Below are 54,218 nucleotides of genomic sequence, written 5' to 3'. Positions count from 1 at the left end.
GTCCACCGGCGCGAAGACGGTGAACTGGCCGCCGTTGAGCGTGTCGACGAGATTGACCTTGGGGTTGAGCTTGCCCGAGACCGCCGCGGTCAGCGTGGTCAGGAGCGGGTTGTTGGAGGCGGCGACAGCGACGGGGTCCGTGCTCATGCCCTGCACCGATGCGGGGCCGGACGGGTTGGCCTTCGCGTAGTCCGCGCACCCGGCGCCGACGAGGTTCGCGGCCGGGTCGGACTTCGACATCGCCGACGCGGATGGGCTCGACGCCATGCTGCTGGAGGAACTGGACATGGCGGACGACGACGAGGGGCTGCTCGCCGTCGTCGTCCCGCCGCACGCGGCGAGGCCGAACGTGCTGAGGGCCGCGAGGCCGACGACGACGGACGTGCGCTTGATGATGTTCATGGCTTCACTCCTGGGTCACGGGGTGGTGGCTGGCACCTGTACTTCGGAGCGGCCGCGACAGCGGATTGGACGTCTTTCAGCCGCCCAGCATCCCCCGCAGGGTCAGGGCGTTGCGGACGGCGTTCCCGCCGCCGTCGTTGTTGAAGTACGCGAAGACTTCGTGCCCGGCGGCATCCCACTCGCGGATGCGTCCGGCCCACCAGTCGAGGTCCGCATCCGAGTAGGAGCCGGCGTAGAGGTGCTGGTGGTCGGGGCCGTGGAGCCGGACGTAGACGTGGTGGGCCGTGGCCTCGAGGATGCACGGCAGCCCGGCACCGCTCATGACGCAGTACGCCGCGCCGTGGCGGCGCAGGAGGTCGAAGACTGCGGGATCGTGCCAGCTCGGGTGGCGGAACTCGACGGCCGCGCGGATCCACGGCGGCAGGCTGCCGAGGAACCAGTCCAGCCGCGCGTCGTCGCGCGCGTTGTGCGGGGAGAGCTGGACGAGGAGCACGGCGCGGCGCGGCCCCAGCTCGTGCCACGAGGCCGCGATGCGGGCCGCCCACGCCTCGGGCGCGTAGAGCCGCTTGCCGTGCGTGAGGCCGCGCGGGGCCTTGACCGAGAGGAGGAAGCCCTCGGGGAGCCGACGGCGCCAGGAGGCGAACGCCGTCGTGCGCGGCCAGCGGTAGAAGCTTGCGTTGAGCTCAACGGTGGAGAAGGTGCGGGCGTACAGGCCCAGCCGGTCCCAGGGCCGGGTCCCCGGCGGGTACAGGGTGTGCTCCCAGTGGTCGTAGCTCCACCCCGAGGTTCCGATGTGCCACGCCATGATCAGGTGAGTCCCACGCCGGTGAAGCGGGCGAGTTCGTCCAGCAGATCCTGCTGGAAGTGCGTGTCGTGGACCGACGGATGCGGTTCACGGCGCCGCTGGTGGTGCCAGTAGCCGCCGCTCGTGAGGGCGTCGGGATCCTCGCTGGTCGCGAGCCATTCCTGGGTGAGGTGCCCGAGGCGAAGGTCGTCGGGGGCTCCGCGCCCTCCCATCCGCGTGGGCACCCACCCGGGATCCACGGCGTTGCTCAGGGTGTCCGGCCAGCGGGCCGCGACGGCCGCCATCAAAGTGGTCACGAGCAGCTTGCTGTCCGAGTAGGAGCCCGTGGCGCGGCCGCCGCTCCAGTCGAGGCCAGCGAGGCGGGCATGGCCGCTGTAATGCATCCCGCTGCTCAGGTAGACGAGCCGGTCCGGCCGCTGCATGAGCGCGGTGAGCAGGTACGGTGCGACGACGTTGACCGGCAGGACGGCACGGCTGCCCAAGACGCCGGCGTTGTGGATGACGGCGTCCATGCGCCCCAGCCGGTTCGCCTGCTCGGCGACGTCCCGCATCTCGCCGAGGTGCGCCAGATCGCCGACGACGGCGCCGGCACCCGCGCGGATCAGCTCGTCGAGAGCGGAGAGCCGCTCGGGGTTGCGCGCGTGGACGACCACCTCGTGGCCCGCGCGGAGCAGCGTCTCGGCCGCCGCCCTGCCCAGGCCGTCGGCGGACCCCGTGACCAGGATCCTCATGTGCCTCACCTCCCCCACCCATGATGGCAGGACCGTTTGCGGCAGGGCCCCTCGGGTAGGTAGGCATGAGCGCCGGACGTCCGGGGCCGGTGCCTGACCCCGAGGAGTGGCCATGGCTGCCTGCGACATGTGCGGAAACGAGTACGACAAGACGTTCACCCTCACGCAGGGCGACAGGTCGGGGACATTCGACAGCTTCGAGTGCGCCATCCACGCCTTTGCCCCCACATGCGGGCACTGCGGGTGCCGGATCCTCGGCCACGGGGTCGAATCAGGCCAGGGCATGTACTGCTGCGCGCACTGCGCGCAGGCGAGCGGGGTCGAGGGCCTCGCGGACCGGGTGAAGTAGGCCGTGCCGGCTCCTCTGGCGGGCGTCCTGTTCGATGTCGACGGGACGCTCGTGGACTCCACCTACTTCCACACGCTCGCATGGTGGCACGCCTTCCGCCGCTTCGACCACGACGTGCGCATGAATGCGATCCACCGCTGCATCGGCATGGGCGGGGACAAGCTCGTCGACAGCCTGCTGGGCCCGGAACGGGACAGGTCCCAGGACCAGGAGGTCATGGACACCCACGCCGCGGTGTTCTCAACCTTCTGGCCGCACCTGAGGGCGTTCGACGGCGCGCGCGGCCTCCTGGCCCGCTCCCGCGACGCGGGGCTGAAGGTCGTCCTCGCGTCCTCGGCCCGGGAACAGGACCTGGGCGCGCTCCGGGCCGCCCTCGGCGCCGACGAGGTCGTGGACGCGGCCACGAGCTCCGCCGACGCCGAGGAGTCCAAGCCCGCCCCGGACATCCTCGTGGCAGCCCTCAAGGCCGCAGGCCTCGAGGCGTCCGAGGTCCTCTTCGTGGGGGATGCGGTATGGGATGTGCAGGCCGCCGCCGCTCTCGGCATCACCACCGTCGGCGTGGCCTCCGGCGGGTACAGTGGCGCGGAGCTGACCGATGCCGGCGCAGCAGAGGTGTTCGACTCACCCCGAGACCTTCTGGACGGCTTCGAGGGGAGCCTGATCGGGAAGCGGCTGAGGGCCTGATCCCGACGCCAGGTACTCCATGAGCCGCCGGACGCCGAAGGTCCAGGGTGTCAGCTCCTCGGCGCGCGCCGTGACGTTGACGAGCGATCCGAGATGCGGGCTCGCGATCGTGACGACGTCCCCGAGGTGATGTGTGAACCCTTGGCCCGGCGCGTCCCGGTCATGGGTGGGCGCGAAGAGGGTGCCGGTGAACAGGGCAAACCCGTCCGGGTACTGGTGGTGGGCGCCGAAGGCGGCGGAAATCAGGTCCTCGAAGGGCCGGCTGATCCGACTCAGGCTGTTCTGCCCTCGGAGTCGGAAGCCGTCCTGCCCGTCCACCGTCAGCGTGATCTCCTCATCTCGCAGGGTCTCCAGGGTGAAGTCGCCGCCGAAGAGGCGGATGAAGGGTCCGACCGCGCACGACGCGTTGTTGTCCTTGGCCATGCCGAGCAGGAGCGCGCTCCGCCCCTCCACGTCTCGGAGGTTCACGTCGTTGCCCAAGGTCGCTCCCCGCGCCCTGCCGTGCGAGTCGACGAGCAGAACCAGCTCGGGCTCGGGGTTGTTCCATTCCGAGAAGGAGGGGATGCCGATGGGGGACCCAAAACCAACGCTGGCCAGCACGGGAGCCTTGGTGAACACTTCGGGATCGGGCCCGAGCCCTACTTCCAGGTACTGGGACCACATTCCCCGCTCGGAGAGGATCGCCTTCACCCGGCGGGCCTCCTCGGAGCCGGGCTGCACCGAACCGATGCTGCCCCCGAGCGCGGCCAGGACTGAGCTGCGCACGGCGGCGGCCCTGTGGAAGTCCCCGCCGCACCGTTCCTCGATGACCCGCTCCACCATGCTGTCCACGAAGGTGACCCCGCACGCCTTCACCACCTGGAGATCGATGGGCGCGAGCAGGCGGGGCCTCTCGGCACCGGCCTCGAGCGAGGCCTCGACGAGGCTCGCGAGGCTCCAGCGGGCCAGAGACTGGTCCGAGGCCACCCACTCCCCCGGATCGTCCAGGTCCAGGAGGGCGGAGACCGTCCGGACGCGGTCCGTGTGGTCGAAGACCTCGTCCCCTCTCACCGAGACCACCCGGGGGCCGCCGGACTCCGGATCCCAGACCCGGCCGACGAGCAGCGCGCGGGATCCGTCAGAGGGAAGGACCACGGAATCCGTCAGCGCGTTCACAGGATCCCCGCCTTCTCGGTGCTCGCCTCGTGGACGCCGTCGACCCGGCGCCGGATCCCCCACGGGTTCTCGTCCAGCAGGGCGGGGGGCAGCTGTTCGGAGGGGAACGAATCGTAGGCGACGGGCCGCAGGAACCGGCGTATCGCGGCGGTGCCCACGGAGGTGGTGCCCGAGGCCGTGGTCGCGGGGTACGGTCCGCCGTGCTGCTGCGCGTAGGTCACGCTCACCCCGGTCGGCCAGGAGTTCCAGACCAGACGGCCCGCCCGATCCCCGAGCACCGCGAGCAGTTCGCTCACGTCCTCGGACGGTTCGCCCTGCACGGTGGCTGTCAGCTGGCCGTCGAGCAGGGCAGCGAGACCGGACAGGTCGGTGCCGGGATCGTAGCGCACCATAAGGGTTGCGGGCCCGAACATCTCCAGCTCCAGCAGGTCAGGGTTGTCCTGCACGGTCCGGGCGTCCGTGAGCAGGACAGTGGGGCGGGGCGCCTCCGACTCTCCGCCGGCCATGAGCACGCGTACGCCCGGGTGGGACTGGACCTCGCTCAATGCGTGGTCGAATCCCTCGCGCAGTCTGGGGCTCAGGAGCGGGGCGCGGGTCGCGTCGCGCAGCTCTGCAGCGAGGGCCGCGGCTGTCTCTTCGGCGTCCTCGATGGGAGCGAACAGCAGGCCCGGCTTGGTGCAGAACTGCCCCATGCCGAGGGTGAAGGACTTGGCGTAGCCGGCGAGGATGCTGTCCCGGCGGGCAGCCCAGGCCTGCTCAGTCACGAAGACGGGGTTGATGCTGCCGAGTTCGCCGAAGAAGGGGATCGGCACGGGACGCCGCGCGGCGCGGTCGAAGAGTGCCCGGCCGCCCGCCGTCGACCCCGTGAAGCCGATGGCCTTGACCAGGGGATGGTCCACGATGGCCTCGGCCGCCTCCCGGCCGGACACGACGGAGAAGAGCCCCTCCGGCGCTCCCGCTCGCGCGAGGGCGTCACGCACGACCTCGCCGGTCAGCAGGGCCAGCTCGAGATGGCCGTCGTGCGCCTTGTGCACCACGCCGCAGCCCGCCGCCAGGGCGGAGGCACTGTCCCCGCCCATGACGCTGAAGGCGAAGGGGAAGTTGGAGGCACCGAAGACGCCGACGACTCCGAGCGGGACGTTCATCCTGCGCAGGTCGGGCCGTGGGCCCATCCCCCAGCCGGGATCGGCGTGGTCGATGGTTGCCTCGAGGTGCTCTCCGGCCATGATTTCGCCGACGAAGAGGCGGAGCTGGAAGACGGACCGCTTGAGCTCGCCGCCGAGCCGGCCCTCGTCCAGGTGGGTTTCGCGGTGGGCCACTGGGACGAGTTCGGCCGCGGCTTCCTCCAGGCCGGTGGCGATGGCCTCAAGCCATCCGGCCCGGGTGGCGGGATCGACCTCACGGCTGCGCTCATAGGCGGCGTGGGCCGCGAGGATGTGGTCGTGGGTCTCGGGAACCGAGGTGGTCATTGGGCGGTCCTCCTCAAAGGAAGTCGATTGGTTCGAACGATGTACGATATTTCGGACAGGTGCTCGGTGTCCGCGCCTGCCGACACTGAAGCCGTTATGGAGGAGCTGGAGTGGCACGCTTGACCCCTGCCGTGGTGCGGAGCCTGGATATCCTGGAGCTCTTCCTCGAGGCCAGGCACGGCCTCACTGCCCCGGAGGTGGCGCAGCGCACTGGCCTTCCCCGGACGACAGTGCACGAACTGCTCACGACCCTCGTCGAGCGCAGGTACCTCCGGCGGGACGAGCGCGCCACCTACCATCTCGGCCTGAGCGTCTTCCGGCTGGGCAACGCCTTCGCTGAGCGCCTCGACCTGCGCGCGGTAGGACTGCGCGTGGCCGAGTCCGTCGTGCAGGAATGCGACGAGACGGTCCACGTCGGGATGCTCGACGGCGCGGACCTCGTCTACATCTGCAAGGTGGACAGCACCCATTCGGTGCGCATGGTTTCGAGGATGGGAGGCCGGGTGCCGGCTTCCTGCACCGCGGTCGGGAAGGTGCTCCTGGCCCACCTCCCGGACAGCGAGCGCAAGCGGCTCGTGGGCAAGGGGCTGTCCAGGCTCACCCCGAACAGCATCACCGAGCCCCATGTGCTCGCCAACCAGCTCGACGAGATCCGGGCCTCCGGGATCGGATTCGAATCCGGGGAGTCGACGGCGGACGTCTCGTGCGTCGCGGCGCCAGTGCGCGACCACACGGGCTCGGTGGTCGCCGCCCTGAGCATCTCCGTGCCCGACATGCGGTGGAACCTCCGCAGTCCCGAGGAGTGGGCCGGCCTCGCGGTCGACGGCGCGGCCCGCTTCAGCTCGGAGCTCGGCTACAGCTGAGGCGATCTCGGGGAGCACGCGGTGCGCGCCGCTCCCCGGCTTGTCACCGGGTGAACGCAACATGATCCCGCGACACCCCCGCCGTGGACTTCACCCCGAGGAGCTGCATCGAGCGCACGTACTGGCCGCGCAGGATCTCGACGGCACGCTCGACGCCGCGCTCCCCGCCCGCCATGAGGCCGTACAGGTACGCGCGCCCCACCATTGCCGCATCGGCGCCGAGCCCCACAGCGGCGAGCACATCACTTCCGGACATGACGCCGCTGTCGATGAGGATGGTCGGCCCGTCTCCCAGCCTCTCGCGCACCTCCGGCAGGATCCGCAGGACTGTGGGCGACCGGTCCAGCTGCCGTCCGCCGTGATTGGAGAGCACGACGCCGTCGCAGCCGAGCCCGATGACGCGTTCCGCGTCCGCAACGTTCTGGATCCCCTTCACCAGCAGCCGGTGCGGCCACACCTCACGGAGCCACGCGATGTCGTCGAAGGTGAGACCAGGGTCGAAGATCTGGTCCGCCACGTCGGCAGACGTGCCCCCGAAGCCGCGCAGGGAGGCGAACTCGATGGGCGGAGTCGTCAGCTTGTCGAACCACCAGGAAGGGTGGAGGGCCATGTCCGCGAACGTCTTGGCGGACAGCGACGGGGGGATCGTGAGCCCGTCCCTCAGTTCGCGGACCCGCGCGCCGCCCACCTGGGTGTCCACCGTCACCATGAGCACTTCGTAGCCGCTGTCGAGCACCCGCCGGATCAGGCCCTCGGTCTTCTTCCGGTCCTTGGCAATGTAGAGCTGGAACCAGTTGTTGCCCTCTGGCACCGCCTGGGCCAAGTCCTCGACCGTCGTGGTGCCCACCGTCGAGAGCGTGTAGGGAAGGTTGTGCCGGGCCGCCACACGTGCAACGCCCTTCTCGCCGTCGTTGTGCATCATCCGGCTGTAGCCGGTGGGCGCAAGCACGAGAGGGAAGTCGACCCTGCGGCCGAAGAGCTCCGTGCTGGGATCCGGGTCCGACACGTCCCGCAGGACCGAGGGGATGAACTCCACGTCCCGGTAGGCCTGGCGGCACCGGGCCAAGGTGACTTCATCCTCCGCAGCCCCGTCGGTGTAGTTGAAGACCGACTTCGGCGTCGTCTTCCTGGCGCTGTCCCGGAGATCCGAGATCGTGAAGGAGCGGGCGAGCCTCCGCCGCAGGGGGTCGAGGTCCAGTGGGCGGAACTGCAGCAGTTCGCGCAGTTCGGACCACTTGGGCAATTGACGGTCGTCCATGACATTCTCCTTGGTCCGATATTTCGGACGGGTCATCGGTATTTCGAAGAGACCACGAAAGGGAGATTCTTTGGCAAGGGTTGGGTTACGGGCCGTTCTTGACCTCTAGATCCCGGGCTACCTAGACTCCCAGTGTTCCCGATCACCCTAACCCGACAGCGGGTCTGGTCGCTACTTCGACCACTGTTCGAAATATCGGACGCACAAAGCTGTGTGTCCCCGGAAGGAACCTTCAATGTCCGCAACTCCTCCCCCGCCGCAGGCTGCCCCTCGGGTCGTGCTCCGGTCGGCTCAGGACGTCACCGAACTCGTCAACAGCGGCAAGCTGCAGAAGGGCAAGTCCTTGGCGATCACCCTGATCGCCCTCGGCGGCATCTTCCTTGACGCCTACGACTTCACCTCGCTCGCCTTCGGCATCCCCTACATCGCGAAGGACTTTGCGTTGGACCCCGGGATGCTTGCCTTGGTCTCCGCGTCGATCATGATCGGAGCCCTTGTCGGATCCGTCGTCGGCGGCTACTTCGTCGACCGGCTCGGCCGCTTCAAGGTCTTCATGGCAGACATGGTGTTCTTCGTCGTCGCCGCCATTGCCTGTGCCCTCGCACCCGATGCGTGGACTCTGGTCATCGCGCGCTTCATCATGGGAGTCGGGATCGGAGTCGACTTCCCCGTGGCCTTCAGCTTCCTGGCCGAGTACGCCTCCCAGCGCAAGAAGGGCGGGACGGTCTCCCTCTGGCAGCCCATGTGGTACGTGGCGGTCGCCTCGACCTTCGCGCTGCTCATCCCCGTGTACTTCCTGTTCCAGGGCATGAACTGGGGGGAGAACCACATGTGGCGGGTCGTGGTCGGATTCGGCGCAGTCCCGGCGCTCATCATCATGGTGTTCCGCCAGAAATACATGGCGGAGTCGCCGTCGTGGGCCGCGCAGAATCTCGGGCTCGACGAGGCGGCCCAGATCCTGCGGAAGACCTACGGCGTCGACGCCGAGGTGGCGGCGGACGCCGTGGACCCCAGGGCCGAGCGCAAGCAGTTCCAGATGACGCTCACCCAGGCGTGGGGCAAGCTCGTCAGCACGAAGTACCGGGCCCGGACCGTGTTGGCCGGCGTCATCAACATGGGCCAGTCCATGGAGTACTACGCTGTCGGCTTCTTCGTGGGGCAGATCGTGCTCGCCCTCCTGCACACGCAGAATGTCATGACCAACATCGTCTCCTCGCTGATCCTCAACGTGTGCTTCGGCGTCACCGGCGGCTTCCTGGGCGCGCGGCTCTCAGGCCGGATCGGCCCGCGCAAGCTCTCCCTCTTCGGCTTCTGCGGCACGTTCGCCTGCATGGTGATATCGGGCAGCCTCAGCAACGTCGAGGGCGCCTGGTCGATCGTGGGCTCCCTCGTGGTGGGCCTCCTCATCTTCTGCCATGCCGCAGGCCCCGGTGCCCAGGGCATGACGATGGCGACGATGTCCTACCCGACCTCCCTGCGCGGCGCGGGCACGGGCTTCACGCAGATCGGCGTGCGCCTCGGGGCCATCGCGGGGCTGGTCTTCTGGCCGCTGGCGACTGCCGCCTTCGGGATGAAGGCGCTGCTGGTCCTGGCCGTCGTGCCGGCCATCGCGATCCTGGTCATCCTGGTCAACAAGTGGGACCCGCACGGACGCGACATCGACGCCGAGGACTACGAGAGCGAGGCCCCTGCCGGCGCTCTCAGCACCACTGTCGAAGGAACCAGGCCATGAGCGCCGTCACAGGAGTCATGCCGGTGGCACCCACCATCTTCAATGACGACGAGACTCTGGACCTCGACGGCCAGCGCAGAGTCCTGGACTACCTCGTCGACGGCCAGTCCGACGCCGTCTGCGTCCTCGCGAACTACTCCGAACAGTTCTCCCTGACGGACGAGGAACGCGAGCAGGTCCTCCGGACGACGCTCGAGCACGCGGCAGGCCGCCTTCCGGTCTGTGTCACGACCAGCCACTTCAGTGCGCGGATCGCCAGGGAACGGAGCCTCCGCGCCCAGGAGCTCGGCGCCGAGATGGTCATGCTCATGCCGCCGTTCTTCGGCGCGACCATGAAGGTCGACGACGAGGCGGTGCTGGAGTACTTCAAGCGCGTGGCCGACGGCGTGGACATCGACATCATGATCCAGGATGCTCCGATGAGTCCGACTGCCCTTTCCGTGGGCCTCCTGGCCCGGATCGCCCGCGAGGTCCCGCAGGTGAACTACGTGAAGGTCGAGACGCCCCAGGCCGCCGACAAGCTCCGGTCGCTGGCTGCAACGGCAGGAACAGACCTGCCGGGCCTCTTCGACGGCGAGGAGGCGATCACGCTGATCCCCGACCTCGAAGCGGGCGCCCGCGGCACCATGAGCAGCTGCATGGTCCCGGACCAGCTGGGGCAGATCGTGCGTGACTTCCACGCGGGCGAGCGGGACAGGGCAGTGGCGGCATGGGAGGACCTCCTTCCGTTCATCCACTTCGAGAACCGCCAGTGCGGACTGCGCGCCACCAAGGTCCTGCTGAAGGAAGGCAACATCATCGGCAGCGACATGACCCGATCTCCGATCGGCGAGCTGCATCCCGACACCCGCGCCCAGCTGATCGACATCGCCAAGCGCAAGGACCCCCTGATCCTTCGCTGGGCGTGACTGTGGGGCTGGCGGCGCAGCGCCGCCAGCCCCGACCCGCACCATCGACCGCCGCCCCCAGGAGAACCCATGACGAGCACACGCACCAGAATCCTCATCACTGACAGCGACTTCGGGTCGACCGAGATCGAACAGCGGATCGCCGACGCGCACGACGTCGAGCTGACGCTGGCACAGTGCCGGACCGAGGACGACGTCCTGCGCGCGGCCGAGGGCGTGGACGGGCTCGTCGTCCAGTACGCGCCCATCACCCGCCGCGTCGTCGAAGGCCTCCCCGGACTCAAGGCCATCGGCCGGTACGGCGTCGGCGTCGACACTGTCGACGTCGAGGCGGCCACTGACCACGGCGTCGCGGTCTCCAATGTCCCGGACTACGGAGTCGACGACGTCAGCGACCATGCCATTGCACTCGCGATTGCGCTCGGCCGTGGCCTGCCCGATCTCGACCGCGGCGTGCGCGAGGGACGCAACGCGCTGCACTCGGTCGGACCGCTGCACCGATTCTCGTCACAGCGGTTCGGGGTGGTCGGGCTGGGACTCATCGGAGCCGCAACCGCGGCTAAGGCCAAGGCCCTGGGCTATGCGGTGGCGGGCTACGATCCCCTCCGCGCGCCGGGCACGACGACGGACGAGGGAGTCGCGGTCCTGACCTTCGAAGAGCTTCTCGCCACCTCGGATGTCATCTCCCTCCACGTCCCTCTGAACCGGCACACGCACCACCTCATCAACGCCGGAACGCTCGGCCTGTTCAAGCACGGCGCGACCCTCGTGAACACCTGCCGCGGCGGCGTCGTCGACACCGCGGCCCTGGTCGAGGCGCTCCGGGACGGACGGATCGGGGCTGCCGGGCTGGACGTCTTCGAGGAGGAGCCCCTCCCCCTGACGAGCCCGCTGCTTGGCCTCGACCGTGTCCTCCTCACGCCGCACGCGGCGTGGTACACCGAGGAGTCCAGCGTGGAGCTCAAGCGCCGGACGGTGGAGAACGTGATCGACGTCTGCCAGGGAAGGACGCCGCGCAACATCCTCAACCCCGACGTGCTGGCGGCCCGCCCCGTGAGGTGACGGGCCGCCGTCGTGCGCCTTCTACCGGCCCTCCGTCCGGTCCCGGTCGTTGACGAACTCGCCCGGGCGGAGGTCGATGAAGGCCGCGCCGTCGAGGCCGAGGGACTCGGCGCTGGCCTGCAGCGACGAGGTCTTGGCCACCGAATCCCAGTGGCCCGTGTCGAGGCGGTGGTCCATCGCACTGATCGCGGCGATGTTCTCGGCGACGGTGAAGTTGCAGTGGCCCGTGCGGTCGACGAACGCCTGGCGGAGCAGGGATTCGTTGCCGGCCCGGCGGACGGTCTCGGCGTACTCCTCCTGGTACTCCACCGGGGCCAGGAGATCAACGTTGGTGTGGGTCGCCAGGACGGGCACCTGCAGCTTGCCGGTGGGGGTCGAGGTCTTGAGCATCCAGGCGAGGCCCTCCTCGCTCGGCGTGATGGCCGCGTTGCGGGTCAGCGTCGCGAGGTCGGCGGTGAGGTCGGCGCCGGCGAGCCCGTACATGTACCTGATCTGCTCGCGCTGCGGTGACGCGCGCACCAGGGCCGCGTAGTCCACGCCCGCGTTCCACCCGCTGTCCCCGCTGGCGGCGTCGACGATGGTGTACCGGCGCTCGATCACCGTGGGCAGCGTGTCGAGGACCAGCTGCGCCTGGGCGGCGGCGAGTGCCTCGCGGTTCTGTGGGTCGACGCCGTCGAGCTGGGTGGGCGTGTTCAGCAGCGCGGCGACGAGGGCAATGCGCGCCCTGCCCTCGGCGGTCGTGGTCGCCGCCTGGAGCGCGGCCTTGAGCGCGGCGATGGTCTTCTGGGACTGCTCCGGGGTGGTGAACCCCGTCAGCTGGACGTCCTGGCCGGGCAGCAGGAGCTGGGCCGCAGCGTACGCGGCGTCGAGCTGGTAGTTGTTCAGCGCGACGCCGCCGCCGACCAGCCCGCACGTGCTCACGGCGCCGTCGATGCCGGCGCCGGGGACCTCGGCGAGGAGGCTCGTGATGAGCCCGCCCATGGAGCGGCCGACGGCGATGACCCGGGAGGCCTTGCCGAACTGGCCCTGGACCGCGGCGAGGGTGTCGAGCTGGTCCTGCACGGCCGAGCCGAGCGCCCAGCCCGTCGTGGCGTAGGACGACGACGCCACCGCGTAGCCCCGGGCGATGAGCTGCCGGGCGGTGGGGTCGAATGAGGCATCCCACGCCGGATTGCTGGTCCCTCCCCGGAAGCCGTGGGAGAAGAGCACGAGCTCCCCGGTCCAGTTCGCCGGAACCTCGGCCTGCCACGTGGCACCGTCGGGGAGGGTGCCGGTGGCCACGGTGCTGGCGGCCGCAGCGATGGGGGTGGCGTCGGCGACGGTGCTCGCGGCGGGGGCCGCTGACGCCGGGGCGACGGCGCCCGCGGCCGTGGCGAAGGCGGCGCAGAGGGCCACCGCCGAGGCGAGGACGGGCTGGCGCAGCCGGGGAAGAGAGACCATCAAATTACCTCCGCTTGTGAATAGTTCATTTGGTGAACTGATCCTGATCGCTTGCGGAAGGTGTGTCAAGGGTCACAGGCACGACGGCGCGCGGCGGGGTCCGCGGCTAGAACGCAGCCTTGGTCAGGAGCCGCGCGAGCTCCTGGCGCTCCTTGGGCGTGAGATCGCCGAGCGATTCCTCGGTGGCAGCGTCGACAGCCTCCTTTGCGCGGGCATAGAGCTCCAGCCCCGCCTCGGTGGGAACGATGACGTTCGACCGCCGGTCGCGTGGATCGGCCGTCCGCTGCACCAGCCCGCGCCGCTCGAGCTCGTCGAGGATCGCGACGACCCTGCTCGGGAGCATGACCAGGAACTCGCTGAGCTCGCGCTGCGTGGGTTTGCGGCCGCTGCACACCACGGCGAGGGCCGAGTAGCCGCGGACCTTGAGCCCCAGGCCCGCGAGCGCGCGGTTGGCGTCTGCGGAGCCGAGGGACGCCGCGCGGGCCATGAGGAAGACCGGCTCGGCCACGAGGCCGATCCCGTCGAAGCGTCCGGACCCACCGGACCCCTTCGCCTCGGCCCCCTTCCCGTCGGGGCCTGCCGACGCCGTGCCGGTCTCCGCGGGAGTGGGGGAAGCCATGGCAACGCTCGCTTTCGGGACGGGTCCAGCCCATCCTATCCGCGGGCCCGACGTGTCAGGATGGGCTATGCCGGACCGCCTGATGCTGCTGGACACCGCCTCGCTGTACTTCCGTGCCTTCCATGGCGTGCCCGAGTCGATCAGGCGCGACGACGGCACGCCCGTCAACGCGGTGCGCGGGCTGCTGGACATGATCGCCCGGCTCACCGCGGACTTCGAGGCCACCCACCTCATCGCCTGCTGGGACGACGACTGGCGGCCCCAGTGGCGGGTCGACCTCATCTCCTCGTACAAGGCGCACCGGGTCGAACGGGAAGTCCCCGGCGGTCCGGACGTGGAGACCGTCCCGCCCGGGCTCGTCGCGCAGGTCCCGCTGATCCGCCACGTGCTCGCGGTGGCGGGCATCGCCGTCGTGGGTGTGCCGGAGCACGAGGCCGACGACGTGATCGGCACCTATGCCGCCCGCCCCGAGTTCCCGGTGGACGTGGTGACCGGCGACCGCGACCTCTTCCAGGTGGTCGACGACGAGCGCGGCGTCCGCGTCATTTATACCGCGCGAGGCATGAAGAACCTCGAGGTGGTGACGGACGCCGTTGTCGTGGGCAAGTACCGGGTCCTGCCCGAGCAGTACGCGGACTACGCGGTGCTGCGCGGCGACGCCTCGGACGGACTGCCCGGCGTCGCCGGCATCGGCGAGAAGTCCGCCGCGACGCTGCTAGCACGCTACGGCACGCTCGAGGGGCTGCTCGAGGCCGCCGACGACCCGGACAGTGGCATGCCCGCAGCGGCACGCACCAAGCTGAGGGCGGCCGCGGACTACCTGAAGGTGGCACCCGATGTCGTGAACGTCGCCCGCGACCTGGACGTGCCCGCGCCCGCCGAGGCCGGGGCGCAGCTGGGCGCGGTCGACGGCGACGCCCGCCTCGAGCTCGAGCGTCTCGCCACGGACTGGAACCTCGGCGGCTCCGTCAAGCGGTTCCTCGCATCGCTCGACAGGTACCGCTGACCGGACAGATACCGCTGAAAGCCACGGAAGAGAAGCCCACAGAAGGGAGAGGGAGAGATGGGAAAGGTCATCGTGATGAACCACGTGACGCTGGACGGCGTCATGCAGGCGCCGGGGAGGACCGATGAGGACACGCGGGACGGATTCGAGCACGGGGGCTGGGCCGTCCTCCGCAGCGACGAGTCGATCCCCGAGGCGATGGGCGAGCGCATGGGCCACTCGCACGCCTTCCTCTTCGGGCGCCGCACCTACGAGCAGCTGCTCTCCTCCTGGAACGACCAGGGCGGACCGTTCAAGGACGCGCTCAACTCGACCCAGAAGTACGTCGCCTCGGCGAACCCCTCGGCGCGCCTGGACTGGCCGAACTCCACCCTGCTCGGCGGGGACGTGCCCGCTGCCGTCGCCGAGCTCAAGAGGGAGTCCGAGGACAACCTCGTGATCATGGGCAGCGGCGTCCTGATCGCCTCGCTCCTGCCCGCGGGCATCATCGACGAGTACCTGCTCATGATCCACCCCCTCGTGCTCGGCACCGGACACCGGATGTTCGATGCCGGAACGCGCGTCTCGCTGCGGCTCGCGGACTCCCGTCCCACGGCCACGGGGGTGCTGATCGCCCGCTACGTGCCTGACCGCAGCTAGCGCCGAGCCAGCGCCCCCAATCCGCCCGCCCACACCGCGCCGAACTGGAGCCATGGGCGAGAACATCCTGATCGGCTTCCTCGGCGGGCTCATCACCGGCATCTCGCCGTGCATCCTGCCAGTCCTCCCGGTGATCTTCTTCTCCGGCGGCCTCGACAGCGCGCGGCAGGCGTCGCGGTGGCGGCCGTACCAGGTGATCGCGGGGCTCGTGCTGAGCTTCAGCGTCGTGACGCTGCTCGGCTCGCTCGCGCTCTCGGCGCTCGGGCTCCCGCAGGACGTGCTGCGCTGGGCCGGAATCGTGATCCTGGCCGCGGTAGGAGTCGGGCTCATGGTCCCGCGGGTCGAGGAGTGGCTCGAGAAGCCCTTCTCGTGGATCCCGCAGCGCCAGGTCGACGCGCGGCGCGGCGGATTCGGCCTCGGCCTGGCGCTCGGCGCCGTGTTCGTGCCGTGTGCGGGGCCGGTGCTCGCCGCGATCACCGTCTCGGGCGCCACCGGCCGCATCGGGCCGGAGACGGCCGCGCTCACGCTCGCGTTCGCCGTCGGCGTCTCGGTGCCGCTGCTCGTCTTCGCCCTCGCCGGCCGCCGCCTCGCCGAACGGCTGAAGTCCTTCCGCAGGCGCCAGCGCGGCATCCGCATCACCGCCGGCGCGCTGATGCTCGCCCTCGCCGCAGGCCTCATCCTCGACGTCCCGGCGGCGCTGCAGCGACTCATCCCCGACTACACGGCATCGCTGCAGGACAGCCTCCGCCCCTCCGCAGGCACGCCGTTGGACCTCGGGGGCCTCGTCACCGACGAGAACCGCGGCCTCGGCGCCTGCACCCAGGGCTCGACCGCGCTCCAGGACTGCGGGCCCGCCCCCGAGCTGCGCGGCCTCACCGCGTGGCCCAACTCCACCCCGCTCACCCTCGAGGGCCTCCGCGGCCGGGTCGTGCTCATCGACTTCTGGGCCTACTCGTGCATCAACTGCCAGCGGTCCCTGCCGCACATCGTCCGCCTGCAGGAGGCGTACCGCGACGCTGGCCTGACGGTGGTCGGCATCCACACGCCCGAGTACGCGTTCGAGCGCGAGCAGCGCAACGTCGAAGACGGCATCCGCCAGCACGGCATCACGTACCCCGTCGCCATGGACAACTCCTACGCGACGTGGACGGCGTACCGGAACCGGTTCTGGCCCGCACAGTACCTCATCGACGCGAACGGGACCGTCAGGCACATCCAGCAGGGAGAGGGCGGGTACGCGGACACCGAGCCGCTCGTGCGCGAGCTCCTCGCCCAGGCCAGACCCGGCGTCGCACTCCCCGCGCCGGTCGAGGACGGGACCGCCGCCGCGCCGCAGGCCGGCAGCACCACGCCGGAGACGTTCCTCGGCGTCGCCAAGGAGGGCAACTACTCCGGGCCGGAGCCCTACCGCTCCGGCCCCGGCACGTTCACGTACCCGGCGCAGCAGCGCGCGGATTCGTTCGCACTCTCGGGCAACTGGCAGCTCGAGTCCCAGCGGATCGTCGCACGGGAGCCAGAGGACGCGCACGACGCCGCGGCCTCGCCCGGCGCTCCCGCCTCGCCTTCCGCTCCGGTCCACTCAGGCGTCCGACTGAGCTTCCACGCTCGCCAGGTCCAGGCCGTGGTCGGCGGGACCGGGACGCTCACGGTCCGCGGGCCGGACGGCGAGCGCACGCTCGACGTCGGCGGCACGCCCCGCTCCTACGTCCTCCTCGACGGGGAGGCCCAGCGCGAGGGGACCCTCGAGGTCGAGGCGAGCGCCGGCGTCGAACTCTACTCGTTCACGTTCGGGTGAGGCGCACCGAGTGGACAGGCCGCGCGCGGGCGAGAAGGATCTCCACCATGACCAGAACCCACCGCATCGCTGTCATCGCCGGAGACGGCATCGGCAAGGAAGTCGTCCCGGAGGGCCTGCGGGCGCTCGGGGCGGCCGCCGAGGCCTTCGACTTCCGCCTCGAGACCACCGAATACGACTTCGCGAGTGCCGACTACTACGTGCAGCACGGCAAGATGCTCCCGGACACCTGGTTCGAGGAGCTGCGCGGCTTCGACGCGATCTTCTTCGGCGCCGTCGGCTGGCCGGACGTCGTGCCGGACCATGTCTCGCTCTGGGACAGCCTCCTCCAGTTCCGCCGCCACTTCGACCAGTATGTGAACCTGCGGCCCGTGAAGCTGCTGGCGGGCGTGAAGAGTCCCCTCGCGAACCGGGCGCCGGGCGACGTCGACTTCTATGTGGTCCGCGAGAACACCGAGGGGGAGTACTCGAGCGTCGGCGGGAGGATGTTCGAGGGCACCGACCGCGAGACGGTCCTCCAGGAGACCGTGATGACCAGGACCGGCGTGGACCGCATCCTCAGGTACGCGTTCGATCTGGCCCAGACCCGGCCCAAGAAGCACCTCACCTCCGCGACGAAGAGCAACGGCATCTCGATCTCCATGCCCTACTGGGACGAGAGGGTCGAGGAGATGGCCGCCGGCTTCCCCGAGGTGAGGGTGGACAAGTTCCACATCGACATCCTCGCGGCGAACTTCGTCATGCACCCCGACTGGTTCGACGTGGTCGTGGCCAGCAACCTCTTCGGCGACATCCTTTCGGACCTCGGCCCCGCGTGCACGGGAACGATCGGCGTGGCCCCCAGCGGGAACATCAATCCCGAACGGAAGTTCCCGAGCCTCTTCGAACCGGTCCACGGCTCCGCACCGGACATCGCCGGCAAGGGGATCGCGAACCCAGTCGGGCAGATCTGGAGCGCCGCCATGATGCTCGACCACCTCGGTGAGGGCGCGGCAGCCGCCGCGGTGCAGCGGGGCTTCGAGGACGTCCTGGCCCACGGCGGCCCCGACGTGCTGACCCCTGACCTCGGAGGCCAGGGGACCACCGAGGCACTCGGCAGGCGCATCGCGGAGGAGATCACGGCGGTGGCCCTCGCCGACTCGGACCGCTGACGACGGACGCGCGTGTCCTGGGCATGCGGTAGGCGCGCCTACGTCGCGATCGTGCGCAGAATCTGGCGCGCCACCAGACGGTCGACGCCGGGCAGCCGGGTGGCGCGGATAACCCACCGGCGCAGGAGGCGCTGGGCCCTGTTCGCCGGGAGGAACGTCGACGCCGCCCGCCTCCCGGACGTCTGGGCCGTTTCGACAGTGGGCCTCCACCGCCGCTCGAACTCGGCGAGGGCGTCCTCAGCCTCCGCGCGGGAATTGGCAGGGCCGAGGAGATCGCCCAGAAGGGCCGCCCCGGCGATCGCCAGGGAGCCGCCCTGGCCCGCCAGGAGGGAGACGGCCCCGCAGGCATCGCCCACCAGGACCGCACCGCCCGTGTGCCAGCGCGGCATCACGATCTGGGCCACGACGTCGTCGTAGGGATCCTCGGGGCACAGCTTGAGGAGGCGGTCGACCGCGTCGCCCAGGCCGGCGAACTCCCGCCGCAGCCGGTCCCGGCGCGTCTCTCCCGAGGTGAGGGGCCCGTTGTCGCGGTAGACCATGAGGGCCGCCACCTCGTCAGACCTGAGGCTGTAGAGGGCGGCCGTCCGGTCGATCGTGTCGCTGAGGGTGAAGCGGTTGCGGAAACGGCCGTTGAGCTCAGGGTCGGCCACGATGAAGGCGGCGGCTCGCATCCCGAGGGGGCGCAGGTACTGCTCCTCCGGGCCGAACACGTGACTCCTGACGCTCGAATGGATGCCGTCTGCGCCGATGAGGACGTCACCGGCGGACTCCGCGGCCTCCGCCCCGTCGAAGGAGACCCGCACTGCGCCGTCGTCAGCCGTGGCACCGGACACCCCGACGCCGTACCGCACGCGGATGCGGCCGGCGGGGACGTCTTCGAGTGCTGCGAGCGCCGCCTTCTCCATGTCCGGGCGCAGCAGGCTGAGCACCTTGCCTCCGGCCAGACGGGCGAACCGGTCATAGTCCAGGCTCGCGCTGACCCGGCCCTCGGCGTCCACGTACTGCGCCGCTTCCACGCGGTACGCGGTGGCCTTGAGCCGCGGGTAGAGGCCGATTCTCACTGAGGCATCGACCCCGGGCCCGAAGAAGTCCATCATGTACCCGTCCAGGCGGGGTCCCGCAGACCTCTCGAGGAGTTCCACCTGCCAGCCGGCCAGGCCGAGCTGCCGGGCAGTGACCAGCCCGGCGATGCCGGCCCCGACAACGAGCGCTTTCATCGTTCCAACCCATCTCAGTGGTGGTGAGGGTGATCCCGGTTCGGCCCGGCGTCGTGGTGCGCGTGGTCCTGCTCGTCGGGGCTGCCGCCCATCATCTTGAGCATCTCGACTCCGCCGTTCCTGAAGAACCGGACCAGCAGGAACGCCGCGAGGGCCAGGAAGGCGATGTTCAGCCAGGTGGTGTAGTTCCACGAGACCCCGGCCTCGAGCACCGTGGCGCTGCGGCCGTGGGGGGTCAGGCCGGTGACGGCGAACAGGAGCTCCACCGCGTACCCGGCCAGGACCATGGCGAGGTAGAAGGTGCCCGTGATCCTCAGGGCGGCCCTGGTCCCGTAGTACTTGCGGTAGATGAGGATCACCGGGATGACGATGAGGTCGGCGAAGATGAAGCTGGCCACTCCGCCGAAGCTGATCCCGCCGTTCCACAGGACCGCGGCGAGCGGGACGTTGCCGACCGAGCACACGAAGCTGACGACGGCGATGAGGGGCCCGACGATGGGGCCCCACACGGCGGCGAGCACGGGGTTTCCCTCGAAGAAGAAGGCGCGCAGCCATTCCTTCGGCACCCAGGTCGCGAAGGCCCCGGCGATGAGCACGCCGACCACTATGTCCTTCCACACCGCTGCCCAGTCCATGACGAAGTAGTTGGCGACGGCGTCCAGTCCCTTCCGCGACATGAGCCTCTGCCAGAAGCCGCCCTCCCCGTGGACGGACATGTCCATGGCCGCATGTCCCTCCATGGACCCGGCGATGCCCTTCTCGGCCTGCTCGCGGGCGGCGTCGACGATCTTCCCGCGCATCCAGAGCCGGAAGAACAGGGCGACCAGCACGATCATGATGGGGCCTCCGATGAATTCGGCGAGGGTGAACCGCCAGCCCATCAGCAGCGCAAGGATGATGCCGAGCTCCAGGACGAGGTTCGTGGAGGCGATCTCGAAGGCCATCGCCGAGGCCATGCTCGCCCCCTTGCGGAAGAGAGACCGGGCCAGCGCGACCGCCGCGTAGGAGCACGACGACGAGGCGGCGCCGAGGCCGCTCGCTGCGGCCAGGGCCTTGGGGGAGTCACCGGAAAGGAGCCTGGTGATGCGCTCCTTCCGGACCACCGCCTGGATGATGCCCGAGAGCGTGAACCCGAGCACGAGCGGCCAGAGGATCTGCCAGGCCATGGCGCCGGATGCCGCCAGTGCCTTCACGAGGTAATCGAGGATCTGCATGGGCTCTTCCTTCTTTCCTTGCCGGGGTCCGGCGTGCCGCTCTCCTCAGCCGGATGCCTGGCTGACGGCGAAGGCCGTCAGGAAGCCGACGGCGGCAATGAGGCCGGTCAGAATGTGGTGCTCTTCGAAGGCCTCGGGGATCATCGTGTCGGCGAGCATCGCCAGGATGGCCCCGGCCGCGGTGGCGGTGATGAAGGCGACCAGTTCTGCCGGGGCGCTCTGCATGGCGGCATAGCCGATCAGGGCCGCGATCCCGGAGATGAGGGCGATCCCTCCCCACACCCCGAAGACATAGCCGGGGCTGCGGCCAGCGCGCTTCATGCCCGCTGTGCTCGAGAGGCCCTCGGGGACGTTGGAGATGAACACCGCGGCGAGCATGGCGGGGCTGACCGCACCGCCGGTGATCAGTCCCAGGCCAAGGACGACGGACTCGGGGATGCCGTCCAGAAGCGCGCCGATGGCGATGGCCGTGCCACTGCCCGGCTTCTCCTGCTCTGAGGGCTGCTTGCCGTTCGAACGCTTGCGGTGCTTGGCACCGGAGCGGGCCAGAAGCGCATTGGCCCCGACGTAGACGAGGGCACCGGCCAGGAACCCCGCGATGGTGGGCCAGAGCCCGCCGCCCTGCTGGGCCTCCTCGACGAGATCGAAGGCGAGGGCCGAGATCAGCACACCGGCCCCGAACGACATGACCGAGGAGACGACCTTGGGCGGGATGTTCCACTTCCACGACAGCCCGGAGCCCAGCAGGAGCGCCGCCCCCGCTAGCGTGCCCCAGAGAAGTGCCTGCAGCCACATCGGCATGGTGCCTCCCCCTTTTAGAGGCCGAGGACGATGAGCGTCTCCGGTGCCGGTTCGCCGGCTGCGACGGAGAAGGCACCCAAGCCCTCGACGATGATTGCGAGCTCCCCGGCGCCGGCGCGCTGGAGGATCTCGGCGATGGCGGCCCTGCGGCGCTCGGTGGCCTCCTGCACGATCGCGGCCCCCTTCGGCCTGAGAGCGACGAGGACCTCTCGACGGCTGTCGGGGCTTGGCTGCCGCTCCACGAGCTCGGCCTCCTCCATACGGTCGAGGAACCGACTGAAGGTCGACGGGACGCTCCCGAGCTTCCCGGCGAGGGCTCCGATCGGTGTCGGTCCGCAGCTGGCCAGGACCACGAGGACGCGGAACTGCGGCAGGCTTACCGACTCGAGGGCGTTCGAGAGCGAGCTCGCGACGATCCCCAGAAGTGCCCGCGAAGCGCGAAGCACCGCCTCCACGTCGTCATGCCCGGCCTCGCTTGGCCGTTGCGCTGTCTCCGCTCCCATGCGCCAGTCCTTCCCTGATAGTGTCATCTGCAAACAAATGCTGTTCTGCATATATTCTCATTCTGCAATCAAGGGAGCAGTGCGATGCAATCTGCCGCCGTCCGGGGCGCCAAGGTCAGACGTCTTGGCCGAACAATGGCGGAACGCCTAGGAGTGGGGTCCCTGCACCTCGTGCTCCTGTCCTTGGCCGTGGGCGTCGGGGCCGGCCTTGCCGCTGTCGCGTTCCGCTGGCTCATCGTGGGTGCAACCCAGCTCTTCTCCGGCACCGCGGACTACGCCGCGACGCAGGGAAACCCCGCAAACCACTGGGTCCCCTGGCTGGGGCCGGCATTCGTCGTCCTCGCGCCTGCCGTCGGCGGGCTCGTCTACGGGCCTCTCGTGCAGCGCTTCGCCAGCGAGGCGAGGGGCCACGGCGTCCCGGAGGTGATGTACGCCGTCGCCCGCAAAGGCGGCCGCATCAAGGGCCGCGTTGCAGTGGTCAAGGCCCTCGCGTCTGCGCTGACGATCGGTTCCGGCGGCTCGGTGGGCCGCGAGGGCCCGATCGTGCAGATCGGCTCGGCCCTCGGCTCCCGGCTGGGAACGCTGGCCGGCTCCTCGGAGGCCCAACTGCGCACGCTCGTTGCCTGTGGCGCCGCGGGCGGCATTGCGGCGACGTTCAACGCCCCGATCGCGGGCGTCTTCTTCGCCCTCGAGCTGATCCTGCGGGACTTCGCGGCCCGCTCGTTCGCCGCCGTCATGCTGTCCTCGATCGCCGCGTCCGTCGTCGGTCGCTCCCTCCTGGGCAACTACCCCTTCCTCCAGCTCCCGACGTTCACCGTCTCCAATCCTGCCGAGATGCTCCTGTTCGCCCTCCTCGGCCTGGTCGCGGGCGGGGTCGGAGTGCTCTTCTCGAAGGTGCTGTACGCGGTCGAGGACGTGTGCGACTGGCTCTGGCGCGGCCCGGAATGGCTCCGGCCCGCGGTCGGAGGCCTGCTGCTGGGAGCCCTGCTCCTGGTCCTCCCGCAGATGTACGGGGTCGGGTACCCGGTCTTGGAGAACAGCGTCCTCGGCCACTACGCGTTCGGCTTCCTGCTGCTTCTGGCGGCGGCCAAGATCCTCGCCACGAGCCTGACCATCGGCATCGGCGGCTCGGGTGGCGTGTTCGCCCCCTCGCTGGTGATCGGCGCGACCGTCGGCGCCGCCTTCGGCGAGGCCGCGGGCGCCGTCTTCCCCTCGCTGGCCGGACAGGCCGGGGCGTTTGCCCTGGTGGGTATGGGCGCGGTCTTCGCCGGCTCGACGAGGGCTGCGATCACTGCAGGGCTGGTGATCTTCGAGCTCACCGGGGAGTACACGCTGATCCTGCCGCTGCTGCTCGCGGTCCTCGTCGCCACCGCCATCTCGGCAGTGGCCAGCGGCGACACGATCTACACCCGCAAGCTGCTCCGCCGCGGCGTCGACCTCTCAGCCCCCGCCCCTGGAAGGGCCGGGCTGCGCGGGCACACGGTCGCCGAGGCCATGGGCGCCCCGCCGCAGGCGCTCGTCGACACCCTCTCTGCGCGCGAGGCCGGCAGGTTCCTGGCCGAGGCCGGTGGGAGGGCCCTACCGGTCGTCGACAGCCAGGGGAAGCTCACGGGCGTGATCACCCCCGGTGTCCTGGCAGAGGGGCTTGAGGACGACGACGCCGACCTCCTCACCGTCGGCGCGCTCGCCCAGGGCTCGGGAGCCCTGGGCGAGGACGAACCCCTCGAATCCGCGGCCGAGGCCGTTCTCGCTGCAGAGCAGACCGGCGGGCTCCCCGTCACCGACGGACAGGGGCCCTGCGCGGGTGGCTCAGCACCGAGCACGTCCTGCGCCGGATCGTCGCCGCCTCATCGTGAGGTGAACCCTCCCGCTTGATCCGTTTCCCCGGGGAGATCCGGGGAAGCTCCGAGCCAGTCAGAGGTTGCCTGCGTCATCCTCGAACCCACCGGGGAGATCAGCGTCCTCCGCCGCGGAACCCCGCTGGCGCGGGACATGTTCCATGGCGTCCGCGGCATCGAGCACCTCCGAGGCCTGTTCTCCTCGGACGAATGAGACCTGCCAGCCTGTGGCAGCGTCGCGCGCCTTCTCCGGGAGTCAGTTTGCGGGCTTGCGTGAGCGAGGGCGCTACTGCAGCGCGTCCGCCCCGGCCTGGGCCACGGTGTGGTCGTTCTCGACCGTGCTGCCGCTGACGCCCACGGCTCCGACCACCGCGCCGTCGACCTTCAGCGGGATCCCGCCCGGGAACGTGATGAGCCCGCCGTTGGAGACCTCGATGTTGTAGAGCGGGCCGCCGGGCTGGGACAGCGCGCCGATGTCACCGGTGTTCATGTCGAAGAAGCGCGCGGTGCGGGCCTTCTTCTGGGAGATGTCGATGCTGCCGATCCACGCGCCGTCCTGCCGGCCGAACGCCTTGAGGTTGCCGCCGGCGTCGACCACCGCGATGTTCATCGCGGTGCCGATCTCGCGGGACTTCGCGAGGCTGGCCTCCACGACGGCCTGCGCCTGCTCGAGCGAGATGTCGTTCATGCCCTTCCCATCCTTCCGCTTGCGCCGCGCCCGCGCGCGGCCCGGGTGCCCCGAGGGAAGGCTACGTCCGGGCAGGCCGATCAGTCCCGGGTTCGCGCACCCCTATTTCGGGCGCCCGCCGCCGCGGGAAGCCGAAGCGGTCCAGGTCCTCCGCCGCACGCACGACGGCGCCGCCCGCCCGCCGCCGCGCCTGCCCTTCCAGCTCCGCCACTTCGGTGTACCGCGAGGAGAAGTGGGTCAGGACGAGGCTTCGGGCGCCCGCCCGTCCCGCGATCGCGCCCGCCTGCCCAGCCGTGAGGTGGAGGTACTGCTCGGCGAGCGCGGCGTCGTCGTCCGCGAACGTGCACTCGGTGACCAGCAGGTCCGCGGTCTCGGCCAGCTCCTCGGCGCCCGCGCAGGGTGCCGTGTCCATGACGAAGGCGAAGCGCTGGCCGGCCCGGGGCACGCTGACGTCCTCGAGCCGCACGCCGCGGAGCCGCCCCTCGCGCTGGAGGCGCCCGACTTCGGGGCCGGCGATCCCTGCGGCCGCGAGGCGCTCGGGCAGGAGGGTCCGCCCCGCGGGCTCGGTCAGCCGGTAGCCGAACGCGTCGATCCTGTGGCGCAGCGGCCGGACCTCGAGGTCCTCGGCGATGTGCCCGGCCGCCCCGTGCGGGACGAGGCGCAGGTCGACGCCGGGTGAGGCGACTGCGACGAGCGCCCGCACCATCGGCTCCCCCGACGCGGGGTAGTGCAGGTGCACGGGGTGCTGCACGCCGTCGAGCGCCATCCGCGAGAGCACACCGGGCAGGCCGTAGCAGTGGTCCCCGTGGACGTGGGTGAGGCAGATGCGGGTCACCTGCGCGGCGGCGACGCCCGCGTGGATCATCTGCCGCTGGGTCCCCTCCCCCGGGTCGAACAGGAGGCCCTCGCCGTCCCACCGCAGGAGGTAGCCATTGTGGTTCCGGGTCCGCGTGGGGACTTGGGAGGCCGTGCCGAGCACCACGAGTTCGCGCATGCTGCCCAGTATGGGGGTGGCCAGTGCGAGGGGGGCCCTGACAGGGCACCCCTCAGGCAGGTGTTCCGCCGCGCGCTCTGGGTAGGGTTCTTCGGGGAAAACATCTCGCCCGAGATCCGGGCGCATCCACCACCGCGAGGAGACGCATGCTGACCGCACACGCCTATGCCGCCACGTCCGCCACGGACCTGCTCGTTCCGACGACCGTCGAGCGCCGGGATCTGGGCCCGCACGACGTGCTGATCGAAATCAAGTACGCCGGCATCTGCCACTCCGACATCCACACCGTCCGTGCCGAGTGGGGTCCGGCGCCGTACCCGCTGGTCCCCGGCCACGAGATCGCCGGCGTCGTGGCCGAGGTCGGCTCCGCGGTGACGAAGCACGCGGTCGGCGACCGGGTCGGAGTCGGCTGCATGGTCAACTCCTGCGGCAGGTGCGTGAACTGCCGCAAGGGCGAGGAGCAGTTCTGCCTCGAGGGGAACACCGGAACCTACGGCGCAGTGGACCGCGACGGCACCATCACCCAGGGCGGCTACTCGACCCGCGTCGTCGTCACGGAGGACTTCGTCCTCCGCATTCCAGGCGGCCTCGAGCTCGACGTCGCCGCACCCCTCCTGTGCGCGGGGATCACCACCTACTCCCCACTGAGCCACTGGGGCGCCGGCGCCGGCAGGAAGGTCGCCGTCGTGGGCCTGGGCGGCCTCGGGCACATGGCCGTGAAGATCGCCGCCGCGATGGGCGCAGAGGTCACCGTCCTCTCCCAGTCCCTCAAGAAGCAGGAGGACGGCCTGCGGCTGGGTGCGGCGCACTACTACGCCACGGGCGACCCGTCCACGTTCGAGCAGCTCGCCGGCTCCTTCGACCTCATCCTCAACACCGTCAGCGCCCAGATCGACCTCAACGCCTACCTGTCCCTGCTCGCGGTGGACGGCGCGATGGTCAACGTCGGTGCGCCCGCCGAGCCGCTGTCAGTCAAGGCGTTCTCGCTGATCATGGGGCGGCGCTCCTTCGCGGGGTCGCTGATCGGCGGCATCCGCGAGACGCAGGAGATGCTGGACTTCTGCGCGGAGCACGGCATCGGAGCGGAGATCGAGGTGATCCCGGCGGAGAAGATCAACGACGCCTACGAGCGCGTCCTCGCCTCGGACGTCCGGTACCGCTTCGTCATCGACACCGCGACCCTCGTCCCCTAGCAGCCGTGGCGCCGGTCCCTGTTCGGGTGGGGGTCTGACGGGTAAGAGTGCCCTGTCCCAGACCTACCCACGCGAACAGGAGCCGAGGATGCATCTCATAGGCAGGGCGGTCCGCGGCGCGGCCGCGGGAGCGGCGGCAACGGCCGCGATGACGGCGGTCTTCGGGGCCGCGGGAGCGTCGGGCATGATGCACCGGCAGCCGCCGGAGAGGATCGTGCGCACCTTCTTCCCGGGGATGTCCCAGCCGGGCAAGGAGGGACTCGCCCTCGCCTCCCACTTCGGCTATGGGATGGCCGGCGGCGCGCTGTACGCCTGTGCGGTGCCGGGGCGGCTTCAGGAGCCGGGGACCGGCACGGCCTTCGGCGCGCTGGTCTGGCTCGCCAGCTACGAAGGATGGCTGCCGGCGCTCGGGATCTTCCCTCCCGCCCACAAGGACCGGCCGGGAAGGGCGGCGAGCATCTACGCGGCTCACCTGGTGTACGGGTGGACCCTCGGGTGGGCGGCACAGCGGCTGCGGCAGAAGGCCGCCGAGCGGGGCGCGGAGGCTGCGGGGCGCCCCGCCCGGCGGGCGACCGCGGCCTAGCTCCGCTGCAGCTCCTCGCGGGCCTCGGCGATGGCCTGGGTGAGGCGGTTCATGATGCCCGCCAGGAACTCCAGCTGCTGGGGCGTGTAGTCGGCGAGGACAGGCAGCATGTGCCGCACCATCGGGTCGAACATCTCCCTGCCGGTCTCGCGGGCGCTCGGCGTCGGAGTCACCTCGATCTGGCGCCTGTCCTCGCTCGAGTGCCTGCGTTCGAGGTGGCCCGACGCCTCCAGCCTGTCGATGACCGTGGTCATCGCCGCGGAGCTCAGGACGAGCCGCTCGCGGAGGGCGCCCGGCGTCGTGGTCTCGCCCTGCCGTTCGGCCTCCATGACGGCATTCAGCGCGTGCACGTCGTTGCGTGCGAGCCCATGCTTGCGCCGGACCGTCTCGGCGTAGCGGTCCGCCTCTGTGGTGAACTTCTGCAGGAGGAACAGGAGCTCGAACCCCGGGGCGGAGCGGAAGGCGTCGCGCGGGTGGCTGGCCGCCTCGGTGCCGCGGGACGGTGCCGTCTCGTGGGGGTCGGGCTCATGATGCACGGAGGACATTCTAGGCTCGCCTCCTTCCCTCCGACTGGCCGAGCGAGCGGTACTCGTCCAGGGCGGCGGCCCTCGTCTCGGCCAGATCGACGCTCTCCTGCGGGTAGTCGGCGCTGCCGAGCTCCGGGATCCACGCCCTGGCGTAGGCGCCGTCGTGGTCGAACTTCTTCCCCTGGGTGCGCGGGTTGAAGATGCGGAAGAACGGCGCCGCGTCCGCACCCGAACCGGCCACCCACTGCCAGTTGAACGGGTTGCTCGCGGCGTCCGCATCGACGAGCGTGTCCCAGAACCACTCCTCCCCGACCCGCCAGTGCACGCCGAGGTTCTTCACGAGGAAGCTCGCCGAGACCATCCGGACGCGGTTGTGCATCCACCCGGTCGCCCACAGCTCGCGCTGGCCGGCGTCCACGAGGGGGAATCCGGTGCGGCCCGTCCGCCAGGCCTCCAGCAGCTGCTCGACGCCGCCGGCCGGACCGGTGGCGGCGGGACCGGCCCCGGAGGGGTCGCCGGGCGTCCACCAGCCGTAGTCGTCGAACTCGGGCCGGAGGTTCTCGGTGGCGAGGTCCGGGTGGTGGTACAGGGTGTGCCACGCGAACTCACGCCAGCCGAGCTCCGAGGCGAAGACGGCGCTGCCCTCGGGCGCGGCCCGGCGCCGGTCCGCGACGGCGTGCCACACCTGGAAGGGGCTGACGTGGCCCCAGCGCAGGTACGGCGAGAGCCGGCTCGTCGCAGGCCTGCCGGGAAGGTCGCGCGCCTCGGGGTACTCGACGAGGGCCGAGTCTGCCGTGTCCGGCCCGACGAAGTCCTTCAGCGCCTCGAGCCCGGCCGCCTCTCCGGGGGTCCACGCCCGGGCGAGTGGCCCGGACCAGTCCGGCGTCCGCGGGAGGAGGGCCCAGCTGCTGAGGTCCTCCCCCCGGGGCACCCGGCTGGGCGCCTCCCGCTGCGGCCGCGGCATGGGGAGGGGGTGGCGGTGGTCCCGGCCCGAGACCTCCTTCCAGAAGGGCGTGAACACCTTGTAGTGGTTGCCCTGCTGCGTGGCCACCTCCCACGGCTCGTGCAGGAGGGAAGCCTGGAAGCTCTCGGCCTCCCGCCCCGCAGCCCGCACGAGCGACTTCACCGCCGTGTCGGCGCGCCGCTCCGGCTCGCCATAGCGCCTGTTCCAGACGACGAGCTCCGCACGCGCCTGCGCGGCGACCTCGGGCACGACGGCGGCCGCCGGGCCCCGCCGGAGGACGAGGGGAACGCCGAGGTGCTCGAGGGACGACGCGAGGTCCTCGAGGCCGTGGTGGAGCCACCAGCGGGCGGCCCCGCCGAGAGGCCGGATCCCGGGCGAGGACTCGTCGAGGACGTAGAGCGCGACGGTCGGCCCGTGCGCGAGGGCGGCACGCAGGGCCGGGTTGTCGCGGACCCGGAGGTCGTCGCGGAACCAGACGAGGGACGTGCCGTGGGCTGTGGTTTCGGTGTCGGTCATAGGTGCATCCAGACGGAGATGATCAGGAGGGTGACGACGAACCCGGTGACGTAGTTGAGCCAGAGGAAGCGGCGCCATCCCGCGCGGGTGGTGCCGGCGTCGTCATCCGTCACGGTCCAGAAGGCGCCCGCGTTGGCCGCGTACGGCAGGACGAGGATCGCCGCGAACCGGGCCGGGCCGGTGGCCGCCCCCGCGAGCGGAAGGAGGAGGGCCCCGGCAGCGAGGTAGGCCAGGACCGCGAGGCGGACGGTGGGACGGGCGCCGAACAGGGTCGCAATGGAGCCGATCCCGGCCTCCCGGTCGGGTCCGATGTCCTGGACCGCCCCGAACGCGTGGCTCGCCATGCCCCACAGGAAGAAGGCCCCGAGGATCGCGAGGGCCAGCGGGCCGGCCTCGCCGCCCGCGAGCGCGAGCCCGTACGCCGCAGGTGAGACGAAGTGGGTGCTCGAAGTGGCCGAGTCCAGGACCGGGCGTTCCTTGAAGCGGAGGCCGGGAACGCTGTACGCGGCCACGGCGAAGAGGGAGACCGCGAGGACGGCCCAGCTCGCGGGAGGTCCCCCCGCGACGAGCGCTGCGACGAAGGGCACGCATCCGCCCCACGCTGCCCAGAGCGCGGGCCGGTGCAGCGGCGGCGGCAGGACTGCTCCCTCGGCCCCGCCCTTGCGCGGGTTGAGCACGTCGGAGGCATAGTCGAACACGTCGTTGGTGCCGTACATCGCGAGGTTGTAGGGCACGAGGAAGAACACCGTCCCGAGGACGAGGCGCCAGTCCGCCCCGCCCCCGGCCAGCAGGTACGCCGCCGCGAACGGATACGCGGTGTTGACCCACGACAGGGGCCTGGACGAGATCAGGAGCGACCGAGCCAGCCTGGGCAGTCCCCCGGGCAGGCGCCACGGGCGCGACGCGATCGGTTCCGCTGTCATCTGTGCCCCTCCACGGGTGTCTCGGCTAGTCGTGCGGCGTGGTCTCGTCGCCGCGCCCGCTCTGGTCGCCCCGCCGGCTCGGGACCTCCGGTCCGTTCGGCGCGCGAGAGGCGGACCCACAGCGCGGGCAGGAGGACAGCCGCGGCGAGCGGGTAGGCGAAGTCCTCGAGGGGGGCGAGGCCCACCGCGAGCCCCGAGAGGGCCGCTGAGGCGTAGGAGAACAGCCCGACGGCGATCATCACATTGTCGAACACCGCCGTCAGCGCCAGGAGGGCCACGCCCGCGATGAGCAGCGGCACCCAGGCGAGCGTGCGGCGTCGTGCGCCCGGGCGGGCCCCGCGACGCCGGGCCGAGAGCAGGCCGGCGAGCCCGGCGGCCGCAACGAGGAACACGAGGTCCAGCAGGAGGTAGCTCACGGGGCCTTCCCTTCCTGGCGCGCCGCACGCAGCGAGAGGACGTGGACGGCGCCCGCGTAGAGGGCCACTGCGGTGTAGCAGAAGAAGGCGAGGAACACCGGCTCCTCGAGCGGCAGCTCCGGGCCGAGCATGACGCCGGTCATGTGCGGGGACTCCCGGTGCAGGAAGATCCCAGACGCGATCGCCGCCAGATCCCACGCGAGGAAGAAGGCAGTGCCAGCCAGAACGGTGAGGGCGGTGGCGCGGGGTGCGCGCCAGAAGGCGAGCCGGAAGCGCGCGTCGAGCAGGGCCACCCCGACGGCGGAGGCGAGGATGGCGGTCAGGTAGGCCATGCGACCCCCTCCGCACGTGCAGCGTCCGCGAGCGCAGCTCCCCGTGCCGCGGTGCCGGCAGCGGCCTGCCCGCGCAGGGCGACCAGCGGTGGCCCGACGGGTCCGGGCCGGCGCTCGCCCCGCACGCGCTTGAGCACGAGCTCGGCGCTGATGAGGCACATCGGGACGCCGATGCCCGGACGGACGGACGCCCCGGCGTACAGCAGGCCGGAGACGGTGCGGCTCGCGTTGCCGGGGCGCAGGAAGGCGCTCTGCCGCAGCGTGTGCGCGAGCCCGAGCGCGCCGCCGCGCCACGCGTTCACGTCGTGCTCGAAGTCGGCGGGGCCGAAGGTGCGGCGCAGGACGACGCGCTCGGCCAGGTCCGGGATGCGGGCCCAGGCGGAGATCTGCTGGATCGCCCTGTCGGCCACCTCCTCGACTGCGACAGCGCCTGCTCCGCCGATTCCGCCGCGTCCCCAGTCCGGCGCAGCCGCCGAGGGCACGAGGACGAACAGGCTCTCGTCGCCGGCCGGTGCGACCCCGCCGTCCGTGGCGCTGGTCCGGGAGACGTAGATCGACGTGGTCTCGGCGGGGGTGACCCCGGCGCCGATCCGGGCGAAGTTGTCGCGCCAGTCGCGCGCGAAGAACAGGCTGTGGTGCGCCAGCTCGGGCAGCGTCCCGCGCACCCCCAGGCACGCGAGGACGGCCCCGGGGCCCGGGTCGCGCCGGTCCCACGCGCGCTCGGGGTGGGTCCTCAGCTCCGCAGGGAGGAGCTCGGTCTCGAGGTGGTGGAGGTCCGCGGCGCCCACTACGACTGAGGCACCCGTGCGGTGCTCGCGGCCCTCCGCGTCGGTCCACGCGACGCCCTCGACCCGTGGGCCCCCCGGGGCCGGGCCGGTGAGGATGCGGGTTGCGCGGGCGCCGGTGCGGATCTGCACTCCGGCGCTGCGGGCCAGCCGCTCCATGGCGTCCACGAGTGCGGCGAAACCGCCGTGTGGGTACAGGACGCCCTGCGTCAGGTCGAGGTGGCTCATCAGCTGGTACAGGGCGGGGGCCCGGTAGGGGGTGGTGCCGAGGAAGACGGCCGGATAGCCGAGGATCTGCCGCTCCCGGCGGTCGGCGAAGCGCCGGGAGACCCGGGTGTGCAGCGACTGCGCGAGCAGTGCGGCGAGCCGGGATCCCCGCCGCAGCACGTCCGGGTGGGCGAGTCCGCGCAGGGAGGAGAAATCGTCGTAGAGGAACCTCTCGAGGGCCACCCCGTACGCGTCCTCGGCCTCCTCGAGGTACCGGGCCAGTGCGGCGCCCGAGCCCCGGTCCAGGGAGTCGAAGAGCGCGACGGCCCCCTCGCGGCTCGCGGGGATGTCGACAGGATCCTCGTGCGCTTCGAAGAACACGCGGTAGCCGGGGTCCAGCCGCTCGAGGCGGAGTTCGTCCGGGGCGCTCGATCCCATCAGGCGGAACCAGTGGTCGATCACCTCGGGCATGAGATACCACGAGGGTCCGGTGTCGAAGCGGAAGCCTTCCGCTTCCCACCTGCCGGCACGCCCGCCCAGCACCTCGTTCTTCTCGAGGAGCTGGACCGCGTGGCCGTCGCGGGCGAGGAGTCCGGCCGTTGCCAGGCCCGAGATCCCTCCCCCGATCACGGTGACGGTGCGGCGTGGCCTGGGCCTGCCGGGGAGCGTCCGGCCCGCCCTGGAGCGCTGGGGGCGGTTCACGCCGCCCTCCCCTCGCCCTGCGAGGGCGATCGGGCGCCGTCGCGCGCGAACGCCGGCCCGGTGCCCGCCATCGCGGCGGCCGCGAGCCGCAGCTTCACGTGGGTCGGGACCCGGATGCGGGTCCTGACGAGGACCTCCGCGGGGCAGGCGGCGATCCGGTCGGCGAGCTCCGAGAAGAGGGAGTGGGCGAGGGCGACGGCACGGCGCGCCGTTCCCGGGAGCCTGCGCAACCCCTCGAGGGCCGCGTCCAGGTCCGCGCGGAGGTCCAGCAGCAGGGCTGCCTTCTGCTCCTCGGTCAGGTTCAGGGGGTCCACGCCGGGGAAGTAGCTGCGGCCCAGCTCCTGCCCGTCCTGGCCGAGGTCGCGCAGGAAGTTGACCTTCTGGAAAGCCGCACCGAGGCGACGGGCGGAGTGCTCGAGGCGGGCCCGCTCGGCGGGGAGGACACTGAGCCCGGCGAGGAACACCCGCAGGCACATGAGCCCCACGACCTCCGCGGAGCCGTAGATGTAGGCTCCCAGGGAGGCGTCCGAGTGGCCGTGCGGGTCGCAGTCGCGGCGCATTGAGGCGAAGAACGGCTCGATCAGCTCCGCCCCGATCCCTGCCCGCCGCGCGGTTCCGGCGAAGGCGTGGACCACGGGGTTGGTGCTGTATCCCAGGACGATCGCGCGTGAGACCTCCTCCTGGAGCCGGTCGAGCTGGTCGAGGATGGCCTCGGTGGACAGGCCTGCCTCTGCTGCCGCGCCGTCCACGGCCTCGTCGGCGATCCGCACGAGCGCGTAGACGTTCTCGATCTCCTCGCGCTTGCCCGGCCCGAGCAGCCGGCATGCGAGGCCGAAGGACGTCGAGTAGTGGCGGATCACCACCGCGGCACCGGCCGTGGCGGCGGCGGTGTACCTGGCCAGAGGGGACAGCTGCGTGCTCTCGTCCGTCTCGCGGGGCCTGGGGGCGGCCATCTCAGCGCTCCCGGTGGAGGACGTGGTTGCAGATGCGGGTCAGCTCGGAGCGCAGGGCCGAGGGGAGGTCGCACCGGCGTGCCTCGTCGAGGGCGTCGGTGACCATCGAGTGGGCGAGGGTGAGCGCGTACGTGTCGGCACCTGCCCCCTGAAGGGCGGCGCGGACGCGGTCGACGCCGGCCGGGTCGCCGAGGGCGGCTGCCCCGGGTGCGAGGTGGCGGGCAACGTCCGGGTGCCTCCTCGCGTAGGCGGTGAGGACCGTGAGCTTTCCCTCCCTGAGGTCCGAGGTGACCGGCTTGCCGGTCTGCTGCTCGTCCCCGAAGGTGCCCAGGACGTCGTCGATCACCTGGTAGGCGGTCCCCACGAGCATGCCCACGCGGGCCACGTCCTCGGCCCGCTCTGTCGGCGCGCCGGCAAGGATTGCCCCGAGCCGGAGGGGGGCCGCGAAGGAGTAGGCGGCCGTCTTGAGCTGTTCCATCTCGAGCACGTCGTCGATCGTGTGGCCCGAGCTGTGGGCCATGAGGACGTCGTCGAGCTCCCCCGCCGCGGCGTCCGAGACGGCCGCATGCATGACGTCCGTGATCCGGGCCCGCACCTCCGGCTCCTCCGAGGCGTGGTCCGCGAGGCGGAAGGCACCGGCCAGCAGCAGGTCACCGGCGATGACCGCCACCGACGAGCCGAGGTGGCGTGCCTCCGGCTCGGGCAGGCCCCGGGCCGCGGCGTCGAGCCGGTAGAGGCCGGCGATGTTCGGGCGTCCCCGGCGCACGAAGTCGCGGTCGATCACGTCGTCGTGGACCAGGAGCGCGCCGTGCAGGAGCTCGAGCGACGCTCCGAGCGTCGCGATGCCCTCCGGGTCCCTGCCGCCGAATGCCGCATACGAGTGGAACGCGAGCAGGGGCCGCAGCCGCTTGCCGCCCTCCAGTCCCTCCCCGATCCTCTCCCACAGCACAGCGAGGCTCGGAGTGGCTGCGGTGGAGCGCGAGGAGTTCACCCAGTCGGCGAGCACCCGGTCCACCGCTGGCCCGACGTCCTCCCAGGCGATCGCCTGGTCCGGGCGTGCCCGAGAGGGCTCGGGGATGGGATCGGTCTTCGTGGCGGTTCTCATGAGGCCCTCCCAAGGGGTCAGCGACCCATTCTCTTGATCTCTCGGTTTTCGAGAAATATGATCGACGAGAATCTTGTCGGTGTAAAGGCCCCATAGCAAACCCAGAGCCTGAGCGAGAGCCTAAGAGGGTAGCGATGAAGCGCACAGACCTTGAGAACAACTCGGAGCGGACGGCGTCCTGGACGGCCGCATCGCTGACCGCCGCCTCGGCCGTGGCCGCGCTCGCGCTGGCCTCACTGGGGAGCGGCGCCTTCGGCGGCGTCCCGGTGCAGGACGCGGCCGGCGGATACCTCTCCAGCACGGCCACCCCGGTCGCGCCGGCCACCACCGCGTTCTCCATCTGGAGCGTGGTCTACCTCGGCCTCCTCGCCTACGCCGTGTGGCAGCTCCTCCCGGCTGGGCGCCGGAGCCCGCGACAGCGCGCCATCCGGCCGTGGGCTGCGGCGTCGATGCTGCTCAACGCGGCCTGGCTGTGGGCGTCACAGCTCGGGTCGCTCCCCGCGACGCTCGTGGTCATGCTCGCGCTGCTCGCCGTCCTCGTGCGCATCGCCGTCCTGCAGTGGTCCGTCCCGCCCGGATCCCGGGCCGAGGCCATCGCCTCGGACGGCACCTTCGGCCTGTACCTGGGGTGGATCTGCGTCGCAACGGTGGCCAACACCGCGTCCCTGCTGGGGTGGGCCCTCGGCATCCGGCCCGGCGATCCCGCGCCTTCGCTTCCCGGCGGCATCCCCGCCGAAGTCGCTGCCGCCGTCGTGCTCGCGGTCGCTGCCGCAGTCGGGGTGGGCCTCGCGCTCCGGGGCAGCTGGGCGCCCCTGGTCGCGATCGCCTGGGGCCTTGCATGGATCGCGGCAGCACGCCTGACCGGTCCGCTCGCCATGCCCGCGGTGGGGATCGCGGCGGGGGCCGCGGCCGCCGTCGTGCTCGCCGCAGGGGTACTCGCGCGCTTCGCTCCCTCCCGGGGTCTTCGCACGCGGGCGCCGCGGGAGGCGCACGCATGAGCCGGACAGTCGCCGTCACCGGCGCAACGGGGTACATCGGAGGCCGGCTCGTCCCGCGGCTCCTCGACGCAGGGCACCGCGTGCGGGTGCTGACGCGCGACGCGTCGAAGCTGCGCGACGTGCCGTGGGGGCACGACGTCGAGGTGGTCACCGGCAGCCTCGACGACGCCCGCGCAGCGGCAGAACTGTGCGAGGGCGCCGACGTCGTCTACTACCTCGTCCACTCCATGGGGGCGCACGCCGGAGAGGACTTCCCCGCCCGCGAGCGAGCGTGTGCGCGCACCCTCTCCGCCGCAGCGCTTGCCGCCGGCGTGTCCCGGATCGTGTACCTGAGCGGGCTCAACCCGGGCACCAGACTCAGCCGTCACCTCGCCTCGCGCACCGAGGTGGGGCGCATCCTCAAGCAGTCCGGGGTGCCGACGGCCGTCCTCCAGGCCGGGCTGGTGATCGGCTCGGGCTCGGCCAGCTTCGAGATGGTCCGTCACCTCACGGACGTCCTGCCCGTCATGCCAGCGCCCCGCTGGGTGCTCAACCGCGTCCAGCCGATCGCCGTCCGCGATGCCCTGCACTACCTCGAGGCCGCCGCCGACCTGCCCGGCCACGTCAACCAGGACTTCGACATCGGGGGCCCGGACGTTCTCACCTATGCGGACATGATGCGCGGGTACGCCCGCGCGGCGGGTCTGCGGGAGCCACTCATCCTGGCCCTTCCGGTCCTGACGCCGTGGCTCGCAGCGCAGTGGGTGAACCTCGTGACCCCGATTCCGCGCATGCTCGCGATACCGCTCGTCGAATCCCTGCAGAACGACTGCGTCGTGCGCGAGCACAGCATCGACGCCTACATCCCGCGCCCCGCGGGGGGCCTGACGGGCTACCAGCGTGCCGTCGAGCTGGCCCTCGGCAAGATCGCCCAGGGCGAGGTTGAGACCACCTGGGCAGGGTCGTCCGCGCTGGACGCGCCGAGCGACCCTCTGCCCAGCGACCCGGACTGGTCCGGCGGCACCGTCTACACCGACCTCCGCACCGAGACCAGCTCGGCGCCGGCCGAGCGGCTGTGGGACGTGGTCGAGGGGATCGGCGGCGAGAACGGGTGGTACTCGTTCCCGCTCGCCTGGGCGGTCCGCGGATGGATCGACAAGCTCGTCGGCGGGGTGGGGCTCCGGAGGGGCCGGCGCAACCCGCACCGCCTCCAGCTGGGAGAGGCGCTCGACTGGTGGCGGGTCGAGGCCCTCGAGCCCGGCAGGCTCCTGCGGCTGCGAGCAGAGATGCGGGTGCCGGGCAGGGCCTGGCTCGAGATGACGGTCGAGCCCCGCGGCGAGGGGAGCTCCTACTCCCAGCGCGCCGTCTTCGTCCCACACGGCCTGGCGGGGCGCCTGTACTGGCTCGCCGTCCTCCCATTTCACGGAGTCATCTTCCGCGGAATGGCCTCCAGGATCGCCGCCGCGGCCGAGGCCTCGTCGGCCGCACGCCCCGCAGACCGCACACCACTGAAGGAGACGAACTCATGAAGGCTCGACAGCGCTGGATCCGCTGGCTGATCCCCGTCGGGCTGGTCGCCGTGTGGTTCGCGCTCAGCGGTCTGGGCGGACCGACCTTCGGCAAGCTCTCCTCCGTCTCGAGCAACGACCAGGCGACCTTCCTCCCCGCCAGCGCAGAGTCCACGGAGGTGAGGGCGTGGCAGCAGAAGTTCACGGAGTCCAACGCGATCCCCGCCCTCGTCGTCGTGGAGAAGGACGGCGCGCTCTCCCGGACCGATCTCGCCGCTCTCGCCCCCCTCGCGGCCGAGCTCGCGTCCGTGGAGGGCGTCGCCCCAGCCCCGGCCGGCGCGCCGTCCAGCGTGGTCGGCCCCATCCCCTCCCAGGACGGTCGGGCGGCGCAGTTCGTCGTCCCGATCGCCGACACCGACCAGCTGCGCGCCGTGATCACGGGACTCCGCGACAAGGCCAGTGGGGTGCCAGAGGGGATGCGCTCGTGGGTGACCGGGCCGGCCGCGCTCACCGCAGACCTCGTCGCCGCGTTCGGAGGAGTCGACGGGATCCTGCTCCTCGTCGCAGTCGGGGCGGTCTTCCTGATCCTGCTCCTCGTGTACCGGTCTGCGGTGCTGCCCTTCCTGGTCCTGTTCGCCGCAGTCGCGGCGCTCTGCGCCTCGGTCCTGGCCATCTACTGGCTCGCAAAGGCGGGCTGGATCAGCCTGAGCGGACAGAGCCAGGGCATCCTCTCGATCCTCGTGATCGGTGCCGCGACCGACTACGCCCTCCTGCTCGTCGCCCGCTACCGCGAGGCCCTGCACGAGGTCGAGTCGCGGTGGTCCGCGATCGTCAGGGCGTGGCGCGCCGCGTTCGAGCCCATCCTCGCCTCCGGTGCCACCGTGATCCTGGCGCTGCTGTGCCTGCTGTTCTCCGACCTCAACTCGAACCGCAGCCTCGGGCCGATCGCCGCCGTCGGCATCGGCTTCTCCCTGCTCTCGGCACTCACCTTCCTCCCGGCACTGCTCGTCCTGTTCGGCCGGTCGGCGTTCTGGCCGCTGCGTCCGAAGTACGACGCCGGTCACGCACCCGCGCGGCACACCGGACCGAGCGCATGGGCGGCGGACAGCGCCGATTCAGTGCCCGGGCTCGAGGGGGTCCGCGGGCTGTGGCGGCGGATCGGCTCCCTCATCGCGCGGCGGCCCCGGGTGACGTGGGTCGTGGCGCTCGTCGTCCTGGCGGCAGGCGTGGCGGGCCTGCCGCAGCTCAAGGCCAACGGCGTCGAGCAGACCCAGGTTGTGCTGACGGCGACCGACTCGGTCGAGGGCCAGAAGGTCCTGGCCCGGCACTTCGACGCCGGTTCCGGGAGCCCGGTCGTCGTGGTCGCGCGGCAGGACCGGGCCGAGGCCGTGCTCAAGCAGGTGCAGTCCACGCAGGGGATCAGCTCCGCAGCCGTGTACAGCGGTTCGGGTGCCCCGACCGCCCAGGCGCCGGGCGCCGTCGTGCGCGAGGGGCGCGTGCTCATCAACGCCGTCCTTGCCTACCAGCCCGATTCGGCCGAGGCCGAGCAGGTGGTGACCCAGCTGCGGTACTCACTCGACGCCGCGGACCCGGAAGCGCTGGTCGGAGGCGTCACAGCCATCGCACTGGACACGAACCAGACCGCCCAGACGGACCTGCGCAAGATCATCCCGCTGGTGCTGGGCGTCATCCTGGTGGTGCTGATCCTGCTCCTGCGCTCCCTCGTGGCACCGCTGATCCTCATCGGATCGGTCGTGCTCTCGTACGCGGCGGCCCTCGGGGTGTCCGCGCTCGTGTTCAACCACCTCTTCGGCTTCCCCGGGGCGGACGCGGCGGTTCCGCTGTTCGGGTTCGTCTTCCTCGTGGCCCTGGGCGTGGACTACAACATCTTCCTCATGACCCGCGTGCGGGAGGAGTCGCTCGCGCACGGGACGCGGCCGGGTATCCTCCGGGGGCTCGCCCTGACGGGCGGCGTCATCACGTCCGCCGGGGTGGTGCTCGCGGCAACGTTCGCCGCCCTCGGCGTCATCCCGATCCTGTTCCTCGTGCAGATCGCCTTCATCGTCGCATTCGGCGTCCTGCTGGACACCGTGGTGGTGCGGTCACTGCTCGTGCCGGCGCTGGCCTACGACGTGGGCCCCGCGATCTGGTGGCCGTCGCGCCTCGCGCGGAAGTCGGGGCCGCCGCCGACAGCCCGCACCCCCGCGAGGGCGGAGGCGCTCTCCTAGTCCGCCGTCTGCTTCGCCCAGAGGTTGATGCCGGAGTCCACGGCGTCCTGGTCGATCGCGGCGAGCTCCTCCTCGGTCAGCGGGGGCCCGGCGAGCGCATCGAGGTTGGTGTCGAGCTGCTCGACCGAGGAGGCGCCGATGACCGCCGAGGTGACCCGCGCGTCCCGCAGAGCCCACTGGAGCGCGAGCTGCGCCAGCTCCTGACCGCGGCCGGCGGCGATCTCGTTGAGCCGCCGCACGTGGGTCAGGACCTTCTCGTCCAGATGGCCCGGCAGGATGGACGAGCCCTCGCGGGCCGCACGCGAGTCGGCGGGGATGCCGTCGAGGTAGCGGTCGGTCAGGAGGCCCTGGGCGAGCGCGGTGAACACAATGCAGCCCATGCCCTGGGCTGCGAGCTCGTCGAGGAGGTCCTCCTCGATCCAGCGGTTGAGCATCGAGTACGAGGGCTGGTGGATGAGCAGCGGAGTGCCGAGGTCACGCGCGATCTCCGCGGCCTCGCGGGTCTTCGACGCCGAGTACGAAGAGATGCCCGCGTACAGCGCGCGCCCGGACCGGACCGCGGTGTCGAGCGCCATCATGGTCTCCTCGATGGGCGTCTCGGGGTCGAACCGGTGGCTGTAGAAGATGTCCACGTAGTCGAGGCCGAGCCGCTTGAGCGACTGGTCCAGGCTCGCGAGGACGTACTTCCGGGACCCGCCGCCCTGGCCGTACGGCCCCGGCCACATGTCCCAGCCGGCCTTGGTCGAGATGATCAGCTCGTCCCGGTAGGGCGCGAAGTCGTCCCGCAGGTAACGGCCCATGTTCTCCTCGGCGCGGCCGTACGGCGGTCCGTAGTTGTTGGCGAGGTCGAAGTGGGTCACGCCGCGGTCGAACGCTCGGCGCAGGATGGCCCGCTGCGTCTCCTCGGACCGGTCGGTGCCGAAGTTCTGCCACAGTCCCAGGGAGAGGGCGGGGAGCTTGAGGCCGCTCCGCCCGGTGGAGCGGTACTCCATGGAGTCGTAGCGGTTCTCGGCGGCCGTGTAGGACATGGGTGGTTCCCTTCGCATTGGGTGCTTCCGCGTCACAGCCTACGGACACGGCCCTCGAGGCAGAGGGATCTTCGCGGGCACTGGCCACACCCAGTCCCCGTCTCATATCTTTTACATGTCCAATGCGAGGAGCTGGGTCCTCGCATTGGCGTCATTGGGGGCATCCGCGGCCGCCGGGAGGCGCGGCCCTCCGGCGGTCGCGGGTGACACGGAATGCGCTAGATCTCCAACGAGGGTCGCAGCACGCGGGCGGCGCGCACGACGGCGGCGCTCACCTCCTCGAGGCCCGGCGAGTCGAGCGTCCACGACTGCCAGAACAGCTCGAGGTCCTCGCTCCAGGACGGGTCCAGCTCCACCAGGAGCCCGTCCGGGTCCTGCTGGTCCGGCACCATGCCCCAGCCAAGGCCCGCCGCGACCGCCTCGACGTACTGCACCGAGTCGGGGATGAAGTGCTGCGGCGGGGTCGCCTCCGGCGCCACCCGGGCCAGCAGTGCGAGCTGGTGCGAGTCCTTCCGGTCGTACTGCATGACGGGTGCCGCGGCCAGAGCCTGGGCGGTCGCCCCGCCCGGGAACCAGCGCTCCACGAACTCGGCCGAGGCCTTCGCCCGGTAGACCATGGTCCCCAGCGGCCGTACGCTGCACCCCTGCACGGGACGAGGGTCCGCGGTCACGGCCCCCACCGCGTCCCCGGAACGGAGCAGTTCCGCGGTGGCGTGCTCGTCGTCGCGGAGGAGCTCGACGGCGATCCGCCCTCCCAGGGCGACCTCGCGGATCGCCGGCGGCAGCCACGTCGCGATGGAGTCCGCGTTCGCCACGATCGGCACCCTCAGCCGTTCGGTCCGGCCGGCGCCCCCGCCCGCGCCACCCCAGCCCGCGGCGTCGTGCGTTTCGGCACCCGAGGCGCGGAGGGCGAGCAGGGCCTCGTCGGCGAGCAGGAGCAGCTGGCGGGCCGAGCGCAGCAGCCGCTCCCCCGCAGGGGTGGGGACGACGGGCTTGAGCCGGCGCACGAGGACGCTGTCGACGCTGCGCTCGAGCGCCTTGATCCGCTGGCTGACGGCGGAGGGGGTGATGCGCAGCTCGTCCGCCGCGGCCTCGAAGGTCTCCTGGTCCACGACGGCGGCGAGCGCCCGCAGCTGCTCCAAGTCCATGAAGAGATCCTAATGCGGATGCAGATATCGTTAGTTGCTCTTCAGAAGCGTGCTCCGTACCGTCGAGATGTGATCCTCTCCTACCTCGCGGGCCTCGGCGCGAGCCTCGGCCTCATCGTCGCGATCGGCGCGCAGAACGCCTTCGTGCTCCGCCAGGGCATCAAGCGCGAGTGGGTGCTGCCGGTGGTGCTCGTGTGCGCGGCGAGCGACGCGGCCCTCATCTTCGCCGGAGTGGCCGGGGTCGGAGCGGCGGTGCAGAGCGCGCCGTCCCTCCTCGAGGTGGTCCGCTGGATCGGTGTGGCGTTCCTGGTCGCCTATGGGCTCTTCGCGGCCAAACGGGCGCTCCGGCCCGGCGCACTGCACGCCTCAGAGGCGCGCGGCAACGGGACGGCGTGGGCCGCGGTCGCGACGGTCCTGGCGCTGACCTGGCTCAACCCCCACGTGTACCTCGACACGCTCGTGCTCCTCGGCTCCCTCGCGAACGCCCAGGGCGACGGGCGCTGGGCCTTCGGTGCCGGTGCCGCGACCGCGAGCGCCCTCTGGTTCCCGACCATCGGCTATGGCGCCCGCTCGCTGAGCGGCTTCTTCGCCCGCCCCTCGGCCTGGCGCGTCCTCGACGGCTTCGTGGCCGTGCTCATGGTCACCCTCGCGGCCATGCTCGCCTTCGGCGGCTGACGCACGACGGCGGGTGGTCGCGGTCGTGCGTGCCCGCGTGGAGGCGGCCGACGGTCGCCCGGAGGCCCACTGGATCAGGCGGCGCCGGTGCACGCGTCGAAGAGCCTCCCCGCCGCGCCGGTCTCCTCAGCGAGGACGGTGGGCTCAAGGCGGAGACCGTGGCCGGTGTCCGCCGCGGCCATCTGCACCGCGAGCCCCACCGTGGGGCGCAGGGCTTCCGGGATCTGCTCGGCGACGACGACGGGCACCACGACAGTGTGCGGGCTGCGTCCCTGCTCCGCGGCGGCAGCGGCCGCCGCGCGCTCCAGCTGCGCCGCATCGGCCATTCCGGGCTGGATGTCGACGGCGTAGCGGGTGCCGGTGGCCGGGTCATCGAGGATGAGGGCGTCCATGCTGTGGGAGCGGTGGGCTGCACGGAGGGCACCCAGCCCGAGGATGTCAGGGTCGGCGGCGATCGCGTCGCGCAGCCACTGGCCCTCGGCATCCAGGCGCGGCGCGGGCCAGGAGGTGTCGAGCAGGACGGTGTCCCAGTGGGACAGGTCCACGAGCACGATCCGGCCCGTCGCGTCGTCGGCGAGGCGGACGCAGCCTGAGGAGGGCACGTCGGTGATGGTGCCCGTTCGGGTCTCTGTCCCCGAACGGAGTGCGAGGCGCTCGCCCGGCGCCAGCGCGTGGCGTTCTGGCGAGTCGGCTGTGGTGCTCATGAGGTGGTCTCCTGCCGCCGGGCTGTCCCCTTCCCGGCACGCCGACTTTACATGTAAAGAAGTGCCTTCGGACAGAAACTCGCTCCGTCGGGGAAATGCATGTCCCTATTTCTTGCGGCTCTGCGCCGTCTTCTTCGTGTTTGCCTTCTCCAGCGCCTCGACCAGCTCACCCTTTGTCATGTGCGAACGGCCCGGGACGTCGAGCTTCTTGGCGAGGTCGTAGAGGTGCTGCTTCGATGCATTCGCATCGACACCTCCGTGGGTTTCGCGCCGGGTGGTCTTGCCGCCCTTGGCCTGCTCGTCCGACGGGCCCTTGCCTTCCTTGGGCTCCCAGTGGTCACCGACCTTCTCGTGCGTGTGCTTCAGGGCGGAGTAGGCGACGCGGTGGGCCCGCTCCTCGTCGTGGTAGCTCTCCTCAGCTGAATCGTGGGCTTTGGCGAAGGTCTGCTGCGCCTTTTTTCCCGAGCGCTGAATGGTCGAGGGGAGTTCGTCCTTCCTCGCCTTTCCGCTCTTGTCCGTCTTGGGCATCGCGTCCTCCGTTTCGTCGGTATTCGTCAGAGCTCGCTTTGCATGGCTGACTACCCCGAACGGCGCGGCTTATGCAGACGGCTGCGTTGTCGGCAGCCAGAAGGCGCATTCAATTCCGTCGAGCAGTTGCCTCCCGCATCAGCCGCTGCAGCACCCTCCCTGCATCCTCGGCCCTGGCCTGCGCCTTGCGCAGTCCAGCGTCTGCCGACGCCTTCTCCTGGACGGCGATGCTGAGGAGGATATCGAGCTCGGCATCGCTGAAGTCCCTCAGTCCAGCCAAGATCAGACCTCCATCCCTCGAGGGGATCGCTCGTGCCTCTGGGCCCCGAATAGCCGTGACCCCCGATCCATACCCGCCGCGGCACATTCGGAAACCCAGCCCTCGGCGCGGCGAGGCTACCGCTGCCGGCCCCCTGAAGCGGGCGGGGGGACGACAGCGGCGAACGCGCGCGCCAGCACCGGGCCGGGCTCGCCGGCGGGCGTGACGAGGGCGACGGCCGCGGTCGTCGGCTCCCCGCCCAGCTCGAGCACGCGGGTCCCGGCAGGCGCGCCCATCGTGCGCACCCACGATTCGGGCAGGATGCTGGCCCACGGCCCGGCGCCGACGTGGGCGAGCAGCGTGACGATCGAGTCCGCCTCGAGGCGTGGCGTCGCGGCGAGCCCGCGGGCGGCGAAGGCGTCGTCGACCACCTGCCGGCCCTGCATCCCGGCACTCAGCAGGCACAGGGGCAGCTCGGCGGCGTCCGCCCAGTCGACCCGGGTGGGCGCCCCGGGCAGCAGATCGGCTCCTGCGACGAGCACCTGCCGCTCCTCGTACAGCGGCGTCACGCACAGGCCGTCGGTGTCCTGCCCGCCGGGGTGGATCACGCCGGCATCGAGGTCGAAGGCGCGGATCCTGTCGATGACCTCGGCCGAGCGCAGGCTCGTCTCGAGCCGCACCGCGACCAGCGGGTGCTCGGCGCAGAACGCATCCGTCAGCTCGGCCACCGTGGCCGCCGCCGCGGGCACGACGCCGACACGCAGCTCCCCCGTCAGCCCGGTGCGGAGGGCCGTGACCTCCTGACGGAGTGCGTCGTGGTCGGCGAGGATGCGGCGGGCCCAGTGGACCAGCCGCTCGCCCTCCGGGGTCAGGCCCTCGAACGCGTGCCCGCGCCGCACGAGCGGCACCCTGAGCTCGCGCTCGAGCTTGCGGATCGCCTCGGACAGGGTGGGCTGCGAGACGAAGCACGCAATCGCCGCGCGGCCGAAGTGCCGCTCCCGGGCCAGCGCCACGAAGTATTCCAGTTGGCGGAACAGCATGCGCCCATTGGACCACGCGGATGGCCAGCCGGCGCCGTCTCGATAGGCGGCGCCGATCGACCGGTCGGAAGAATCGCTTGGACGACCGCGCGGAAGGTGGGTCAAGGTGGCAGGAGTCCCCACCCAGGAGAAGATGTGCCGAACTACCCCCTGCCCGCCGCGCCCCAGAGGGCCGCCGCGCCCGGCCTGCCTGCCGCACCACGCTTGCCCGCCGCGCCCGGCGGAGCGTGGCTGCACGCGTGCCGGGTGGCCCTGGGCCTCGCGGTCCCGGGGCTCACGCTGGTCCTGGCGGGCAGGTCGGACCTCATCATCTACGCGGTGTTCGGCTCCTTCGCCGGAATGTACGGCCGCGGCGAGCCGCGCTGGCTCCGACTCCGCCACCAGGCCCAGGCCGGGTCGGTCCTGCTCGCGGGGGCATCCATCGGCATCCTCGTCGCGGCCGCACAGGCAGGTCCTTGGCTCCTCGTCGCCTGCGCGGTGCCGTTCGCGTATGCGGCGGCGGTCGTGACCGATGGGCTGGGCCTGAACCCGCAGGGTCCGTTCTTCGGGATCTTCGCGCTCGGAGCACTCGCCACCGTCCCGCCGGGACGCGTCTCGCCGACCACTGGCCTGGCGATCTGCGCCGCCACTGTGGCGTTCTCGGTGGCCCTCGGGCTGCTCGGCGAACGGCCCCAGGCCGGTCCGGTGCGCCATGAGACCGAGCCGGGGCAGTCCCGGCTCGCGCTCACCGCGGCCCATGCGGGCCGCTACGCCCTCGCGACAGCGGCCGCCGGGTCCGCCGGGGTGCTGCTCGGCGTCGACCACGCCAACTGGGCCATCGCCTCGGCCGTCATCCCGCTCGCCGCGGCGGACCCGGGACGCCACCTGCGCCCGGGTCTGCCAAGCGTCCTGCGCCGCAGCAGCCACCGGGTGCTCGGCACCTTCGCGGGGCTCGCGGTGACGCTCGCGCTGTTCGCACCCGGCCTCGACGCCGCCTCGGCGGCCCTCGCGGTCATGGCACTGCTCTTCCCGACCGAGCTGTTCATGGCCCGGCGCTACGGCCTCGCGCTCGGCTTCTTCACCCCGCTGATCCTGATGATGACCCAGCTCGCCGCTCCCGCGGACCCCACCATCCTCGTGGCGTTCCGGGCGCTCGACACGGTCATCGGGGTCGCGGCGGGCGTCCTCGTGGCAGCGGTGGCGCTGCCGGGCACCCGGGCGAGGCTGCTCGCCGTCGTGCGCTGAGGCGCCAGCCGCCGCCGGGGCACGACGGCGCGTGGTTGCCCCCGCGCGCAGCGGGTAGATGGCTGGCACACGCCACCCCAACCCGAAGGAGCACGCCATGACAGAGACAGCCGGAACCGAGCCCGACGTCGTCGACATCCTCACGACCGACCACCAGGACATGGTCGACCTGATCTCCCGGATCGAGGGGACGCCGGACGCCGCCGCCCGGCGGGACCTCGCCGACACCGTCATCGCCGAGGTGATGCGGCACGCCGTCGCGGAGGAGATGTACGTCTACCCCGTGGTGGAGGAGCACGTGCCCAACGGCAAGGAGGAGGTCGAGCACGACAAGGGCGAGCACGCCGAGATCGTCGAGATCATGAAGCGGCTCGAGGGCGTCGACGCCCAGGAGCCGCGCTTCCTCGAGATCGTCCGGGAGCTCGACGGGAAGCTGCGGCACCACGCCAACGACGAGGAGTCGGAGCAGTTCCCCCAGCTGCGCGCGCACATCCCCACGGACCAGCTCATCGACCTGGGGAAGAAGGTGCAGAACGCGAAGAAGGTCGCACCGACGCGCCCGCACCCGAGCGCGCCGCACTCGGAGCTCTTCCACAAGACGGTCGGCGCTGGCGTCGGGCTCGTCGACCGGCTGCGGGACAAGCTCACCGGCCGCCACACGGGCTGACGACGGCGGCGGCTCGCCTCACGCCGCGCCGTCGCCCCGCGTCAGGCCCGGCACTCGATCCACAGCGGCCCGGTGCTGGTCTCCGCCCGGGACGCCTCGGACAGCGAGCCGTCCTCACCGATCCGGTACGCGGTGACCTGCGAGGAGGCCTCGCCGCACACGAGAAGGAACCGCCCGGACGGGTCGATCGCCATCCCGCACGGCTGCGCCTCGGTGTCGGTCCGGCCGAGGAACTCGAGTGCGCCCCCGTCCCGGATGGCGAAGCAGGCAACGGTGCTCGTGGAGCGCTCGCTCGTGTACAGGTAGCGGCCGTCCGGGGTGAGGCGGAGGTCCGCGGCCCAGACGACGCCTGGCCCCGGGTCCGGGGTCTCCGCGGAGCGTACCGGGCCCGGCTCGAGGCCGAGGCCCTCGACGGCGGAGACCCGCTGCAGGAGCTCGAGCTGGCCGGTCTCGGCGTCCCGGGCGTAGACGGCGACGTCCCCGGTCAGCTCGTGGACCACGTAGGCCCGGTCCCCGGCCGCGTTGAGCCTGATGTACCGCGGCCCCGAGCCGGCTTCTGCGGCGATGTACCCGCTCGGGGCGGTGCCGCCGTCGGCCGTCACCGGCGCACCGTCGGGTGACCGCCCGTCGGCGGGGAACCACGTGATGAGGTCGTCGCCGAGGGAGGTCGCGTAGAGGTGCCGTCCGTCCGGACTCACGGCGGCGCAGTGGGTGTTGCGGCCCGTGGAGTAGGTGCGCGTCTTCCCCTCCGGGCCCGGTGCGCCCTCTGTTTCGGGCAGGGGCACCCGGTCGAGCCGGCCGTCGCCGTACGAGGCGCTGAAGAGGGCCTCGCCGCCTGGCGCGAGCGAGACGAAGCAGGTCGAGGCGGGGAGGCCGCGGGACTCGCCCTCGATGGGCGCGCCGGTTCCCGGGATCTCGAGGGCGACGACGCGCGGCAGCTCCCCGTTGCACGCCGCGTAGAGCGTGCCCGCGGGACCGAATGCGAGGGCCGCGACGCCGTCGAGTCCGGCCGTGCGCGCCACCGGCTCGAGCCGGCCGGTCTCCGGATGGAGGGTGAAGGTGTCCACGGCGCCGGCTCCGGTGCAGGCGAGGGCAACGAGGGTCTGCTCGGTCAAGGGTCCGCCTCTTTCGTGGTTCGGGTCCGTCGGTTCGGATCGGTCGGTTCAGGTCCGTCGAATCCGGTCCTACCCGGTTGGCCGCGCCGGACACCTGGCCGTGGCCGGAGGCGTGCGCTCTTCCCCACGTTTCGGCGGAGTCTCAGCTCTCCCGCGCGGCCGAGCCCAGCAGCGGCGCGGGTTGAAGCGTAAAGCTGGGGAGGATCGGGCGCGAAAGCTGGGGAGGACCGACACGGCGGGCCGAGGGGACCGGGCCGACGGCGGGAGATCCCCGCCTCCTCAGCGGGAGACGGGCGACCCCTCGACGGGCGAAAGGTGACTCTTCGACGAGGGAAGGAAGAACAGGCTCGCCGCCGCCGCGAAGCACAGCACCGCGGCGGACATCCACGCCGGCAGGTACGAGCCGGACATCTCGCGTCCCCAGCCCGCCAGGAATGCCCCGACCCCGGCGCCGACCATGTGCGAGGCGAAGACCCACCCGAACACGACCGAGGATTTGGCCGCCCCGAAGTGCTCCCGGCACAGCGCCACGGTGGGCGGCACGGTCGCGACCCAGTCCAGGCCGTAGAACACGATGAAGATCCACAGCGGCGGGTCGACATCCGGCCCGAGCAGTGCGTTGACCGTCAGGAGCGACGCCCCGCGCAGCGCGTAGTACGCGACGAGCAGGAGCCACGGCCTCATCCGGTCGGTCAGCCACCCAGACGCCACGGTGCCGATCACGTCGAAGACGCCGATGAGCGCGAGCAGCCCCGAGGCGGTGGTGGCGGGCATGCCGTGGTCGTGCGCGGCGGGGATGAAGTGGGTCTGCATGAGGCCATTGGTGCTCCAGCCGCACACCCAGAAGGTGAACAGCAGGACCCAGAACGCCCTCGAGCGCAGCGACTCCCGCAGGATCGCGATCGCCTCCGCGGCGGCACTCCGGCGCACGACGGCGCCCTCCTCCGCCCGCTGCGGCGCGCTGTCCGCAGCGGTGCCGTAGGGAAGGGTGCCCGCCTCGGCCGGGGAGTTCGCGAACGGCCAGGCGAGCAGCGGCACGATCGCGAGGGCGAACACCGCGACGAGCAGTGCGGCCGTCCGCCATCCCTCGTGCGCCGCGAGGTGCACGACGACGGGCAGGAAGACCAGCTGGCCGCACGCATTTGCGGCGGAGAAGAAGCCCATGACGAGTCCGCGGCGGGCGGCGAACCAGCGGTTGGCGATGACTGCGCCGAACACGAGCGCGAGCATCCCAGTGCCGACCCCGATGAAGGCTCCCCACAGGACCCAGAGCTGCCAGGCCGCCGTCATCAGCGTGGTCAGACCGCTGCCGGCCGCGACGAGCAGCAGCGCCACGGCCACGACCTTGCGCAGCGTGAACCGCTCCATGAGCACCGCCGCGAACGGGGCGACGAGCCCGTAGATGACCAGGTTCGCGGTCACCGCACCGGACGTCTCCGCCCGGGTCCAGCCGAACTCGGCCTCGAGCGGCTCGAACAGGGCACCGGTCGTCGAACGGAAGGCGGCCGCGGCCACGAGCGCGAGCAGCGTCACGCCCGCCACGAGCCATGCGCGGTGGATCCCCCGGCGCACGACGGCGGGTGCCGCCGAGCGCTGGGACGTCTCGGTCACGCGCCGCCCTCGAGGACGCGGCGCAGGGCGTCGAGGTCGCTCTGCACGGCGGCAGCGTCCGCCTCGAAGTCCGCATCCGTCATGTCCTCGGCGCGGCGGAGGTGGAACACGGCCAGGCTGTGCGTGCCGTCGGCGAGGATGCGGAACTGGTTCAGGACGGTGCTGCCGTCCGGCAGCCTGACCTCGTGGTCGAGGATCCCCGCATCGGTGTCCCCCACGAAGCGCACCTCGACCTCCCCCATCGACGACTCGGCGATCCACCGGCCGTGCTCCTCGCGGATGCCTCCCGCGAGGCCCTCGGCCCAGCGGGGAAGGTTCGCCGGATTGCCGGCGAAGGCCGAGACAGCGCGCGGCGACAGCGCGATCGCAGCGCTCAGATGGCGGAACTCTGACACGCGTTCAGGGTACGCCCCCGCCGTCTCGGGTACAGAAAATCGCCCCCCAGACCGTCTCGGGTACAGAAAATCGCCCCCCTCACGCCTCTCGGGTACGCGCGCCAGCCGTCCGAGGCGTGCGCCCGCCCCTAAGTGCCGCGAAAGGAATATGCGGCCCCAACGCTCATGATCCGAGCAGCATGAACAGGGCCCGCGAAGCCCGGCGTGCAGCCGGCGCCGCGCGCCTTGTTCAGTCACAGACCGAGAACGCTGCGGCACTCCGATAGGCTTGTCTCTGGCGCTTGGAACCATGCCCGGACGTGGCGGGTACACGGCAGGGAAGGGCGGAACGTGGCCGAGAGCGAAACGGAACTCCAACCTACCCTTGTCGGCGGCAGGTACAGGCTCCTCGAGGTGGCCGGCAGCGGTGCGATGGCCACGGTGCATCGCGCGCGCGACGAGGTCCTGGGCCGCGACGTGGCCGTCAAGACCTTCCGCAGCGGCACGGCCGATCCCCGGCACGAGGAGCGCCGCCGCGGGGAGATGGAAGTGCTCGCGCGGCTGAGCCATCCGGGCCTGGTCCGCCTCTACGACGTCGGCACCGACACTGCCGAGGACGGGACCTCCCACCTCTCCTACCTCGTCATGGAATTCGTGCACGGAACGGACCTCCGCCGCCGCCTGGCCTCCGGTCCCCTCTCCCCCGACGAGGTCCGCGAGCTCGGCATCGACCTCGCCTCGGCCCTGGCCTACGTGCACGACCTCGGCATCGTCCACCGGGACGTCAAGCCGGCCAACATCCTCGTCCCAGACGCCAGGCCCGGGAGGCGCCGGCCCGCGAAGCTCACCGACTTCGGGATCGCCCGCCTGACGGATGCCTCGCGGCTGACCCTGACGAACACGACCATCGGCACGGCGAACTACCTCAGCCCCGAGCAGGCACGCGGCGAGAAGGTCAGCCCGACCTCCGACGTGTACTCGCTCGGACTCGTGCTCCTGGAGTGCCTCACGGGGCGCATGGAGTTCACCGGGGGCGCGGTGGAGGCGGCGGTGGCGCGGCTGCTCCGCGACCCCTCGGTGCCCGCCGCGCTCGGTGAGCCGTGGGCGGCGCTCCTTCCGCGGATGACGGCGCGCAGGGCCACCGACAGGCCCGACGCGGCCGAGGTCCTGGCCGTCCTCAAGGGAGAAGCCCCCGCCGCCGGTCAGGTCCAGGACGCCGGCCAGCCCGACGGCGCCACGACCCACGTCCTCCCGTCCTCCGCGGGAACCGAGGTGCTTCCCGCGCATGCGGCCAGCCGGACCCCGCACGACGGCGGCACGCGGGTCATGCCCGCCGGCCGGCAGACCCCCATCACGGCACAGCAGCCGTCGCTCGCGGCACACGCCACCCCGGCTCCCCCGGCGTCTTTGGCCGACGAGGACGACGAGGACGACGCCGAGCGGCTGGCACCGGCAGCGCCGCGGCCGCGGCGCAGGAACCGGGGCCTGGCGTGGCTCGTCGCCGGCGTGCTGCTCGTGGCGGCACTGCTCGTCGTCGTGCCCCTGGCGCTGACAGCGATGGTCTCGCCGCAGCGGCAGCCCTCACCGTCCGCCCCCGCAACGCAGGAGGCTTCCAACCCGGCGACCGTGGACGGGCAGCCGTCCCAGACGGCGCCGCCCGACGAGGCGACCGCGGATCCGAGCGGGGCGTCCCAGCCGGACCCGGCAGCCGCCAAGGCCGCGGCGAAGGCGTCCGAGGCCGCCCGCAAGGCGGCTGAGAAGGCCTCGAAGGCGGCCAAGGGCCCCGGCGCCAACTAGTCGCACCGCCCGCGCGACGCTGGGAGCGCCGTCAGCCCTCGCGGCCCGGGACAGGGGCACCGCTCGGCAATCCGGCGGCGACATAGGCGTCGTAGAGGGCCCCCCAGTCCGGAGGCCCGCCGGGGCCTGGCTCGGCATGCGGCCCCGCGGGAACCGCGCCTCCGAGCTTCTTCTCCAGTTCGGCCAGGCACACATGCCAGCCCGCCGCGTTGCGGGCGGCAGCCGTGTTGTCACCGAGCCAGTTGCGCAGGGTGAGCTCGGCCTCCGTGTCCGACCCTTCGACCAGGAACTCCATGAGGTCCCCTCCCCACTCGAAGGCCCAGCGCCGGGGAGGCTCCCAGTCCACGATCCGCTCGACGCTCGCGGGCTGGTTCGGGTCGCCGCTGAAGGCGACCCTCCCGGTCTCGTGCGTGATGGCCACGCGGGAGGGGAACCAGCCGGCAAGACCGCCCTCGGTGCTCACCGCCGCCCAGACGGCGGAGGACGGGAGGGAGTAGGAGCGGATGAACGTCACCGCGCCGCGCCCCTCGACCTCGGCGTACTGCCCGTCGAGCTCGTCGAGTTCGGCCACGTCAGGCCCCCAGGAACGTCGGGAGCGCGCCGCTGACCCCGTTCCAAGGCGTGGCGCGGAGGGTGTGCGGGACGTTCTGATGGATGTCCGTCCCGTTCTGCGACCGGACCGTGAGCCTGCCCATGCGTTCCCCTCTCCAATGCCGCGCGGGGCCGGCGCGGCCCCGGTCCGCATGCTAGGCACGCACGACGGCGCCGGGTCAAGGGCCGCTGCCGACTCGCTGCGCGGCTACGATCGCCGGGTGGTCGGAAGCGAGGGCGGGCAGGCACCGGAGGACTTCTTCGCCGGGCACCCTGTGGGGCTGGGGTGCTATCGCGCCGTAGCGGAGGCGGTCCGGGGGCTGGGCGAGGTGGGCGTGAGGGTGACCAAGAGCCAGATCGCGTTCCGTCGGCGGACAGGGTTCGCCTTCGTGTGGCGGCCGGGCCAGTACGTGAGGAGCGAGGTCCCCGCGGTGCTCTCGATCGCCCTGCCGTACGAGGTGGCCTCCGGGAGGTTCAAGGAGGTGGCCCACCCGGCGCCCCACGTGTGGATGCACCACATCGAGCTCCGGGAGGCCGGCGAGGTCGACGACGAGGTCCGCGGGTGGCTGCGCGAGGCGTACGACGCCGCTGGCTGAGGCCATTCCCGCGCACCCTGGCGCCCCGGTTCCCCCGACTCCCGGCACAGGGGGGCCAGAGCCCGTTCAGTGGCGGTAGACGGCGCGGACGAAGAGGTCGAAGGCCCGGTCGGGGAGGAGCCGGCGCAGGAACAGCACGATGGGCGCCCCGCCGGCCACGGGGTAGCGCGGCCTCGGCCGTTCGGTCAGGACCGCGTGCCGGATCACGGCTCCGATGGCCTCGGGCTTCGCGGCCAGGGTGCCGCGGTAGGACAGGGCGAAGACTCCCGCGACGCGCCGCGCGTACTTGGCGTAGGGCCCGGTCCCGGACCTCGCCAGCAGGGTGTCCCGGGCGATGCCGCTCCATTCGGACCGCACCGCGCCCGGCTCGATGATGACGACGCGCACGCCGAAGGGCCGCAGCTCGATCCGCAGCGAGTCGGAGAGTCCCTCCACGGCGAACTTGGTTGCGTGGTACCAGGTGCCGAGCGGCTCGTAGAACTTCCCGCCCATCGAGGACACGTTGACGATCGTCCCCGAGCGGCGCTCGCGCATGCCCGGCAGGACGAGCTGCGTGAGCCGCGCGAGCCCGAACACGTTGACCTCGAACTGCCGGCGGCCCTCCTCGATCGGCACCTCCTCGAGGGAGCCGTAGGAGCCGTACCCGGCGTTGTTGACGAGGACGTCGATGCGCCGGGCCTCGGCCAGGATCGCGGCGACTGTCCCGGTGATGGAGGCGTCGTCGGTGAGGTCGAGCGCGAGGACGCGCGCGCCGTCGTGCGCGAGCCCCTGCATGCGCTCGGTGCGGCGGGCCGCCGCGTAGACGGTGAAGCCGGCGGCGAGGAGGGCTCGGACGGTCGCCTCGCCGATCCCGCTCGAGGCGCCGGTGACGAGGGCTACCTGCTGCTGCATGGACCCACGCTACCCCCGTACCCGGGGGAAGCCCGGGAGCCGGGGAAGCCCCGGGCTACTCGAGCCCGGCGGCCGTCCACGCGTGCATCCCGCCGCGCACGGAGTAGGCCGTGAGGCCTGCGGCGGCGAGCTGGCGGGCGGCGGCCGCGGAGCGCATGCCCGAGGCGCAGATGGCCACCACCTCGCGGTCCTTGCGGAGGCCGCGGATGCGGCCGGCGAGGGAGTCGAGCGGGATGTGCTGGGCACGGCGGGCGTGGCCCGTGCGCCACTCGGCGGGGGTGCGGACGTCGACGAGGAGGGCGCCGGAGCGGACCAGCTCGGCGGCCCTGTCTGCGGAGACGGTCATGTACGGCTTGGCGAACAGCTTGCTGAAGAAGCCCATGGGGTGGCCTTTCGGGACGGGGTGACGGACGAGGGGGTTGCGACTGGGGGTCAGGCGAGCAGCTGCACCGCTCCGACGGCGCCGGTGCCCGCGCCGACGGCGACGAGCAGGGTAGCGAAGGCGCGCTGGAGCACGTGCGGGGGCACCCGATGGCTCAGGCGGGACGCGATGAGCGAGCCGACGAGCGCGGCCGCGGCCAGGTAGCCGAGGGGAACGCCGGCCGATCCGGCGCCGAGGATCTGCTCGCTGTGCTGGAAGAGCCCCGAGACGGAGTTGACCGCGATGACGGGCAGCGACGTCGCGGCCGCCACGCGCAGCGGCAGGCGCAGGATGACGAGGAGCACGG

At 71.6% G+C, this 54,218-nt stretch carries 57 protein-coding genes (2 of these 57 cut by a window edge); 21 read left to right on the top strand and 36 right to left on the bottom strand.

Annotation, left to right across the window (positions count from 1 at the left end; genetic code table 11):
* The 3 genes from CGQ25_RS17560 to CGQ25_RS17550 all read right to left on the bottom strand — a co-directional run.
* Positions 1-402, bottom strand: the 5' portion of a protein-coding gene (locus CGQ25_RS17560; protein ID WP_208711084.1) for a fasciclin domain-containing protein. Its footprint begins 276 nt before the window's first position; the window shows 402 of its 678 coding nt (coding positions 1-402); its start codon is at positions 400-402; the stop codon falls past the left edge of the window.
* Between the two features lie 76 nt (positions 403-478).
* On the bottom strand, positions 479-1,207 hold the full coding sequence (locus CGQ25_RS17555) for a DUF72 domain-containing protein (protein WP_208711083.1): 729 nt from the start codon (positions 1,205-1,207) through the stop codon (positions 479-481).
* A gap of 2 nt (positions 1,208-1,209) precedes the next feature.
* Positions 1,210-1,938, bottom strand: coding sequence for an SDR family NAD(P)-dependent oxidoreductase (locus CGQ25_RS17550; RefSeq protein ID WP_222703680.1), 729 nt, complete (start codon positions 1,936-1,938; stop codon positions 1,210-1,212).
* A gap of 112 nt (positions 1,939-2,050) precedes the next feature.
* Here CGQ25_RS17550 and CGQ25_RS17545 point away from each other — a divergent pair, with 112 nt between their 5' ends.
* Both CGQ25_RS17545 and CGQ25_RS17540 read left to right on the top strand, forming a co-directional pair.
* Positions 2,051-2,287 (top strand): hypothetical protein, encoded by a 237-nt coding sequence (locus CGQ25_RS17545; RefSeq protein WP_208711082.1) that lies wholly within the window; start codon positions 2,051-2,053, stop codon positions 2,285-2,287.
* Between the two features lie 3 nt (positions 2,288-2,290).
* Positions 2,291-2,971, top strand: a complete 681-nt coding sequence (locus CGQ25_RS17540; RefSeq protein WP_208711081.1) for an HAD family hydrolase — start codon at positions 2,291-2,293, stop codon at positions 2,969-2,971.
* Here the strand turns inward: CGQ25_RS17540 and CGQ25_RS17535 are convergent.
* Both CGQ25_RS17535 and CGQ25_RS17530 read right to left on the bottom strand, forming a co-directional pair.
* Entirely contained in the window at positions 2,909-4,126 is a 1,218-nt protein-coding gene (locus tag CGQ25_RS17535; RefSeq protein WP_255405426.1) for a fumarylacetoacetate hydrolase family protein, read from the bottom strand. The two genes, CGQ25_RS17540 and CGQ25_RS17535, sit on opposite strands and share 63 nt — an antisense overlap.
* Positions 4,123-5,595 (bottom strand): aldehyde dehydrogenase (NADP(+)), encoded by a 1,473-nt coding sequence (locus CGQ25_RS17530; RefSeq protein ID WP_208711080.1) that lies wholly within the window; start codon positions 5,593-5,595, stop codon positions 4,123-4,125. The genes CGQ25_RS17535 and CGQ25_RS17530 overlap by 4 nt, the downstream gene beginning before the upstream one ends.
* Positions 5,596-5,705: 110 nt before the next feature.
* On the opposite strand from CGQ25_RS17530, the gene CGQ25_RS17525 reads away from it, so the two are divergent.
* Complete coding sequence (locus CGQ25_RS17525) at positions 5,706-6,458, top strand: IclR family transcriptional regulator (RefSeq protein ID WP_208711079.1); 753 nt, start codon at positions 5,706-5,708, stop codon at positions 6,456-6,458.
* 43 nt (positions 6,459-6,501) lie between these two features.
* Here the strand turns inward: CGQ25_RS17525 and CGQ25_RS17520 are convergent, their stop codons facing one another.
* Complete coding sequence (locus CGQ25_RS17520) at positions 6,502-7,716, bottom strand: alpha-hydroxy acid oxidase (RefSeq protein ID WP_208711078.1); 1,215 nt, start codon at positions 7,714-7,716, stop codon at positions 6,502-6,504.
* A 235-nt stretch (positions 7,717-7,951) separates the two neighbouring features.
* Here CGQ25_RS17520 and CGQ25_RS17515 point away from each other — a divergent pair, with 235 nt between their 5' ends.
* From CGQ25_RS17515 to CGQ25_RS17505, 3 genes are all read left to right on the top strand, one after another.
* Positions 7,952-9,448, top strand: coding sequence for an MFS transporter (locus CGQ25_RS17515; protein WP_208711077.1), 1,497 nt, complete (start codon positions 7,952-7,954; stop codon positions 9,446-9,448).
* The gene (locus CGQ25_RS17510; protein ID WP_208711076.1) at positions 9,445-10,356 is read left to right on the top strand and encodes a dihydrodipicolinate synthase family protein; all 912 of its coding nucleotides are present in this window, start codon (positions 9,445-9,447) and stop codon (positions 10,354-10,356) included. Before CGQ25_RS17515 ends, CGQ25_RS17510 begins: the two co-directional genes overlap by 4 nt.
* Positions 10,357-10,425: 69 nt before the next feature.
* Complete coding sequence (locus tag CGQ25_RS17505) at positions 10,426-11,418, top strand: C-terminal binding protein (RefSeq protein ID WP_208711075.1); 993 nt, start codon at positions 10,426-10,428, stop codon at positions 11,416-11,418.
* 21 nt (positions 11,419-11,439) lie between these two features.
* Here CGQ25_RS17505 and CGQ25_RS18655 read toward each other — a convergent pair whose 3' ends face one another.
* Both CGQ25_RS18655 and CGQ25_RS17495 read right to left on the bottom strand, forming a co-directional pair.
* On the bottom strand, positions 11,440-12,858 hold the full coding sequence (locus CGQ25_RS18655) for a S9 family peptidase (protein WP_208711074.1): 1,419 nt from the start codon (positions 12,856-12,858) through the stop codon (positions 11,440-11,442).
* A gap of 106 nt (positions 12,859-12,964) precedes the next feature.
* Positions 12,965-13,477, bottom strand: a complete 513-nt coding sequence (locus tag CGQ25_RS17495) for a MarR family winged helix-turn-helix transcriptional regulator (protein ID WP_208711073.1) — start codon at positions 13,475-13,477, stop codon at positions 12,965-12,967.
* Positions 13,478-13,544: 67 nt separating this feature from the next.
* Here CGQ25_RS17495 and CGQ25_RS17490 point away from each other — a divergent pair, with 67 nt between their 5' ends.
* Genes CGQ25_RS17490 through CGQ25_RS17475 form a run of 4 tightly spaced genes read left to right on the top strand, consistent with a single transcriptional unit; the run spans position 13,545 to position 18,068 of the window.
* A complete protein-coding gene (locus CGQ25_RS17490) occupies positions 13,545-14,483 on the top strand; it encodes a 5'-3' exonuclease (RefSeq protein ID WP_208711072.1) in 939 nt (312 codons plus the stop codon).
* 57 nt (positions 14,484-14,540) lie between these two features.
* Entirely contained in the window at positions 14,541-15,122 is a 582-nt protein-coding gene (locus tag CGQ25_RS17485; RefSeq protein ID WP_208711071.1) for a dihydrofolate reductase family protein, read from the top strand.
* 52 nt (positions 15,123-15,174) lie between these two features.
* On the top strand, positions 15,175-16,917 hold the full coding sequence (locus CGQ25_RS17480) for a cytochrome c biogenesis protein DipZ (protein ID WP_208711070.1): 1,743 nt from the start codon (positions 15,175-15,177) through the stop codon (positions 16,915-16,917).
* Between the two features lie 47 nt (positions 16,918-16,964).
* Positions 16,965-18,068 (top strand): tartrate dehydrogenase, encoded by a 1,104-nt coding sequence (locus tag CGQ25_RS17475; protein ID WP_208711069.1) that lies wholly within the window; start codon positions 16,965-16,967, stop codon positions 18,066-18,068.
* Positions 18,069-18,106: 38 nt separating this feature from the next.
* Here CGQ25_RS17475 and CGQ25_RS17470 read toward each other — a convergent pair whose 3' ends face one another.
* From CGQ25_RS17470 to CGQ25_RS17455, 4 genes are read right to left on the bottom strand one after another with little or no spacing between them, the layout of a single operon-like run.
* Positions 18,107-19,285 carry an FAD-dependent monooxygenase gene (locus tag CGQ25_RS17470; protein WP_208711068.1) on the bottom strand — a complete coding sequence of 393 codons (1,179 nt, stop codon included), beginning with the start codon at positions 19,283-19,285 and terminating at the stop codon, positions 18,107-18,109.
* A 14-nt stretch (positions 19,286-19,299) separates the two neighbouring features.
* Positions 19,300-20,499, bottom strand: coding sequence for a permease (locus CGQ25_RS17465; RefSeq protein ID WP_208711067.1), 1,200 nt, complete (start codon positions 20,497-20,499; stop codon positions 19,300-19,302).
* A gap of 45 nt (positions 20,500-20,544) precedes the next feature.
* A complete protein-coding gene (locus CGQ25_RS17460) occupies positions 20,545-21,300 on the bottom strand; it encodes a ZIP family metal transporter (RefSeq protein WP_208711066.1) in 756 nt (251 codons plus the stop codon).
* 14 nt (positions 21,301-21,314) lie between these two features.
* Complete coding sequence (locus CGQ25_RS17455) at positions 21,315-21,803, bottom strand: MarR family winged helix-turn-helix transcriptional regulator (RefSeq protein WP_208711065.1); 489 nt, start codon at positions 21,801-21,803, stop codon at positions 21,315-21,317.
* Positions 21,804-21,938: 135 nt separating this feature from the next.
* Between CGQ25_RS17455 and CGQ25_RS17450 the strand changes: the two genes are divergently transcribed.
* Positions 21,939-23,678: a chloride channel protein gene (locus CGQ25_RS17450; protein WP_208711064.1), complete on the top strand. Its 1,740-nt coding sequence runs from the start codon at positions 21,939-21,941 to the stop codon at positions 23,676-23,678.
* Positions 23,679-23,927: 249 nt separating this feature from the next.
* Here CGQ25_RS17450 and CGQ25_RS17445 read toward each other — a convergent pair whose 3' ends face one another.
* Together CGQ25_RS17445 and CGQ25_RS17440 are read right to left on the bottom strand one after the other, a co-directional pair.
* The gene (locus CGQ25_RS17445) at positions 23,928-24,329 is read right to left on the bottom strand and encodes a heme-binding protein (RefSeq protein WP_208711063.1); all 402 of its coding nucleotides are present in this window, start codon (positions 24,327-24,329) and stop codon (positions 23,928-23,930) included.
* Between the two features lie 61 nt (positions 24,330-24,390).
* Positions 24,391-25,323, bottom strand: coding sequence for a ribonuclease Z (locus tag CGQ25_RS17440; protein ID WP_208711062.1), 933 nt, complete (start codon positions 25,321-25,323; stop codon positions 24,391-24,393).
* Between the two features lie 146 nt (positions 25,324-25,469).
* On the opposite strand from CGQ25_RS17440, the gene CGQ25_RS17435 reads away from it, so the two are divergent.
* The gene (locus tag CGQ25_RS17435; protein ID WP_208711061.1) at positions 25,470-26,516 is read left to right on the top strand and encodes an NAD(P)-dependent alcohol dehydrogenase; all 1,047 of its coding nucleotides are present in this window, start codon (positions 25,470-25,472) and stop codon (positions 26,514-26,516) included.
* A gap of 88 nt (positions 26,517-26,604) precedes the next feature.
* Positions 26,605-27,099, top strand: a complete 495-nt coding sequence (locus CGQ25_RS17430) for a DUF6789 family protein (RefSeq protein WP_208711060.1) — start codon at positions 26,605-26,607, stop codon at positions 27,097-27,099.
* Here CGQ25_RS17430 and CGQ25_RS17425 read toward each other — a convergent pair.
* The 8 genes from CGQ25_RS17425 to CGQ25_RS17395 are packed head-to-tail and all read right to left on the bottom strand — an operon-like array spanning position 27,096 to position 34,529.
* Entirely contained in the window at positions 27,096-27,635 is a 540-nt protein-coding gene (locus CGQ25_RS17425; RefSeq protein ID WP_208711059.1) for a MarR family winged helix-turn-helix transcriptional regulator, read from the bottom strand. The two genes, CGQ25_RS17430 and CGQ25_RS17425, sit on opposite strands and share 4 nt — an antisense overlap.
* A 10-nt stretch (positions 27,636-27,645) precedes the next feature.
* On the bottom strand, positions 27,646-29,106 hold the full coding sequence (locus tag CGQ25_RS17420; RefSeq protein WP_208711058.1) for a deoxyribodipyrimidine photo-lyase: 1,461 nt from the start codon (positions 29,104-29,106) through the stop codon (positions 27,646-27,648).
* Complete coding sequence (locus tag CGQ25_RS17415) at positions 29,103-30,029, bottom strand: prenyltransferase (protein WP_208711057.1); 927 nt, start codon at positions 30,027-30,029, stop codon at positions 29,103-29,105. The genes CGQ25_RS17420 and CGQ25_RS17415 overlap by 4 nt, the downstream gene beginning before the upstream one ends.
* A complete protein-coding gene (locus CGQ25_RS17410; RefSeq protein ID WP_208711056.1) occupies positions 30,026-30,445 on the bottom strand; it encodes a lycopene cyclase domain-containing protein in 420 nt (139 codons plus the stop codon). Before CGQ25_RS17410 ends, CGQ25_RS17415 begins: the two co-directional genes overlap by 4 nt.
* A complete protein-coding gene (locus CGQ25_RS17405) occupies positions 30,442-30,777 on the bottom strand; it encodes a lycopene cyclase domain-containing protein (RefSeq protein WP_208711055.1) in 336 nt (111 codons plus the stop codon). Before CGQ25_RS17405 ends, CGQ25_RS17410 begins: the two co-directional genes overlap by 4 nt.
* Positions 30,765-32,471 (bottom strand): phytoene desaturase family protein, encoded by a 1,707-nt coding sequence (crtI, locus tag CGQ25_RS18600; protein ID WP_369802253.1) that lies wholly within the window; start codon positions 32,469-32,471, stop codon positions 30,765-30,767. The genes CGQ25_RS17405 and crtI overlap by 13 nt, the downstream gene beginning before the upstream one ends.
* Positions 32,468-33,424, bottom strand: coding sequence for a squalene/phytoene synthase family protein (locus CGQ25_RS18595; RefSeq protein WP_255405424.1), 957 nt, complete (start codon positions 33,422-33,424; stop codon positions 32,468-32,470). Before CGQ25_RS18595 ends, crtI begins: the two co-directional genes overlap by 4 nt.
* 1 nt (position 33,425) lies before the next feature.
* Positions 33,426-34,529, bottom strand: coding sequence for a polyprenyl synthetase family protein (locus CGQ25_RS17395; RefSeq protein ID WP_208711054.1), 1,104 nt, complete (start codon positions 34,527-34,529; stop codon positions 33,426-33,428).
* A 134-nt stretch (positions 34,530-34,663) separates the two neighbouring features.
* Here CGQ25_RS17395 and CGQ25_RS17390 point away from each other — a divergent pair, with 134 nt between their 5' ends.
* The 3 genes from CGQ25_RS17390 to CGQ25_RS17380 are packed head-to-tail and all read left to right on the top strand — an operon-like array spanning position 34,664 to position 39,242.
* Positions 34,664-35,527, top strand: coding sequence for a TspO/MBR family protein (locus CGQ25_RS17390; RefSeq protein WP_208711053.1), 864 nt, complete (start codon positions 34,664-34,666; stop codon positions 35,525-35,527).
* Complete coding sequence (locus CGQ25_RS17385; protein WP_208711052.1) at positions 35,524-37,035, top strand: SDR family oxidoreductase; 1,512 nt, start codon at positions 35,524-35,526, stop codon at positions 37,033-37,035. The genes CGQ25_RS17390 and CGQ25_RS17385 overlap by 4 nt, the downstream gene beginning before the upstream one ends.
* On the top strand, positions 37,032-39,242 hold the full coding sequence (locus tag CGQ25_RS17380; RefSeq protein ID WP_208711051.1) for an MMPL family transporter: 2,211 nt from the start codon (positions 37,032-37,034) through the stop codon (positions 39,240-39,242). The genes CGQ25_RS17385 and CGQ25_RS17380 overlap by 4 nt, the downstream gene beginning before the upstream one ends.
* Here the strand turns inward: CGQ25_RS17380 and mgrA are convergent.
* Together mgrA and CGQ25_RS17370 are read right to left on the bottom strand one after the other, a co-directional pair.
* Positions 39,239-40,270, bottom strand: a complete 1,032-nt coding sequence (gene mgrA / locus CGQ25_RS17375) for an L-glyceraldehyde 3-phosphate reductase (RefSeq protein WP_208711050.1) — start codon at positions 40,268-40,270, stop codon at positions 39,239-39,241. The two genes, CGQ25_RS17380 and mgrA, sit on opposite strands and share 4 nt — an antisense overlap.
* Before the next feature lie 218 nt (positions 40,271-40,488).
* Positions 40,489-41,418: an ArgP/LysG family DNA-binding transcriptional regulator gene (locus CGQ25_RS17370; protein WP_208711049.1), complete on the bottom strand. Its 930-nt coding sequence runs from the start codon at positions 41,416-41,418 to the stop codon at positions 40,489-40,491.
* Positions 41,419-41,487: 69 nt separating this feature from the next.
* On the opposite strand from CGQ25_RS17370, the gene CGQ25_RS17365 reads away from it, so the two are divergent.
* On the top strand, positions 41,488-42,093 hold the full coding sequence (locus CGQ25_RS17365; RefSeq protein ID WP_255405423.1) for a LysE/ArgO family amino acid transporter: 606 nt from the start codon (positions 41,488-41,490) through the stop codon (positions 42,091-42,093).
* 74 nt (positions 42,094-42,167) lie between these two features.
* Here CGQ25_RS17365 and CGQ25_RS17360 read toward each other — a convergent pair whose 3' ends face one another.
* From CGQ25_RS17360 to CGQ25_RS17345, 4 genes are all read right to left on the bottom strand, one after another.
* Positions 42,168-42,797, bottom strand: coding sequence for a hypothetical protein (locus tag CGQ25_RS17360; protein ID WP_208711047.1), 630 nt, complete (start codon positions 42,795-42,797; stop codon positions 42,168-42,170).
* Between the two features lie 105 nt (positions 42,798-42,902).
* Complete coding sequence (locus tag CGQ25_RS17355) at positions 42,903-43,325, bottom strand: ChaB family protein (protein WP_208711046.1); 423 nt, start codon at positions 43,323-43,325, stop codon at positions 42,903-42,905.
* Between the two features lie 109 nt (positions 43,326-43,434).
* On the bottom strand, positions 43,435-43,605 hold the full coding sequence (locus CGQ25_RS17350) for a hypothetical protein (RefSeq protein ID WP_208711045.1): 171 nt from the start codon (positions 43,603-43,605) through the stop codon (positions 43,435-43,437).
* A gap of 116 nt (positions 43,606-43,721) precedes the next feature.
* Positions 43,722-44,624 (bottom strand): LysR family transcriptional regulator, encoded by a 903-nt coding sequence (locus tag CGQ25_RS17345; protein WP_208711044.1) that lies wholly within the window; start codon positions 44,622-44,624, stop codon positions 43,722-43,724.
* 135 nt (positions 44,625-44,759) lie between these two features.
* Between CGQ25_RS17345 and CGQ25_RS17340 the strand changes: the two genes are divergently transcribed.
* The gene (locus CGQ25_RS17340) at positions 44,760-45,848 is read left to right on the top strand and encodes an FUSC family protein (protein WP_222703678.1); all 1,089 of its coding nucleotides are present in this window, start codon (positions 44,760-44,762) and stop codon (positions 45,846-45,848) included.
* Positions 45,849-45,945: 97 nt separating this feature from the next.
* Positions 45,946-46,515, top strand: coding sequence for a hemerythrin domain-containing protein (locus CGQ25_RS17335; RefSeq protein ID WP_208711043.1), 570 nt, complete (start codon positions 45,946-45,948; stop codon positions 46,513-46,515).
* Positions 46,516-46,556: 41 nt separating this feature from the next.
* Here the strand turns inward: CGQ25_RS17335 and CGQ25_RS17330 are convergent, their stop codons facing one another.
* The 3 genes from CGQ25_RS17330 to CGQ25_RS17320 form a co-directional block, all read right to left on the bottom strand.
* Entirely contained in the window at positions 46,557-47,630 is a 1,074-nt protein-coding gene (locus CGQ25_RS17330; RefSeq protein WP_208711042.1) for a beta-propeller fold lactonase family protein, read from the bottom strand.
* 279 nt (positions 47,631-47,909) lie between these two features.
* Entirely contained in the window at positions 47,910-49,241 is a 1,332-nt protein-coding gene (locus CGQ25_RS17325) for an MFS transporter (RefSeq protein ID WP_208711041.1), read from the bottom strand.
* Positions 49,238-49,636 carry an SRPBCC family protein gene (locus tag CGQ25_RS17320; protein ID WP_208711040.1) on the bottom strand — a complete coding sequence of 133 codons (399 nt, stop codon included), beginning with the start codon at positions 49,634-49,636 and terminating at the stop codon, positions 49,238-49,240. The genes CGQ25_RS17325 and CGQ25_RS17320 overlap by 4 nt, the downstream gene beginning before the upstream one ends.
* A 330-nt stretch (positions 49,637-49,966) precedes the next feature.
* Here CGQ25_RS17320 and CGQ25_RS17315 point away from each other — a divergent pair, with 330 nt between their 5' ends.
* Positions 49,967-51,412, top strand: a complete 1,446-nt coding sequence (locus tag CGQ25_RS17315; protein WP_208711039.1) for a serine/threonine-protein kinase — start codon at positions 49,967-49,969, stop codon at positions 51,410-51,412.
* 31 nt (positions 51,413-51,443) lie between these two features.
* Here CGQ25_RS17315 and CGQ25_RS17310 read toward each other — a convergent pair whose 3' ends face one another.
* Both CGQ25_RS17310 and CGQ25_RS18590 read right to left on the bottom strand, forming a co-directional pair.
* Complete coding sequence (locus CGQ25_RS17310) at positions 51,444-51,983, bottom strand: toxin (RefSeq protein WP_208711038.1); 540 nt, start codon at positions 51,981-51,983, stop codon at positions 51,444-51,446.
* A gap of 1 nt (position 51,984) precedes the next feature.
* Positions 51,985-52,107: a hypothetical protein gene (locus CGQ25_RS18590; protein WP_255405421.1), complete on the bottom strand. Its 123-nt coding sequence runs from the start codon at positions 52,105-52,107 to the stop codon at positions 51,985-51,987.
* Between the two features lie 117 nt (positions 52,108-52,224).
* On the opposite strand from CGQ25_RS18590, the gene CGQ25_RS17305 reads away from it, so the two are divergent.
* Positions 52,225-52,599, top strand: a complete 375-nt coding sequence (locus CGQ25_RS17305; RefSeq protein ID WP_255405420.1) for a DUF5655 domain-containing protein — start codon at positions 52,225-52,227, stop codon at positions 52,597-52,599.
* Between the two features lie 66 nt (positions 52,600-52,665).
* On the opposite strand, the gene CGQ25_RS17300 is transcribed toward CGQ25_RS17305, so the two are convergent.
* The 3 genes in view from CGQ25_RS17300 to CGQ25_RS17290 are tightly spaced (at most 55 nt apart) and all read right to left on the bottom strand, a layout consistent with a single transcriptional unit that may run on beyond the window.
* On the bottom strand, positions 52,666-53,490 hold the full coding sequence (locus tag CGQ25_RS17300; protein WP_208711037.1) for an oxidoreductase: 825 nt from the start codon (positions 53,488-53,490) through the stop codon (positions 52,666-52,668).
* Between the two features lie 55 nt (positions 53,491-53,545).
* Entirely contained in the window at positions 53,546-53,872 is a 327-nt protein-coding gene (locus CGQ25_RS17295) for a rhodanese-like domain-containing protein (RefSeq protein ID WP_208711036.1), read from the bottom strand.
* A 50-nt stretch (positions 53,873-53,922) separates the two neighbouring features.
* A protein-coding gene (locus tag CGQ25_RS17290; RefSeq protein ID WP_208711035.1) for a sulfite exporter TauE/SafE family protein crosses the window boundary here: on the bottom strand, positions 53,923-54,218 show its end. The gene runs 493 nt beyond the window's last position; the window shows 296 of its 789 coding nt (coding positions 494-789); its start codon lies off the right edge, out of view — the gene reads right to left on this strand; it ends in the stop codon at positions 53,923-53,925.

Source organism: Sinomonas sp. R1AF57, from assembly GCF_002224485.1.
Taxonomy (GTDB): Bacteria; Actinomycetota; Actinomycetes; order Actinomycetales; family Micrococcaceae; genus Sinomonas; species Sinomonas flava.
Note: the sequence above shows the minus strand (reverse complement) of the source record. Positions and strands in the feature narration are given on the sequence as shown.

What these genes read in the sequence shown, in the direction of transcription:
- CGQ25_RS17555 (WP_208711083.1), bottom strand. Translation starts at nt 1,207, where the DNA reads ATGGCGTGGCACATCGGAACCTCGGGGTGGAGCTACGACCACTGGGAG.
- CGQ25_RS17550 (WP_222703680.1), bottom strand. Translation starts at nt 1,938, where the DNA reads ATGAGGATCCTGGTCACGGGGTCCGCCGACGGCCTGGGCAGGGCGGCG.
- CGQ25_RS17545 (WP_208711082.1), top strand. Translation starts at nt 2,051, where the DNA reads ATGGCTGCCTGCGACATGTGCGGAAACGAGTACGACAAGACGTTCACC.
- CGQ25_RS17530 (WP_208711080.1), bottom strand. Translation starts at nt 5,595, where the DNA reads ATGACCACCTCGGTTCCCGAGACCCACGACCACATCCTCGCGGCCCAC.
- CGQ25_RS17520 (WP_208711078.1), bottom strand. Translation starts at nt 7,716, where the DNA reads ATGGACGACCGTCAATTGCCCAAGTGGTCCGAACTGCGCGAACTGCTG.
- CGQ25_RS17515 (WP_208711077.1), top strand. Translation starts at nt 7,952, where the DNA reads ATGTCCGCAACTCCTCCCCCGCCGCAGGCTGCCCCTCGGGTCGTGCTC.
- CGQ25_RS17510 (WP_208711076.1), top strand. Translation starts at nt 9,445, where the DNA reads ATGAGCGCCGTCACAGGAGTCATGCCGGTGGCACCCACCATCTTCAAT.
- CGQ25_RS17505 (WP_208711075.1), top strand. Translation starts at nt 10,426, where the DNA reads ATGACGAGCACACGCACCAGAATCCTCATCACTGACAGCGACTTCGGG.
- CGQ25_RS18655 (WP_208711074.1), bottom strand. Translation starts at nt 12,858, where the DNA reads ATGGTCTCTCTTCCCCGGCTGCGCCAGCCCGTCCTCGCCTCGGCGGTG.
- CGQ25_RS17495 (WP_208711073.1), bottom strand. Translation starts at nt 13,477, where the DNA reads ATGGCTTCCCCCACTCCCGCGGAGACCGGCACGGCGTCGGCAGGCCCC.
- CGQ25_RS17490 (WP_208711072.1), top strand. Translation starts at nt 13,545, where the DNA reads ATGCCGGACCGCCTGATGCTGCTGGACACCGCCTCGCTGTACTTCCGT.
- CGQ25_RS17485 (WP_208711071.1), top strand. Translation starts at nt 14,541, where the DNA reads ATGGGAAAGGTCATCGTGATGAACCACGTGACGCTGGACGGCGTCATG.
- CGQ25_RS17480 (WP_208711070.1), top strand. Translation starts at nt 15,175, where the DNA reads ATGGGCGAGAACATCCTGATCGGCTTCCTCGGCGGGCTCATCACCGGC.
- CGQ25_RS17475 (WP_208711069.1), top strand. Translation starts at nt 16,965, where the DNA reads ATGACCAGAACCCACCGCATCGCTGTCATCGCCGGAGACGGCATCGGC.
- CGQ25_RS17470 (WP_208711068.1), bottom strand. Translation starts at nt 19,285, where the DNA reads ATGAAAGCGCTCGTTGTCGGGGCCGGCATCGCCGGGCTGGTCACTGCC.
- CGQ25_RS17465 (WP_208711067.1), bottom strand. Translation starts at nt 20,499, where the DNA reads ATGCAGATCCTCGATTACCTCGTGAAGGCACTGGCGGCATCCGGCGCC.
- CGQ25_RS17460 (WP_208711066.1), bottom strand. Translation starts at nt 21,300, where the DNA reads ATGCCGATGTGGCTGCAGGCACTTCTCTGGGGCACGCTAGCGGGGGCG.
- CGQ25_RS17455 (WP_208711065.1), bottom strand. Translation starts at nt 21,803, where the DNA reads ATGGGAGCGGAGACAGCGCAACGGCCAAGCGAGGCCGGGCATGACGAC.
- CGQ25_RS17450 (WP_208711064.1), top strand. Translation starts at nt 21,939, where the DNA reads ATGGCGGAACGCCTAGGAGTGGGGTCCCTGCACCTCGTGCTCCTGTCC.
- CGQ25_RS17445 (WP_208711063.1), bottom strand. Translation starts at nt 24,329, where the DNA reads ATGAACGACATCTCGCTCGAGCAGGCGCAGGCCGTCGTGGAGGCCAGC.
- CGQ25_RS17440 (WP_208711062.1), bottom strand. Translation starts at nt 25,323, where the DNA reads ATGCGCGAACTCGTGGTGCTCGGCACGGCCTCCCAAGTCCCCACGCGG.
- CGQ25_RS17435 (WP_208711061.1), top strand. Translation starts at nt 25,470, where the DNA reads ATGCTGACCGCACACGCCTATGCCGCCACGTCCGCCACGGACCTGCTC.
- CGQ25_RS17430 (WP_208711060.1), top strand. Translation starts at nt 26,605, where the DNA reads ATGCATCTCATAGGCAGGGCGGTCCGCGGCGCGGCCGCGGGAGCGGCG.
- CGQ25_RS17420 (WP_208711058.1), bottom strand. Translation starts at nt 29,106, where the DNA reads ATGACCGACACCGAAACCACAGCCCACGGCACGTCCCTCGTCTGGTTC.
- CGQ25_RS17415 (WP_208711057.1), bottom strand. Translation starts at nt 30,029, where the DNA reads ATGACAGCGGAACCGATCGCGTCGCGCCCGTGGCGCCTGCCCGGGGGA.
- CGQ25_RS17405 (WP_208711055.1), bottom strand. Translation starts at nt 30,777, where the DNA reads ATGGCCTACCTGACCGCCATCCTCGCCTCCGCCGTCGGGGTGGCCCTG.
- CGQ25_RS18595 (WP_255405424.1), bottom strand. Translation starts at nt 33,424, where the DNA reads ATGGCCGCCCCCAGGCCCCGCGAGACGGACGAGAGCACGCAGCTGTCC.
- CGQ25_RS17395 (WP_208711054.1), bottom strand. Translation starts at nt 34,529, where the DNA reads ATGAGAACCGCCACGAAGACCGATCCCATCCCCGAGCCCTCTCGGGCA.
- CGQ25_RS17390 (WP_208711053.1), top strand. Translation starts at nt 34,664, where the DNA reads ATGAAGCGCACAGACCTTGAGAACAACTCGGAGCGGACGGCGTCCTGG.
- CGQ25_RS17385 (WP_208711052.1), top strand. Translation starts at nt 35,524, where the DNA reads ATGAGCCGGACAGTCGCCGTCACCGGCGCAACGGGGTACATCGGAGGC.
- CGQ25_RS17380 (WP_208711051.1), top strand. Translation starts at nt 37,032, where the DNA reads ATGAAGGCTCGACAGCGCTGGATCCGCTGGCTGATCCCCGTCGGGCTG.
- mgrA (WP_208711050.1), bottom strand. Translation starts at nt 40,270, where the DNA reads ATGTCCTACACGGCCGCCGAGAACCGCTACGACTCCATGGAGTACCGC.
- CGQ25_RS17370 (WP_208711049.1), bottom strand. Translation starts at nt 41,418, where the DNA reads ATGGACTTGGAGCAGCTGCGGGCGCTCGCCGCCGTCGTGGACCAGGAG.
- CGQ25_RS17360 (WP_208711047.1), bottom strand. Translation starts at nt 42,797, where the DNA reads ATGAGCACCACAGCCGACTCGCCAGAACGCCACGCGCTGGCGCCGGGC.
- CGQ25_RS17355 (WP_208711046.1), bottom strand. Translation starts at nt 43,325, where the DNA reads ATGCCCAAGACGGACAAGAGCGGAAAGGCGAGGAAGGACGAACTCCCC.
- CGQ25_RS17345 (WP_208711044.1), bottom strand. Translation starts at nt 44,624, where the DNA reads ATGCTGTTCCGCCAACTGGAATACTTCGTGGCGCTGGCCCGGGAGCGG.
- CGQ25_RS17335 (WP_208711043.1), top strand. Translation starts at nt 45,946, where the DNA reads ATGACAGAGACAGCCGGAACCGAGCCCGACGTCGTCGACATCCTCACG.
- CGQ25_RS18590 (WP_255405421.1), bottom strand. Translation starts at nt 52,107, where the DNA reads ATGGGCAGGCTCACGGTCCGGTCGCAGAACGGGACGGACATCCATCAG.
- CGQ25_RS17300 (WP_208711037.1), bottom strand. Translation starts at nt 53,490, where the DNA reads ATGCAGCAGCAGGTAGCCCTCGTCACCGGCGCCTCGAGCGGGATCGGC.
- CGQ25_RS17295 (WP_208711036.1), bottom strand. Translation starts at nt 53,872, where the DNA reads ATGGGCTTCTTCAGCAAGCTGTTCGCCAAGCCGTACATGACCGTCTCC.